Raw genomic sequence first — 55,354 nt, 5'->3', positions numbered from 1 at the left:
GTGCCGCTGGATCACGCGAACTGTCCCGACCAAGGGCTTGTCGCGCTTGCGAAATCCGCCTGGGACGAGGCGCTGGCGCTTGGCGAGGCGCATGGCTACCGCAACGCCCAATCCACCGTGATCGCGCCGACCGGCACCATCGGTCTGGTGATGGATTGCGACACGACGGGCATCGAGCCGGACTTCGCGCTGGTGAAGTTCAAGAAGCTGGCGGGCGGGGGCTATTTCAAGATCATCAACCGCTCTGTCCCGGCCGCGCTGGACACGATGGGCTATTCCTCGGCCCAGATCGAAGAGATGATCGCCTATGCTGTCGGCCATGCCAGCCTTGGCAACTGCCCCGGCATCAACCACACCTCGCTGATCGGCCACGGCTTCGGCGCGGCAGAGCTGCAGAAGATCGAGGCGGCGCTGCCCTCGGCCTTCGACATCCGCTTTGTCTTCAACCAGTGGACGCTGGGGGAGGATTTCTGTACGAAAACCCTCGGCATCCCGGCCGACAAGCTGAACGATCCCACCTTCGACCTGCTGCGCCACCTTGGCTTCACCAAGGCGCAGATCGACGCGGCGAACGATCATGTCTGCGGCACCATGACCCTGGAAGGCGCGCCGTTCCTGAAGCCGCAGCACCAGTCTGTCTTCGACTGCGCCAATCCCTGCGGCAAGAAGGGCAAGCGCTATCTGGGCGTGGACAGCCATATCTACATGATGGCGGCGGCGCAGTCCTTCATCTCGGGCGCGATTTCCAAGACCATCAACATGGCCAACACCGCGACCATCGAGGATTGCCAGAAGGCCTATGAGCTGTCGTGGTCGCTGGGGATCAAGGCCAACGCGCTCTACCGTGACGGATCGAAGCTGTCGCAGCCGCTGGCCTCGGCTTTGGTCGAGGATGACGAGGAGGCCGAAGAGATCATGGCCACCGGCACGCCCACCGAAAAGGCGCAGGTGATCGCCGAGAAGATCGTCGAGAAGATCATCGTCAAGGAGATCATCCGCAGCCACCGCGAAAAGTTGCCCGACCGGCGCAAGGGCTATACCCAGAAGGCGGTGGTCGGCGGCCACAAGGTCTATCTGCGCACCGGCGAGTACAAGGACGGCCAGCTTGGCGAGATCTTCATCGACATGCACAAGGAAGGCGCGGGCTTCCGCGCGATGATGAACAATTTCGCCATCGCGGTGTCGGTGGGCCTGCAATATGGGGTGCCGCTGGAAGAGTTTGTCGATGCCTTCACCTTCACCAAGTTCGAACCCGCGGGCATGGTGCAGGGCAACGAGGCGATCAAGTCGGCGACCTCGATCCTGGATTATGTGTTCCGCGAGCTGGCGGTGTCCTACCTCGACCGCACCGATCTGGCGCATGTGGCGCCGAAGGGGGCGAGCTTCGACGATCTGGGCGGCGGCAGCTATGAGGGCGCGGTCAACGTGGCGCCGGTGTCGGAAAGCGCTGCGTCGAAATCGCTGGAGGTGCTGCGGCAGATCTCCTCGACCGGCTATCTGCGCAAGCGGCTTCCGCAAGAGCTGGTGGTGCTGCAGGGCGGGATCAGCGGCGCGACAGCCTTTGCCGGCGGCGTCGATGCGATGGAGGCGCTGACGGCGCTGGTGCCGGAGATTGCGCGCGCTGCGGGGGGCGGGGCCACGGCCATCTCCTCGGGGACCGTCAGCATCGACGCGCGCACCCGCGCCCGGCTGCAGGGCTATGAGGGCGAGGCTTGCGGCGAGTGCGGCAACTACACGCTGGTGCGCAACGGCACCTGCATGAAGTGCAACACCTGCGGCGGCACCAGCGGCTGTAGCTGAACGACTGCGGGCGGGGGCCCCATGGCCCTCGCCGCAACAAAAGGACGGCGCGCATGACCCTCTACGGCATTCCCACCTGCGACACCTGCCGCAAGGCGCTGGCCGCCCTGCGCGCGGCGGGGCTGGAGCCGGTGTTCCGCGATGTGCGGGCCGAGCCGCTGAGCCAGGCCGAGATTGCGAAGATCGTCGATGAGTTCGGCACCCGCGCCATCAACCGCACCTCGCCGACCTTCCGCAGCTTCAACGCCTTCTTGCGCGAGTCGGAGCCCGAGGCGCAGATGGCGGCGCAGCCCACGGTGATGAAGCGCCCGGTGATCGAGCGTGACGGGCGCTGGTTCCTGGGCTGGGACGCGGATGTGCAGGCGGCGCTGCTGCCAAAGGGGTGACCGGAGGCGGGTTGCAGGCGGGGGCAGGGGTGCTATCGTGCCCGCAACGCCCCTTGCAGGAGTCCCGCCATGATCCGTGCCACCGTCCTGTCCGCCGTCGCGGCGCTTGCCCTTGTGGCCCCGGCCCTCGCCGAGACCGGGCAGCCCAAGCGGGTGTCCTTCCCGCCCCAGTTGATGCCCTATGTCTACCGGGTGCTGTCCTATACCGAGGATCACTATGCCGTGCAGGTCAAGACCGGCTTCGTCGGCCCGGCCGAGGCGGCGCGGGCGATCCAGCCGCTGTGTGCCGCACGGACCAAGGCGGTGGTCGGCTACAGGCCCGCCACGGTGGTGATCGGCGGATCAGGCGGCACGGCGATGACGGCGCTGTCCTATTCGGTGCGCTGCCGCTGAATGCAGAACGGCCCGCGCGGGCGGGCCGTGCAAGGTCTTGGCTGGGGGCTCTGTCAGAGCAGCTTGAGGTCGCTCGCCGAGGCCCGGCCGTCGCGGCCGGATTGCAGTTCATAGGCGATCTTCTGGTTGTCGTTCAGCCCCTGCAGCCCGGCGCGTTCCACCGCCGAGATGTGGACGAAGACATCCTGGCCGCCGCCATCGGGGGCGATGAAGCCGAAGCCTTTTGTCGCGTTGAACCATTTCACGGTGCCGGTGGCCATCCCGTCTCTCCTTCGATCGTAATTCCCGAGGCGGTATTGCCCGGGCCGTGCAGTCAGGTCTTTCAGGTCGTCCGGCTGCCCCGTTGCAGGGAGGCGGTAGAAAGGCTGCGGTCACGCCCGAAAATTCATGCGAGATTCGCGCGAAAAATCAAGATGGAATAAGGCCCGCCCAGGAGGGGGCGGGCCTGTAGGCCAGGGCTTTTGGGCGGATCAGCGCAGGTCGGGCGGCGTCGCCTCGATGACCATCTGTCCCAACACGGCGTCGAGCGACAGCGTTTCGCTGCGGGTGTCGCCCAGACGGCGCATCGACACGCTGCGCTCTTCGACCTCCTTCATGCCGATGGCGAGGATGACCGGCACCTTGCCAAGGCTGTGCTCGCGCACCTTGTAGTTGATCTTCTCGTTGCGGGTATCGGCCTCGGCGCGCAGGCCGCGGGCGGTGAGGGCGGCGGCGACTTCCTTCACATAGGCATCGGCGTCGGACACGATCGAGGCGACGACGATTTGCCGCGGCGCCAGCCACAGCGGCAGCTTGCCGGCATAGTTCTCGATGAGAATCCCGATGAACCGCTCGAAGCTACCCAGGATCGCCCGGTGCAGCATGTAGGGCCGGTGCCGCGCGCCATCCTCGCCGACATATTCGGCGCCCAGGCGGGTCGGCAGGTTCGGGTCCACCTGGAAGGTGCCACATTGCCATTTGCGGCCAATGGCATCGGTCAGCTTGAAGTCGAGCTTGGGCCCGTAGAAGGCGCCTTCGCCGGGGTCCAGTTCATACTCGGCGCCGGCCTTGCGGATGGCGTTTTCCAGCGCGCCTTCGACCTTGTCCCAAGCCTCGTCCGAGCCGATGCGCACATCGGGGCGGGTCGAGAACTTGATCTCGAACCCCTCGAAGCCGAGGTCTTTATAGACCGAGGACAGCAGCTTGATGAAATCGGCGCATTCCGCCTCGATCTGGTCTTCGGTGCAGAAGATATGCGCATCGTCCTGCGTGAAGCCGCGCACCCGCATCAACCCGTGCATCGAGCCCGAGGATTCGTAGCGGTGGCACGAGCCGAATTCGGCCAGCCGCAGCGGCAGGTCGCGGTAGGATTTCAGGCCCTGATTGTAGATCTGCACATGGCAGGGGCAGTTCATCGGCTTCAGCGCGTTGATGCGCTTTTCACGCGCGCCTTCCTCGTCCACCTCGACGATGAACATGTTCTCGCGGTAGGCTTCCCAATGGCCCGATTTCTCCCACAAGATCCGGTCCACCACCTGCGGCGTGCGGATCTCGCGGTAGCCGGCCGACCGCTGGCGGCGGCGCATGTAATCTTCCAGCGTGCGATAGATCGACCAGCCATTCGGGTGCCAGAACACCATGCCGGGGGCTTCTTCCTGCAGGTGGAACAGCTCCATCTCGCGGCCCAGCTTGCGGTGGTCGCGCTTGGCGGCCTCTTCCAGCAGGGTGAGGTAAGCCTTCAGATCCTCGCGGTTGCGGAAGGCCACGCCCGAGATGCGCTGCAGCATCGGGCGGCTGGCATCGCCGAACCAATAGGCACCGGCGACGGCCATCAGCTTGAAGGCGTCGGGGGGCAGCTGCCCGGTATGCTGAAGATGCGGGCCGCGGCAGAGGTCCTGCCAGTCGCCATGCCAATACATGCGGATCGGCGCATCCTCTGGAATGCGGTCGATCAGCTCCAGCTTGTAGGGCTCGCCGCGCTGTTCGTAATAGGCGATGGCGCGGGCGCGGTCCCAGATCTCGGTGCGGATCGGATCGCGCAGGTTGATGATCTCGCGCATCTTCTTCTCGATGGCGCCAAGGTCTTCGGGCGTGAAGGGCTCGGCGCGGTCGAAATCGTAGAACCAACCATGTTCGGTGACCGGGCCGATGGTGACCTTCACCTCGGGCCAGATCTCCTGCACGGCGCGGGCCATGACATGGGCGAGGTCATGGCGGATCAGCTCCAGCGCCGGGGCCTCGTCCTTCAGCGTGTGCAGGGCAATGGCGGCATCGGAGGTGATCGGCCAGGCCAGATCCCAATGCGCGCCATCGACGCTGGCGGAAATCGAGGCCTTGGCAAGGCTGGGCGCGATGGAGGCGGCAACCTCGGCGGGCGTCACGCCCGCGGGGTAGTCACGCACGTTGCCATCGGGAAAGGTCAGGGAAATCTGGGCCATCTAAGGCACTCCTCGTCGGTTTGGCGCCCACGGAACGCCCGATTGCGGGTTATGTTGCGGCCTTCTATTCCCGTTTCCGCCGGTGCTGTCAACGCGGGTCATGGCCCCTGTTGCGCCTGTGCCGCGGCAGGGTAGGATGACAAAAAAGAGCGGAGCAGGACCCATGCCGGAATTTTTGGTCACCCCCGAGGGGCGGCGCATCGCCTATGAGCGCAAGCCCGGCAGCGGCCCGGGCGTGGTGTTTCTGGGCGGGTTCCGGTCCGACATGACCGGCACCAAGGCGCAGGCGCTGGAGGCATGGGCGCTGGCGCAGGGCCGGGCCTTCCTGCGCTTCGACTATTCGGGGCACGGGCAGTCTTCGGGCGACTTTCTGGACGGGGCGATTGGCGATTGGGCCGCCGATGCGCTGGTTGCGATCACCGCGCTGACCGAGGGGCCGCAGGTTCTGGTCGGCTCGTCGATGGGCGGCTGGATCTCGCTGCTGTGCTGCAAGGCGCTTGGCGGCCGTGTGGCCGGCCTCGTCACCATCGCCGCCGCGCCGGATTTCACCGAGGATGCGATGTGGGCCGGGTTTGATCCGGCGCAGCGGGTGCAGCTGACCCGGGCGGGGCGGGTGGAGCTGCCGTCGGAGTATTCGGACGGGCCCTATGTCATCACCCGCAGGCTGATCGAGGAGGGGCGGGACCAGCTGGTGCTGCGCAGCCCGCTGCAGCTGCCGTTTCCGGTGCGGTTCTTGCAAGGCACGGCGGATGTGGATGTGCCGCCCGCGACGGCCTTGCGGCTGCTGGACCATACGCAGGGCCCCGATATCCGGCTGACGCTGGTGAAGGGTGCCGATCACCGCTTCTCCAGCCCTGACTGCCTGGCACTGATCGAGGCTGCGGTGGCGGATGTGCTGGCGCGGGGGGCCGCGTGATGGATGTGCGGCAGGTCGGCAAATGGCTGGGGCGGACGCTGCTGTTCGGCGGGGCGGCCGTCGCGGCGGTGGCCCTGTTCGCGCCCCGCGAGCCGGCGCCGCTGGCGCCGCGCTTCGATGCGGCCGAGGTGCCGGGGACCATGCAGATCGAGGCCTGGCTGGCGGCGCGCGAGGCGGGCTTTGCCGATATCGTGCCGGGGCTGCAGAAGCGGGTGGTCTGGGCCGGGCAGGCCGGGAAGACGACGCCGGTGTCGCTGGTCTATCTGCACGGGTTCTCGGCCAGTTCCGAGGAGATCCGTCCGCTGCCCGACCTGGTGGCCGAGCAGTTGGGGGCGAACCTGTTCTACACCCGGCTCTCTGGCCACGGGCGGGGCGGGGCCGCGATGGCGGAGCCCGCCGTGCAGGACTGGGTCGACGATCTGGCCGAGGCGGTGGCGGTCGGCGGCGTGCTGGGAGAGCGGGTCTATCTGATCGGCACCTCGACCGGCGGCACGCTGGCGGCGGTGGCGGCCAATGACCGCAAGCTGTCGCAGCGGATCGCGGGGGTGGTGCTGATCTCGCCGAACTTCGGGCTGAACCATCGCTTTGCCGGGCTGCTGACCTGGCCGCTGGCGCGCTATTGGCTGCCGCTGGTGCTGGGGTCGGAGGGCGGGTTCACCCCGCTGAACGAGGCGCATGGGGTGTTCTGGACCGCGCGCTACCCGGTGCAGGCGATCTTGCCGATGGCGGCGCTGACAAGGGCGGCCGCGGCGCTGGATTACTTCACCGTGGCGACGCCATCGTTGTTCATCTTCTCGCCGGACGATGCGGTGGTCTCGGTCCCGGCAATCCGTGCGATTTCGGGCCAGTGGGGCGGGCCGATGGTGGCGGTGGAGCGGCAGATGGGCGCGGGGGATGATCCCTATGGGCATGTCATCGCCGGGGATGTGCTGAGCCCGGGGCAGACGGAAGCCACCGCGCGGATCATCGCCGACTGGATCGGGGCGCATTGATGGGCTGTCGGTTTTGCGGCATCTTCGCCGGACCTTCGGTGCGTCTCGCGCCTGTTGCGATGATGGGCGGAATGCGATGATCGGTCCGACCCCGCCCGCCACCGGTCCCGAGCCGCTGCTGCTGATCCCCGGGTTGATGATGGATGCCCGCGCCTTCTGGCACCAGATTATCACCGTCTCGGCGCTGCGCCCCGTGCAGGTGGCCTGCCTTGGCACGCTGCCTTCCGTCGAGGAGATGGCGCGCGCGGTGCTGGAGCATGCGCCGCCGCGCTTTGCGGTCGCCGGGCACTGGCTGGGCGCGCTGGTGGCAATGGAGATCCTGAAGCGCGCGCCGGAACGGGTGACGCGGATCGCGCTGATGGATGTGAACCCCTTGCCGGAAAACCCGCAGGTCGCCGCCGCGCGCGAGCCGCGGCTGGTGGGGGCCCGCGCCGGGCGGTTGGCCGAGATGATGCTGCAAGAGGTGCCAGCCAGCACGCTGGCGCCGGGGCCGGGGCTGGACGAGGTGCAGGCGATCTTGCTCGACATGGCCGATGCGTTGGGGGTGGACGCCTATCTGGCGCAGTCGCGTGCGCTGGTGCGGCGGCCCGACCATCAGCGCACCCTGCGCACCGCGCGGCTGCCGGCGCTGGTGCTGTGCGGCGAGCATGACACGCTGTGCCCCGTCCGCCGCCACGAATTTCTGGCGGAGCTGATGCCGCATGCGCGGTTCGAGCTGATCCGCAATGCCGGCCATCTGCCGATGCTGGAGCAGCCCGAGGCGGTGACGGCGGCCTTGCTGGGCTGGCTGTCGGCGCCGCTGCTGCTGCGCTAGGCAATAGGGCCGCCCCGAAGGACGGCCCTTTTGCAATTCCCGCAGATCAGACGGCGCAGATCAGACGGCGCGGATCGCCGGCTTGGCCTTCATCGGCGCGCCATTCTCGGCATTGTCGTCGATGAAGCGCAGCACCAGCGGCCGGATATTGTCGCGCCAGGACTTGCCGGCGAAGATGCCGTAATGGCCGGCGCCCGGCTCCAGATGGCTGGCCTTCTTGCTGTCCGGCAGCCCGGTGCAGAGGGCAAGCGCGGCAAGGCACTGGCCGGGGGCAGAGATGTCGTCCTTCTCGCCCTCGACGGTCTTCACCGCCACCTGGGTGATCTTGCCGATATCCACCTGCTTGTCGCCGACGGTGAAGACGTTGCGCGCGACCACGCGGCGCTTGAACAGCCGCTCCACCGTGGTCAGGTAGAACTCGGCGGTCATGTCCATGACGGCAAGATATTCGTCATAGAAGCGGTTGTGCTGGTCATGGTCGCCCGCCTCGCCCTTGGCGGCGCGCAGGATCTGGTCGGTGAAGGCCTTGCCATGCCGCTCGCCATTCATCGAGATGAAGGATTGCAGCTGCAGCAGGCCCGGATAGACCAGCCGCCCGGCGCCGCGATACTTGAAGCCAACGCGCTGGATCATCGAGCGTTCCAGCTGGCCCATCGTCACCCGGCGGCCAAAGTCGGTCACATCGGTGGCGGCAGCATCAGGGTCGATCGGCCCGCCGATCAGGGTCAGGGTGCGGGGCTGCGCCTCGGGCTCCTGCTCGGCCAGATAGGCGGTCGCGGCGAGGGTCAGGGGGGCCGGCTGGCAGATCGCGATCACGTTGATGTCGGGCCCGAGGAACTTCATGAAGTCCACGAGGTAGAGCGTGTAATCCTCGATATCGAACTTGCCTTCGCTGACCGGGATGTCACGCGCATTGTGCCAGTCGGTCACATAGACTTCGCAATCGGGCAGAAGGCTGGCGACGGTCGAGCGCAGCAGTGTGGCATAGTGTCCCGACATCGGCGCTACCAGGAACACGCGGCGCGGTTTGGGCGGGCGCCCCGCGGCCTTGAAATGGATCAGGTTGCCAAAGGGTTTGGTGACCAGCGTCTCGACGGTGATGATGTGATCACGCCCGTCATCGCCCACCACGCTGCGGATGCCCCAGTCCGGCTTGGCGACCATCCGGGCGAAGCTGCGCTCGGTCACTTCGCCCCAGGCGGCGACCACATTGAAAAACGGGTGCGGCGCCAGGCCAAAGGCGGGGTAGGAAGCCATCGCGCGCGCAGTAGCACCAAGCCACTCGTTGGTGTTCCTCGCAGTCTCCATCAGATCGTAAGTCAGCATGCCCTTCATCGCGTCTCCTTGCCGGGGACCCCGGACTACTACTCGAACAGATTCGTCGCTTTCCCCCCCAGTGCCGCGACGTTATGGTACGAAGGCGGAGGATAGGGAGGAAAGACTAACATGACAACAGCGGAGGAGGCTGCCCTGCGGGTCCGCGAGGCGGAGACCCGACAGCGCGAGAAACTGGAAGAAAACCTGCACAAGGTCGAGGCGCTGACCCAGCGTCTGACCAAGGCGCTGACCCAGAAACGGCCGGCCAACCCGGCGCTGGAAGGCCCGGGGCAAGAGCTGTTCATGAAGGCCGGCGCCGCCTACATGGCCGAGGTGATGGAGCATCCCGAGCGGATCCTCGAGCATCAGGTGTCCTATTGGGGCAAGGCGCTGAAGCATTACGTCGATGCCCAAGCGACGCTTGCCAAGGGCAAGCTGGCCGCACCCGCGGATCCGGGGCCGAAGGACCGCCGCTTTGCCAATCCGCTGTGGGACACGCATCCCTGGTTCAACTTCCTCAAGCAGCAATACCTGATCTCGGCCGAGGCGGTGCAGACCGCGGTGGCGGGCCTCGACCATCTTGACGAGCGCGACCGCCGGCGGATCGAGTATTTCACCAAGCAGATCGTCGACATGATGGCGCCGACCAACTTCCTGGCGACCAACCCCGATGCGCTGGAGCGGGCGGTGGCGACCGACGGGCAGAGCCTTGTGGACGGGATGGAAAACCTCGTGCGCGATATCGAGGCGAGCCACGGTGACCTTCTGATCACGCTGGCCGATCCCAAGGCCTTCCGCGTCGGCGAGAATATCGGCACCAGCCCGGGGTCGGTCGTCTGGCGCAATGAGTTGTTCGAGCTGATCCAGTATGCGCCGAGCACCGAGAAGGTTCACAAGATCCCGCTGATCATCTTCCCGCCCTGGATCAACAAGTTCTACATCCTCGACATGAAGCCGTCGAACAGCATGGTGAAATGGATCGTCGATCAGGGGTTCACGCTGTTCGTGGTCAGCTGGAAGAACCCCGATGCCAGCTATGCCGACAAGGGCATGGATGACTATGTTCAGGACGGCTACCTTGCCGCCATCGAGCAGGTGAAGGCGATCACCGGGCAGAAGAAGGTCAATGCCGTCGGCTATTGCATCGCCGGCACCACGCTGACGCTGACGCTGGGGCTGATGGACAAGCGCGGCGACAAGTCGGTGAACGCGGCCACCTTCTTCACCACGCTGACCGACTTTTCCGATCAGGGCGAGTTCATCCCCTTCCTCGATGACGACTTCCTCGACGGGATCGAGGCGCAGGTAGCGCATGACGGGGTGCTGTCGAAATACTTCATGAACCGCACCTTCTCGTTCCTGCGCTCGAACGACCTGATCTATCAGCCGGCGATCCGCAGCTACATGATGGGCGAGGCGCCGCCCGCGTTCGACCTGCTGTTCTGGAACGGCGATGGCACCAACCTGCCGGCAAAGATGGCGGTGCAGTATCTGCGGCTGCTGTGCCAGCAGGACCGGCTGGCGACCGAGGGCTTCCCGGTGCTGGGAGAGGTGGTGCGGCTTTCGGACATGAAGGTGCCGCTCTGTGCCATCGCCTGCGAGACCGACCATATCGCGGCTTGGCAGGCCAGCTTTGCCGGCATCCGGCAGATGGCGTCGAAGGACAAGACCTTCATCCTCAGCGAGTCGGGCCATATCGCCGGGATCATCAACCCGCCGGGCCGCGACAAGTACGGGCACTATACCAGCAGCGCGCCGGTGGACGGCGTGCCGACCGACTGGAAGGCCGCGGCAGAGTTCACGCGGGGCAGCTGGTGGCCGCATTGGGGGGAATGGCTCGCGGGCAAGTCGGGCACGATGGTTGCGGCGCGCCAGCCGGGTAGTCCGGATCATCCGGTTCTGGCACCAGCGCCCGGCACCTATGTGTCCGAGGTGGTCGATGCCTGAGGGCAGGGCAGGGGCCGCAGGCGGAGGCGACTGCGGCACTCTGTCCCAATGTTGCGCGCGCGCCGTAAAACCGTCGCAAAAATTTCTTCTGCACTGCAGCATTTGGGGTTGCAATGCTGCAGTGCAGCATCTATGTTATGCGTGTCGCTGAATAAGTAACCGCCCGAGTGAGGAGCACTTCAAATGCAAAAACCCCAAGATTTCACCAAAGCCATCCAAGACATGATGTCGTCCTTCCCGGTGGACGGTTCGGCCATGCAGGACGCTTTCAAGACCCAGGCTGCCATGACCGAGAAAATGGCCAAGGTCGCCCTGGAAGCCGCCGAGAAGTCGACCGAGATTTCCTCGCGCTGGACCAAGGACACCATCGCCAAGATCGGTGCCCTGGCCAAAGCCAAGGACGAGCCGACCGAATACACCAAGGCGATGACCGATTTCGCCTCGTCGGCTGCCGAGATGGCCGCCGAGCACATGGCCGCCTTCGCTGAAGTGGCGAAGAAGGTTCAGATGGAAACCGTCGAACTGATGATGGCCGCTGGCAAGGACTTCTCCGAGGACGCAAGCGCCGCCGTGAAGAAGGCCACCGCCGAGGCGACGACCGCCGCGAAGAAGGCCACTTCGACCGCTGCGAAGTAATCAGGCAAGAAGACCCGGCGCCAGCGACCTCCTCCCTGCTGGCGCGGGGCCCTGGGGCAGACTTCGGTCTGCCCCCTTTTCGTCTTGGGCGGCAGACTTCGGTCTGCCGCTTTTTCGTTGTGCGCGCCCGCATTTCGCGGGGCCGCCCTGCAGATGAGCGGGGCCGGGGCGTTCTTTTCGTTTGTATTTTGCTGCGCTGCTTGCGTAATCTTTCCGCAGTGCAAAAATGACAACCGGGGAGGTGGACGTGGCCGAAGAAGCGAAAAAGCCGCTGCTGATCAAGCGCTATGCCAGCCGCAGGCTCTACAACACCGAGACCAGCGATTACGTCACCCTGGAGGATATCGCGTCGTTCATCCGGGACGGGCGCGAGGTTCAGATCATCGATCTGAAATCCGGTGACGACCTGACCCGCCAGTATCTGCTGCAGATCGTGGCCGAACATGAAAGCCGCGGCGAAAGCGTGCTGCCGGTGGATGTGCTGACCGACCTCGTGCGCAGCTACACCACGCAGGCGCAAAGCGTGGTGCCGCAGTTCCTGGCGATGTCGTTCGAGATGCTGCGCGAGAGCCAGTCGAAGATGATGGAAAACCTGTCGAACTTTCCCAGCCCGATGGCGACGATGCCGGGCTTCGACGCGCTGACCCGCCAGCAGCAGGCCTTCCTGAAGACGATGATGGGTGGCTGGAGCGGCGGGACCTCGGGCCCCGAGCCCGAGACCGATGCCCCGACCCGCACCGGCGAGAAGGAAGAGCTGGCGCAGATCAAGAAGCAGCTGGCCGATCTGCAATCCAAGCTGTCCAAGCTCTGACGCTTTCGTCCCGCCGTTCAGGGAGGAAAGGCGGGACATGGGAAAGGGGGCCGGTTGCGGCCCCCTTTCCTGTGTCTGCTGGATGGATCAGGCGACTTCGGCGAAGACCTTCTTCAGCGCCGCGCCCAGCTTGTCGAACATCTCGTCCATCTGCGGCTCGGTCATGATGAAGGGCGGGCAGAGCACGATGGCCTGCCCCAGCGGACGGCAGATCAGCCCGTGATCGGTGCAGGTATTGGCGATGCGCTCCGACACCGACAGCGAGCCGTCGAAGGGCGTCTTGGTGGCCTTGTCCTTCACCGCCTCCAGCGCGCCCATCAGGCCCTTGCCGCGCCATTCGCCGATATTGGGGTTCTCGGCCAGATAGGCCATCCCCGCCTCGAACTTCGGCGTCAGGGCGCGGACATTCTCGGCCAGCCCCTCGTTCATCACCACGTCGATGGCCTTCAGCGCGATGGCGCAGCCGACCGGGTGGCCCGAGGCGGTGAAGCCATGCGGGAACTCCTCGATCGCCTCCGCCGCCGCCTGCATCCGGTCCGCGAGATCCGGGCCAAGGATCACCGCGCCCATCGGGAAGAAGCCCGCGGTGATGTTCTTGGAGCTGATGATGGCGTCGGGCATGAAGTCATAGGTCTCGCAGCCCCAAGTGTTGCCGGTGCGGCCAAATCCGGTGATCACCTCGTCGGAGATCAGCGGGATGCCGTAGCGCTTCAGCACCGCCTGCACCGCCTGGAAGTAGCCCTTGGAGGGCGGGATCACCCCGCCCGCGCCCATCACCGGCTCGGCGAAGAAGCCGGCGATGGTGTCGGGTCCTTCCATGATGATCCGCGCCTCCAGCTCTGCCGCCATGCGGGCGGTGAACTGCTCCTCGGTCTCGCCATCGCGGCCAAAGCGCCAGTAGTGGGGGCAGCCGACATGGATGAAGCCGGGCAGGGGCAGCCCGAAGACCGAGTTGTAGGGCTTGCCGGTCATGCTGGCCGACACCGCGGTGACGCCGTGATAGCTGTTGACGCGGGTGATGATCTTGCGGCGCTGCGGCTTGCCCTCGGCTCCGGCCAGGAACCACAGCATCTTGACCATCGTGTCATTCGCCTCGGAGCCGGAGTTGGTGTAGAACACCCGGCCCTTCTCGAAGGGCGAGACCTCGACCAGCTTTTCCGACAGCATCACCGTCTGGTCCGACATCCGGCCAAAGAAGGCGTGATAGCCGGGGAAGCGGTCATATTGTGCCTTGGCGGCGGCGGTCAGGCCGGGATGGTCGAAACCGGCGACCATGTTCCACAGGCCCGAATTGGCATCGAGATAGCGGCGGCCATGCACGTCGATGACATAGGGGCCCTCGCCATGGGTCAGCACCACCGCGCCGCGTTCGTGGACGGAAGGCAGGTCGGTGAACCCGTAGAGCGAGGAATTGTCGGCGCGGGATTCCCAGCTGTTCGGCGTATCGTCGCGCATGATGTTATCCTTTGTATGCAGGTCGATTTGGCCGCCACGCTATCCGGCCCGCGGGCGGCGTTCAACACCCAGCCAGCAGGAGTTGCGCGGAATGGCCGGGCGGGTGGGCGAAGTGGCGGTTGGCCGTGCTTGCCGCCTGACATTTCGCCAAGCTTCGGATCGGGCGGGAACAGGCGAGGCACTGCCTCGCCCCGCCCGTGCGGGACTTGTCGCCAGGAGCCGCTGGCCGCACGAGACCGATTGAGGCCAGCGCCCGACCTGGCGGGCGAGAAGCGCCCGCCGAGGGGTGATGAGCGATCAGAAATCATCCAGTGAATGATTTCCGCGAAGAACGCCCGGCCCGTGGCCGGGCCGGGAGGGCGGGCGCTGGCCGGGCCTTTGAGGCCCGGCCGGTGCAAGTGGATATTGCGGCGCGTGGCGAAGGCGACGGCCTTCGCCATGGTACTGACGGGATATTGAGATCCCACTCGTCCCACCCACCCACGATTGCACGCGCCGGCATTTCCCCCTAGCGTCGCGGCACCCGCCCTCTCGGGCCACCGGCAAAGGACGCGCGCATGGTCGAAACGCAAGGTCGCGTCACGCTCTGGGCCATCGAGGTCTTCCTTGTCACGGCCGAGGAAGGCGCCATTTCCGCGGCCGCGCGGCGGCTCGGCGCCAGTCCCTCCAGCATCAGCCAGCAGCTGACGGGCCTCGAGGCGGCGCTGGGGGCGGAGCTGCTGGTCCGCTCCACCCGGCCCGTCGCGCTGACCCCGGCGGGCGAGATCTTCCGCCGCCATGCGCAGGCCATCCTCAATGAACTCGCTCAGGCCCGCACCAGCCTCGGCCTTGCCGACCTGTCGCGGCTGGCCTCGTTCCGGCTGGGGGTGATCGAGGATTTCGACGCCGAGGTGACGCCGCGGCTGCTGTCGGGCATGGCCGAGGAGTTGCGCGGCTGGCAATTCCTGCTGGAAACCGGCGCGAGCCATTGGCTGCTGGACCAGCTCGACGCCCGCGCGCTGGATGTGGTGGTAGCGGCCGACATGGGCGCCTCGGCCGAGTGGATGGAGCTGCATCCGCTGCTGGTGGAGCCCTTCGTTGCGGCGGTGCCCAAGCATATGGCGGGGGCGGGGCTGCCAGAGCTCTCGGCGCTGCCGCTGATCCAGTATACCGCGCGCCACCACATGGGCCGGCAGATCGCGGCGCATCTGGCGCGGCAGAACCTGCGCTTGTCGCACAGGTTCGAGCTGGACAGCTATCACGCGATCATGGCGATGGTGGCCGAGGGCGCGGGCTGGACGATCCTGACACCGCTGGGGTTCCTGCACGCCAAGCGCTTCCGCACCGAGGCCGAGATGCTGCCGCTGCCCTTCGAGCCGCTGACCCGCACCATCTCGCTGTCGGCCCGCCGGGGTGTGCTGCAGGACATGCCGGCCCGGGTGGCAGGCCGGCTGCGGCCCTTGCTGGCCGAGATGATCGTGGCGCCGGCGGTGGAGCGCTACCCCTGGCTCGCCGCCGACCTGCGGGTGCTGCCGGGCTGAGGCGGCGGGGTGATGGAGAAGCGGGGGGCCTTCTGCCCCACATGAAACGAAAGAGGCGGGGGGCCTTCTGCCCCCCGCGCCCCCCGAGGATATTTGGAAAAGGCAAAGGGGGGCGGGCCGCGTGTCTTTTCAGTCGGCGCGGACCGCGGCGGCGGCGTCGATCAGCGCATCTGCGATAAAGTCCAACTCGGCCCGCGTCAGCCGGGCGGGCAGGCGCACGTCGCAGGCGCGCATCAGCATGGCGCGGGTCTTCGGCAGTTCGGGCAGGTCATCGAGGAACTGCCAGTTCCAGAAGGCGCGGGCGTTGTTTTCGCTGAGGCCGAAGACCTGGACCGAGATGCCGCGGGCCTTGGCGGCGTCCTGGAAGGCCAGCGCCTTGGCGTCGGTATCGAAGCCCACGAGGTTGAATTGGATGGAGTCGGGGGCGCGGGTTTCCTGCGGCAGCGCCGGGGGCACCGAGAGCCAGGGCGAGGTGTTCAGCCGCTCTGCCACATGGTCATGGCCTGCGCGCCCGTCGCGCACCCGCCGGTCCAGCTCGCCCAGTTGCGGACGGATGACGGCGGCGGACAGGTTCTGCATCCTTGTGTTGTAGAGCGGCAGGCGATTCTGCCAGAGGTGGTAGCTGTTCTGCAGGCCGGGATGCTTCTTCCAGTTCGCCTCATAGGCGCCCGACATGATCACCGCGCGGGCGGCGATTTCCGGGTCATCCGTGACCATGATCCCGCCTTCGCCGGCATTGATCATCTTGTAGGACTGGAAGCTGAAGCAGCCGACCTTGCCGATGGTGCCGATCGGGCGGCCGTTCCACAGGGTGCCGAGCGAATGCGCCGCATCCTCGATCACCGGGATGCCGCGCGCATTGCAGAGCGCCATGATGCCGTCCATGTCGGAAGTATGGCCGCGCATATGGCTAATGAGGACGGCGGCGATGCTGCCGTCCAGCTTGGCCTCGAAATCGGCCATGTCGATGCGGTAGTTCTGCCCGACCTCGACCAGCACCGGCACGCAATCGGCATGGACCACGGCGGAAGGTACGGCGGCGAAGGTGAAGGCCGGGATCAGCACCCGGGCGCCGCGGGGCAGGTCCAGCGCCTTCAGCGTCAGGAACAGCGCGGCGGAGCAGGAGGCGACGGCGAGCGCATATCGGCTGCCGAGCATCGCGGCGAACTCCGCCTCCAGCAGCGCAACCGGGGCGCCTTCGGGGGCGGTGTAGCGGAAGAGGTCGCCCGATTGCAGCAGCCGGTCGATCTCGGCGCGCGCCGCCTCGGGGATCGGTTCCGCATCATAGACATTGGGGGCAAGGGCTGCGGAGGCGAGGACAGCGGCTGAAGGGCGGGCGGGGGTCTCAAGCACCGGCAGTGCCTGTCCGTCATGGGCCATGTTCGGCTTTCCTGAAAAGGGTATTCAGGAAAGCTGTAAGCGGAAGCGGCAAAACTTGCCACTGAAAACTTGTCGCAGCGGCGGTTAGACGCCCAGCCGGTCGCGCATGCCATACCAGGTCATCGCCAGCACCAGCATCGGCCAGCGCAGTGCCACGCCGCCCGGAAAGCGCGGGGTCGGCAGACCGGCGAGCAGGTCGAAACGCTCGGCCTGACCCGCCACGGCCTCGGCCATGACCTTGCCGGCGAGCGTCGCCAGCGCCACCCCGTGGCCGGAATAGCCGGAGGCGGAGAGGATGTTCGGCGCGACGCGCAGGAAACAGGGAAGGCGGCTCATGGTGATCGCCAGCGTGCCGCCCCAGGCATAGTCGATCTTCGCATCCGACAGCTGCGGATAGACCTCCAGCATCGGCCCGCGCACGGTTCGCGCGATGTCGGGGAAGCGGTAGCCATAGCTTTCGCCCCCCCCGAACAGCAGGCGGTTGTCCTCGCTGAGGCGCCAGTAGTTTACCACGAAGCGCGTATCGGCGACGGCGACATTCTCGCGCAGCACGTCTGCCACCCGGGGGCCAAGCGGCTGCGTCGCCACGATGAAGTTGTTGATCGGCATCACCCGGGCGGCCACCTGCGGCATCAGCCCGCCGAGATAGCCGTTGGCGGCGAGGATGACGTGGTCGGCCTCGACATGGCCACCTTGCGTGATCACGCGGGGACGGGGGCCCTGTTCGATGGCGGTGACGGTGCTGCCCTCATGGAGGACAGCCCCTGCTGCTGCGGCGGCTTGCGCAAGCCCTATGGCGAAGTTCAGCGGGTGCAGGTGCCCGGCGCCGCGGTCGATGTCGCCGCCGCAATAGGCGTCCGAGGGCAGGATGGCGTGGAGCGCCTCCCGGTCCAGCGGCTGAACCTTGTCATAGCCATACTCGCGCTGCAGCTTTTCGGCATAGGCGCGGGCATGGGCGACTTCCGAGGGCTTGCGGCAGGCATGGACAATGCCGGGGGCGAACTTGCAGGGCATCGCGTGGTCGGCGATCAACCCCTGCACCAGCGCCTTCGCCTCTTCGCCGAGGTCCCACAGCCGCCGCGCCGCCTCGCGCCCGGCGATCTGTTCCAGTTCGTCCTGTTCCAGCCGCTGGCCGCTGCCGACCTGCCCACCATTGCGGCCCGAGGCGCCAAAGCCGATGCGGTGCGCTTCGAGCAGCACCACCGACAGCCCGCGCTGCGCCAGATGCAGCGCTGCCGAGAGGCCGGTGTAGCCGCCGCCGACGATGCAGACATCGGCGCGGGTGGCGCCTTGCAGCGGGGCGAAGCGCTCCAGCGGTGCGGCGGTGGCGGCATAGAAGCTGGCGGGATATTCCCCCGCCCGGTCATTGGCGAACAGCAGGTTCATGGTCAGACGTTCAGCAACAGATGCTCACGCTCCCAAGGGCTGATGACCTGCAGGAACTCCTTGTATTCGTTGCGCTTCACCGACTCATAGATGTTGCAGAACTCCACCCCCAGCACCTCGCGCACCGGCACGCACTCGGCCAGGATATCCAGTGCGTCGCCTAGGTTGGTGGGCAGGTCATCCTCGGACATATAGGCGTCGCCCAGGCATTCCGAGCGGGGCAGCTTCTTCTCCATCAGCCCCAGATAGCCGCAGGCGAGCGAGGCCGCGAAGCCGAGATAGGGGTTGCAATCCATCCCCGCCAGCCGGTTTTCCAGCCGCCGCCCCGCCGGGTCCGAGATCGGCACGCGCAGCCCGGTGGTGCGGTTGTCACGGCCCCATTCGAGGTTGATGGGCGCGGCGAAATCGGGGACGTAGCGGCGATAGCTGTTCACGTAAGGCGCCAGCAAAGCGATCACCGCGGGCAGGTAAGTCTGCATCCCGGCGATGAAATGCAGGAAGGTTTCCGTCTCGTTGCCGTTCGGGGCCGAGAAGATGTTCTCGCCGGTCTTTGTGCTGACGACCGAGTGGTGGATATGCATGGCACTGCCCGGCTCGCCCTCGATCGGCTTGGCCATGAAGGTGGCAAAGCAGTCGTGGCGCAGGGCGGCCTCGCGGATCAGCCGCTTGAAGTAGAAGATCTCGTCGGCCAGTTCGATCGGGTCGCCGTGATGCAGGTTGATCTCGACCTGCCCGGCGCCGCCTTCCTGCAAGATGCCGTCGATCTCGAAGCCCTGCGCCTCGGCGAAGTCATAGATGTCGTCGATGACCTTGCCGTATTCGTCCACCGCGCTCATCGAATAGGCTTGCTTGGCGGCAGCGCGGCGGCCAGAGCGGCCCATCGGCGGGATGATCGGCTGGTTGGGGTCGATGTTGCGCGCCACCAGGAAGAATTCCATCTCGGGCGCGACGATAGGCGACCAGCCCTGCGCGTTATACAGCTCCACGATCCGCTTGAGCACGTTGCGCGGCGCGGCTTCCACCGGCTTGCCCTGCTGGTCCTTCACGTCATGGATCACCTGCAACGTCACATCCGCCGTCCAGGGCGCGGCGCTGGCGGTGCTGTAATCGGGCGTCAGGATCATGTCGGGTTCGGTGAAGGCGCCCGAGGGGTTGTCGGCCCAATCGCCGGTGATGGTCTGCAGGAAGATCGAGTTGGGCAGGAAGAAGCTGGCCTGCTTGGCGAATTTCGACGCGGGCATCGCCTTGCCGCGGGCGACGCCGGCAATGTCCGAGACGATGCACTCCACCTCATCCAGCCGGCGGCCGGCGATGTAGCTGCGGGCGGCTTCGGGGATCTTGTCCATCCAGTCGGTGGTCGAAGGCTGCATGGCCATTTGGATCACACTCTCGGTTGCTTGAAGAATTCCGCGATCTGCCGGGCGATCACGCTTGCCGAATTGGCCTCGTCCAGCCGCGCCTCGGCGGCCTCCATCAGCGGGTCCGGCACCAGGCCCTTGCCGCGGGTCTGCATCAGGCCGCGCACGAAGCCGCCCGTGAACTCGGGGTGGGCCTGCACGGTAAAGGCGCGGTCGCCGTAAACCAGCGCCGCGTTTTCGCAAAAGCCGTTGGTGCCGGCGACTTCGGCGCAGTCGGGGCGTTCCGTCACCTGATCGCGGTGCCAGGCGTTCAGCGTCAGCTTTTCGCCGCCGAAGTCATAGTCCTGCGGGCCGACGGCCCAGCCTCCTTCGTGCCGTTCCACCTTGCCGCCAAGCGCCTGCGCGATGATCTGATGGCCGAAGCAGATGCCGACCAGCGGCACCCGTTCGGCAAAGGCGTCCCGGATGAATGCCTCCAGCGGGGCGATGAACGGGTGATCCTCATAGGCGCCGTGGCGAGAGCCGGTGATGAGCCAGCCGTCACAGTCATGCACGCCCTGCGGAAACTCCATCGCCTCCACATGGAAGGTGCGGAAGCTCAGGTCATGGTCAGCCAGAAGTGCGTGGAACATGTCCGGATAGTCACCCAGCTCATCCCGCAGGACGTCGGGGGACTGGCCGGTCTGCAAGATACCGATCAGCATGGAATGCTCTTTGTTGGTCAGCCCCAGCCTAACCCCGCGCAGGGTTGCTGCGCAAGGGGGAGGCCGGGGCGGGGGGTTAATGCCAGGTCGGGCACAGTCAGAGGGCAGGGCCTGTCCGCCGGGTGGGCGAGCAACGGTGGTTCTAGGCGCTTTATGGTTCAACATACCCCCCCCGAATTTCTAGGGTCTGGCGTTGAAAGCGCCCGCCCGAGGGGGCGGACGGGCGCTGCCCGGCGGCGCAAAGGCGCCTTTATTCCGGGCAAGGAAGCAAGACACCATCTGTCGAGCCGTCACACCGTGTCGAGGTAGATTTCCGTCTGCTCCTCGGGCGACAGCTCGGCCATGTAGCGCAGCTCTTGCCGTTTGGTCATCACGAAGTTCTCGATCAGCTCGGCCGGGAAGATGCGCTTGGCCATCGGGCAGCTGGCAAAGGCATCCAACGCCGCGTCCCAGGTCAGCGGCAGCTGCTCCAGCCCCTGCGCATAGGCATTGCCGACGATGGGCGGCGGCGGTTCGATCCTGTCCTCGATGCCGATCAGCGCGGCGCCGAGGATGGCGGCGATCATCAGGTAGGGGTTCACGTCGCCCCCTGCCACCCGGTGCTCGATCCGCCGCGCGACCGGGCCGGATGCCGGGATGCGCAGCGCCGCGGTGCGGTTCTCATAGGCCCAGCCGATGCCGGTGGGGGCATGGGCGTCGGGCACCAGCCGGTCGAAGCTGTTTTCATGCGGGGCGAAGATCAGCGTCGAGCCGGTCAGCGCCGCAAGGCAGCCCCCGACCGCATGGCGCAGCCGGTCGGACCCGTCGGGCCCGCCATTGTCGAAGATGTTGTGTCCCGCGGCGTCGAGCACCGAGAAATGGGTGTGCATCCCGTTGCCGGACCATTGGTCATAGGGCTTGGCCATGAAGCTGGCCGCAAAGCCGTGGTTCCGCGCCAGCCCCTTGACCAGCATCTTGAACAGCCAGGTGTCATCCGCCGCCTTCAGCGCATCGCCCTGGTGCATCAGGTTGATCTCGAACTGCCCCGGCCCGGCCTCGGATATGGCGGTATCGGCGGGGATGTCCATCTCTTCGCAGGCGTCATAGAGCGCCGAGAAGAACTGGTCGAACGCATCGAGCGCGCGCAGGGACAGGATCTCGCCCCCGGTGCGGCGCTTGCCCGAGCGGGGGCTTGGCGGCACGCGCAGGGTGCGGCCGCTGTCGTCGATCAGGTAGAATTCCAGCTCCGTCGCCACCACCGGCGTCAGCCCGGCGGCCTTGTAGCGCGCCACCACGGCGGCCAGCGCCTGCCGCGGATCGCCGTCATAGGGGCGCCCGTCGGTGTGGAACATCCAGATCGGCAGCAGCGCGGTCGGCGCCTCGAGCCAGGGCATCGGCATGAAGCCGCGGTCGGTGGGCAGCAGCATGCCATCCACATCGCCGCTTTCAAAGACCAGCGGGCTGTCCTCGATATCCTCGCCCCAGATGTCGAGGTTCATCACCGAGAACGGAAAGCGGGTGCCCTCGGAAATCAGCTTGCCGGCAAAGCGCGCCGGAACCCGCTTGCCGCGGGCAATTCCGTTCAGATCCGCTGCTGCCACGCGGATCGTGCGCACCTGCGGGTGGTCTCGTAGCCAGTCCATGTCCTCACCTGACGAGTTGCGGCCTCAGCTTCAGCTTGGGCCGTTGGTTTGGGGCAAGATGCCGGTTCAGCCGCCGGTTCATCGCCCCGAAGAGCAGGATCAGAGCCAAGGTCAGCAGGATGAAATAGCCTGCCACGATCGGATAGGGGATGAAGGGGTTGAAGGTCTTGTCCACGAAATATTGCGCATAGTAGAGCGCGTCGCCCTTCTGCTGAAAGGCCGGGAAGCCGGAGAAGTATACCAATGTCGTTGCGTGGAACAGGAAAATCGCCTCGTTGGTATAGGCGGGCCAGGCCAGGCGCAGCATCGTCGGCCACAGCACCTTGCGGAACTTGACCCAGCCGGTCATGCCATAGGCATCGGCGGCCTCGGTATCGCCCTTGGGCACCGATTGCAGCGCGCCATAGAAGATCTCGGCCGAATAGGCGGCGGTGTTCAGGAACAGCACGAACAGCGCCCCCGCCCAGGCCTTGGTCATCCAGCTGGTGGCGACGGTCATCCCGAAGACCTCGATCCCGCTGCGGGGCAGCATCACGAAGATCTGGTAGGCGATGAAGAACTGGATGAACAGCGGCGAGCCGCGGAAGATGAAGATGAACCATTCCGCGGGCTTGCGCAGCCAGCGGCTGCGCGCCGCCTTGGCCATGGCAAGGCCGGTGGCCAGAAAGAAGCCCGTCACCAGCGCCACGATCCCGAAATAGACGTTCCAGATCATGCCCGATCCGATCAGGGTGACCTGCTGGCAGAGCGTGAACCCGCTGCGCGGCAGCAGCCGTTCGCCAAACCCCAGCGAGCGGAAGGCGTAATCGCCGATTGTTTCCCAACAGCTCATGCGACGCCCCCTGCGGCCTTGCGCTGCGCCTCGCCGGCCGCGGTGGCCTGACCGCGGCTGAGGTTGCGCGTCAGCCGGCCAAGCAGGATCTCGGACACGCGGGTCATGCACAGGTAGAAGACCAGAAGGGCCAGGAAGTAGTAAAGCCGCCAGTCCGGGTGCGGATAGGCATAGACCGAGGTCTTGGTGCTGCCGAGTTCGCGCGCCCAGTAGACGATGTCGCGCACGCCCAGCAAGAACAGCAGCGGCGTCGCCTTGATCAGGATCAGCCACAGGTTCGACAGGCCGGGCAGGGCGTAGATCCACATCTGCGGCACCAGTACCCGGCGGAACACCTGCCGCTGGGTCATGCCATAAGCCTCGGCGGTTTCCAGCTGTGCGCGCGGCACGGCCTGCATCCCGCCAAGCAGCACATTGGCGGCAAAGGCGCCGAAGACCAGCGCGAAGGTGATGACGGCAAGGCCGAAGCCGTAGATCTGGTGCCAGACTTGCGGCGCATTGCCGGGCGGCACCTTGGCCTGCGGGCAGACGCGGAATTCGAGGCCCTGGCGCACAGGATCGGTCCAGTCGGGGCAGCGGACCTGATGGGTCAGCCATTCGATGCCCTGATCGAGCGCGATCACGAAGAACAGGAAGAACACGATGTCGGGCACGCCCCGCACCATCGCCATGTAGCCGCGGCCCAGCAGGCTGATCGGCCAGATCGAGGACCGCGCTGCGACGGCGCCGCCAAAGCCGAAGGCAAGCGCCACCGGCGCGGTGACGGCCAGCAGCACCAGCACGGTGACGAAGGACCAATAGAAGGCGATGTGCGTGCCTGAGGTCAGGTAGCACAGCAGCCAGCCAAGGCCTTCGAGGACAGAGGGATCAGCGCAGGATGCGAGCATCTGGAATCAGCGGGCGGGATCACTCCCGCCCGCCATGTCGATCAGAAAACGAGCGCTTCGGCGCCGAACCACTTGGTGATCATCTCGTTCAGCGTGCCGTCATCCTTCATCGACTGGATCGCCACGTTGAACTTTTCCTTCAGCTCGGTATCGCTCTCGCGCAGGCCCATGCCGACGCCGCCGCCAAGCTGCACTTCCTCGCCGGCCCAGCTGAACTCGCCGCCAGACTCGGCCACCACCGGCACCAGATAGTCCTTGTCGGCAAAGACCGCGTCCGCCTCGCCGTTGCGCACGGCGGCGACGGTTTCATCGGGGGTGGCGAATTCCAGCAGGGTTGCGCCGGATTCGGCGACATGGCCCGCCTGGATGGTGCCGACCTGCGCCGCAACGACGCCGCCCACTACATCCGCATCGGCGCTGAGTGCCGCATAGGCCGAGGTGGCCGGCGGGATGTAGTTCTGGGTGAAGTCGATCACCTCGTCGCGCTCGTCGGTGATGCTCATCCCGGCGATGATCGTGTCATAGTTGCCCGATTGCAGGTTGGGGATGATGCTGTCCCAGTCGGTGACGACCCATTCGCAGGTCAGCTCGGCGCGCTTGCACAGCTCGTCGCCCATCTCGCGCTCGAACCCGTCGACTTCACCCGAGTCGTTGATGAAGTTGAAGGGAGGGTAGGCGCCCTCGGTGCCCATGCGCACGGTTTGCTGCGCCAGCGCGGCGCCCGAGGTCAGTGCCATCACGGTGGTGGCAAGAAGCAGTTTTTTCATTGGAGTTCTCCCGGTTGAGCTTGGTTGGTCATGCTGCGGCGCCTGCCCGTAGGAACTGCCGCAGTCGGTCGGTCTGTGGATTGCCGAACACCTGGTCGGGTGGCCCCTGTTCCTCGATCCGGCCGAGGTGCAGGAACACCACATGGTCGGAGAGGTCGGCGGCCAGCTTCATGTCATGGGTGACCAGCATCATCGTGCGATGCTCGCCGGCAAGGTCCTTGATGACGCGGACCACCTCTTGCTGCAACTCGGGGTCGAGCGCCGAGGTCGGCTCGTCGAACAGCAGCGCCCGCGGCTCCATGCACAGCGCGCGGGCGATGGCGGCGCGTTGCTGCTGGCCGCCCGAAAGCTGCGCCGGCCAGGCCTCGGCCTTGTCGCCGATGCCGACCTTGTCGAGATAGCGCCGCGCCGCCGCCTCGACATCGGCGCGCGGACGGCCAAGCACCGTCACCGGCGCCTCCATCACGTTTTGCAGCACCGTCATGTGCGACCAGAGGTTGAATTGCTGGAACACCATCGCAAGGTTGGTGCGGATCCGCGTCACCTGCGCGCGGTCGGCAGGGCGGCGGGCCAGCCCCTCTCCGCGCCAGGTGACCGCCTCGCCCTCGAACAGCACTTCGCCCTTCTGGCTGTCTTCCAGCAGGTTGCAGCAGCGCAGCAGCGTGGATTTGCCCGAGCCAGAGGAGCCGATCAGCGACACCACCTGGCCCCGTTTGGCGGAGATCGACACGCCCTTGAGCACGTCAAGATGGCCATAGCTCTTGAAAAGGTCGCGGATCTCTATGACCGGGGCAGGCCCGTCGGCGCGCAGGCCCGAAGCCTCGGGGGAACCTGAAACCGGGGCGTCTGATACGGGGGCGTCTGGGGTCAATTTTGCTATCGCTGCTATTTGTTCGGGCAAGTAGGGGGCGATTCCGGGCCGAATGCAACGGGTTCGTGCAGGGTGACCTTGGGATATGCCCGGATAACGGGCAGTTAGGGGGCGGCTGCGGGCGGGTTGGGCAGCGCAAGATAGGCCTCGGCAGGCATCGGCACGAAGCCGGAGATGCCGAGCGCGGCCCGTATGTCCGCGGGCAGCGCAGCGAGGCCCGCCGTGATGGCGCGGCCGTGGCGCAGGGGATCGGTGCCCGCCGCGGCGATCAGCGGCAGCGCGGGGGTGGGCGGAGTCTCGGCGGTGACGCGCAGCCGCGCCGCAAGCTCCGGCTCCCATTGCACAATTCCGCGCCAGGTGACGGCATCGAGCGCGGCGCGGTCGGCGCGGCCCTCCGCCACGGCCAGCGCCGAGGCGCGGTGCGCGCCGGTCTCCAGCGCCGGGCGCAGCATGATCCCCTGCGCCTGCGCCCAGAAATACGGCGCGGCCCAACCCGACTGGCTGTGCAGCTGGTTGATGGCAAAGCGGCCCGTGGTCAGGGCGTCCGCGTCCTGCGACGCATCATCGCGGCGGGCGAGGATCACGCTGCAATACTGGCCCGGCTGCAAGCCCGGCAGGCCGTAGTCGAAGGTGCCGATCAGCGTGACGCGCCCGTGCAGACGCGTGCGGTAGGGCAGGCTGCAGGTCTGGCCCAGAACGAGCCCGGGATGCTCCCACCCGTCCCAGAGGCCGATCCCGCGATCGAGGGCATCCGGCGCGGCGATGCCCTCGTCCGCCAGTGCCGCGCGAAGGGAAGACCACAGCGCGTCCTGCGCCGCCGCGGTCTCGGGCCGGTCATACATCGGCAGGCTGGCAAGGATCAAAGGCGCTTCGCCTCGATCCGCTGCCGCGCAAGCGCGGAATCGCGGTCGCTGACGCCGAGCAGGTTCGCCACCATCCGGATCAGCGCATCCTCCACGGCATCGCGGCTGCCATCGGCCAGCGCGACGTCCCACATCGCCTCCAGCAGTTCGGTGCGGTCCTCGTATGGAACTGCGTCCTTGAGCGAGCGGGTGAAGCGCACTGTGTCCGGGGCCTCGGATTCCAGTATCTCGGCCTCGGCGCGCAGGGCGGCGGCCTCGGGCATGGTCAGGCCCTTGCGCGCCGACAGCACGCGGTCGATGCGCACCCGCTCGTCATCGCCATAATGGTCATCGGCCCGCGCGAGCCGCACCAGCAGGGAGGCAAGCGACAGGTCCGCCTCGGCGGCGGGCAGGGCGGCGGGGGCGGGCGCCAGCAGGCGGTTGAGCAGATCTGCAAACATGATGCGGATATAGGGCGCGGGCGCGGGCAGGGAAAGCCCGGCCTAGCCCTCCCAGCCCTCGACGATGCACAGATCCACCTGGCTGACCGGCAGGCGCAGGGCCTTGGCGGCCTGGTATTCCGGGCTGTCATAGCAGGCGCGGGCGGTGGCGATGTCGGCGAATTCGATCACCACGCAGCGGGGCGCGAGGCTGCCCTCGACCACGTCCTGCGGGCCGCCCCGCACGAGGAACTTCGCACCGTATTTGGCGAAGGCCTCGGCATTGGCGGCGCGGTAGGCCTCATAGGCGGCGGGGTCGTTCACGGTCGCATGGGCGACCCAATAGGCCTTGGGCATGATGTCCTCCGCAGGTTACGCATCCTAGGTGCCCGCAGTGGCGGGGGCCGTCAAGCCCCCGCAACCGTTCAGTATTTCGACGGCACGTAAAGCTCCGGCGGCAGCACTGCCCGCTCGTAATCGGGGTTGAACACCCGGTCGGGCAGCGTGACCTCGTCATGCTCGACCGGCTGGTAGGGGATCAGGCTGAGGAGGTGGGCGATGCAGTTGAGGCGGGCGCGCTTCTTGTCGTTGCCCTCGACGATATACCAGGGCGCCTCGGGGATGTTGGTACGGTCCATCATCTCTTCCTTGGCCTTGGTGTACTGCTCCCACCGCACGCGGCTTTGCAGGTCCATCGGCGACAGTTTCCACTGCTTCATCGGATCGTGGATCCGCATCAGGAAGCGCATCTGCTGTTCTTCATCGGTGATCGAGAACCAGTATTTTACCACGCGAATCCCGGACCTTACCAGCATCCGTTCGAATTCCGGCACGTCGTTGAAGAACTCCTCGACCTGATCGTCCGAGGCAAATCCCATCACCCGTTCCACGCCGGCGCGGTTGTACCAGCTGCGGTCGAACAGCACGATTTCACCGCCTGCGGGCAGGTGGGGGACGTAGCGCTGGAAGTACCATTGCGATTTCTCGCGGTCCGAGGGCGCGGGCAGGGCGACGGTGCGCACCACGCGCGGGTTCAGCCGCTGGGTGATGCGCTTGATCACGCCGCCCTTGCCGGCGGAATCGCGGCCCTCGAACAGCACCACGACCTTCTCGCCGGTGTTCTGGACCCAGTCCTGCAGCTTGATCAGCTCGGACTGCAGATGCATCAGGGCATGAAAATATGTTGCGCGATCAATGGTGTCGGGGTGGCTGCGCTTGTAGATCTTCGAGATCTCGAGGCTAAGCGTGCTGTCTTCCAGCTCCAGCTCGTACTCCTCGTCCATCGCATCGGCGAGTTCGGCGGCAAGCCAGTCGCGGCCGGGAAGTTGGGTCGGTTCGGTCATCGCAGGGGCTCCTTCGCGCGGGTGCTGCGGGCGTAGCAGGCGGATGTGACGGAGATGTAACGGCGGCAAGGGCGATGCGGACCCCATGCAGAAACCATGCAGATGTTATACATACGATTTTATGGGGGGGCTTGGCCGCTGAGCGCATCGAGATCGCCGCGCAGCTCGCCCTTGCTGGCCCAGAGCAGCCCATCCACATCGTCATGCGTGTCGCGCCAGACCGGGACCGCGGCGACCAGCAGGTCGCGGCCGGCATCGGTCAGCACCGGCAGGCGGCCGCGCAGGTCTTCAGGGTCGGCCGTGACCGTGATCAGCCCGCGGCGCTGCAGCGGTTTCAGCGCCGCGGTGAGGGTGGTGCGGTCCATCGCCAGGAACTCTGCCAGATCCGAGATCCGCGGCGGGGCCGGGCGGTTCAGCGACATCAGGATCGAGAACTGGCCATTGGTCAGGCCGAAGGGGCGCAGGGCGTCATCGAAGCGGCGGGCGAGGGCGCGGGCGGCGCGCTGCACCTTCAGGCACAGGCAACGGTCCCGCACCTCCAGCGTGGTCTCGATCGGCAGGTCTGTGCGCATGATCCTCATTCAGGTTGATATCAACCTAATACGCTGGCACGATGCCGGCATCAAGACAGATTCGGAAGCCGTCCCCGGGCGGCCCGATCGCCAACTTGCAAGGAGGTGCATCATGGCATTCATCAGCGGATTTCTGACCCCGGTCTCCGAGAGCCGGAAAGAGGAGTATATCGAGTCGGCCCGCATCGCCTGGCCGATCTTCAAGGATTACGGGGCGCTGTCGACGCGCGAATGCTGGGGCGTCGATGTGCCGGACGGCAAGGTCACCTCCTTCCCGATGGCGGTGAAGCTGGAGCCGGGCGAGGTGGTGGTGTTCTCGTGGATCGAATGGCCCGACAAGGCGACGGCCGATGCCTGCTTTGCCACCATGGAGACCGACCCGCGCTGGCAGGACATGACGATGCCGTTCGATGGCAAGCGGATGATGTGGGGAGGGTTCGAGGAGGTGTTTGGGGGGTGAGGGAGCCTCTCGATCCGGCCTGTCCGGGCGGAAAAAGGCGAGGCACTGCCTCGCCCCGCCCGTACGCGACCGCTGACCCAGAGCCGCTGGCAGGACGAGACCGGGTGAGGACAGCGCCCGACCTGGCGGGCGAGAAGCGCCCGCCAGGGGCGGGGCGGGCGCTGGCCGGGCCCTTTGGGGGCCCGTCCGTGAGGAATGAGAGGGCGGCGCTTGGCGAAGGCGATGGCCTTCGCCATGGCCGAAAACCGAAGGTGGCGATGTCGATCCGGCTCGACCGGGATGTGGTGGGGCGACCATTCACGCCTCACCTTCCTTGCCCGGGACAAGGCGCTTCAGCGCCGCCGGGCAGCGCCCGCTTCCCGGCCCGGCCACGCGCCGGGCGTTCTAGACCTGCCGTTGCTCGCCCACCCGGCGGACGGGCGCTGCCCTCTGGTGGTGTGGGCAGGAGCGTTTCGTTTCAGGCACCCACCCGCGCCACAACCCCCTTCGCCAACCCCTTCTCCAGCATCGGCCCGGGCACCACGAACAGGCGGTCGTAGAGCTCCAGCGCCGCGGGTTCGCCGCCGGCGGTGAAGGTGTCGTGGACATGTTGCGCAAAGAGCTTGCGCTTTTCGCCCAGCCACTTGGTGCGGACCTTCCGGGTCGCCCGGTCGCCGTGCTTTTGCAGCCAGTCCGCGGGCAGCAGCGCGTCGAAATGCAAGAGGCGCAGCGCCTTGGACTTGGCTGTGCCCATGCTGCGGAACGCCTCGCCCGAGGGCATGTGGATCGGCATCGGGTGGCCGGGCGGCAGGCCGCTGAGCCGGATGAAGGATTTGCCGACGCGGTGGCCCCAGAAGCCCGCCGCGCTGAACTGGTGCAGATCGCCGTAGACCCCGGCCCAGAACTCCGATGCCGTGCCCCAGCCGCCCGAGGTCGACTTGAACCAGGGTGTGGCGAAGATCTCGGGGACCGAGGCGGGGCGGGCCGCGTAGATCGCCTCATAGGGCAGGGCGACGAGGCAGGCGCAGCTGGCGGGGGCCTCGGCGAGGATGTCGCTGACCGGGCGGGGGGCGTGCAGATGCTCGTCGACATCGCAGTGGATCAGCCACTCGGCTGTCGATTGCGCCGCCGCGCGGGTGGCGTTGTGGGTCTGGCGCATCTCGATGGCGCGGGGGCGCAGGCCGTTCCAGTAGCCGTCATCGCAGAGGGTCAGCGCCAGATCGTCGCCCGGGATGGCATAGGCGAAGTCCGGATCGTCATAGAAGATGTGGATCCTGGCCGCGCCAAGCTGGCGGTAGCAGTCGATGAACCGGCGCACATAGGGCTCTGGCGCCCGGATGGTGGCAACGACGTCCCAGGTCATTCGGCTTCCCGCGCAATGGATGGCCGGACTGTGCCCGGAAATACCGGCCCTGCCTAGGGGGTTAGCCCGGCCAAGGCGTTGCCCGGGCCGGGACGCCCCTCAGACCAGCCGCGACACTTCCACCGCCGCGCGCACAAAGTCCGCAAACAGCGGATGCGGGGCAAAGGGTTTCGACTTCAGCTCGGGGTGGAACTGCACGCCGATGAACCAGGGGTGGTCCTTGACCTCGACGATTTCCGGCAGGCGGTTGTCGGGGCTCATGCCCGAGAACCAGAGGCCGCATTCCTCCAGCTTGTCGCGGTATTCGATGTCCACCTCATAGCGGTGGCGGTGGCGTTCCTCGATGGTGGTGCCGCCATAGATGCGCGCGACGTTCGATCCTTCGGCGAGCACGGCGGTGTAGGCGCCAAGGCGCATGGTGCCGCCCTTGTCGTCGGTCAGCTTGCGCTCGACCCGGTGGTTGCCCTGCACCCATTCCTTCAGATGATAGACCACGGGGGTGAAGCGCTTGACGCCGGCCTCATGGTCGAACTCCTCCGATCCGGCATTGGCGACGCCGGCGAGGTTGCGGGCGGCCTCGATCACCGCCATCTGCATCCCGAGGCAGATGCCCAGATAGGGGATCTTGCGGGTGCGCGCGAATTGCGCGGCGCGGATCTTGCCTTCGGTGCCGCGCTCGCCAAAGCCGCCGGGAACCAGGATGGCGTGGAAGCCTTCCAGCCAGGGGCCCGGATCCTCGCGCTCGAAGATCTCGGCATCGATCCATTCGGCGCGCACGCGGACCCGGTTGGCCATGCCGCCATGGGTCAGCGCCTCGGCGATGGATTTGTAGGCGTCGCCAAGCTGGGTGTATTTGCCGACGATGGCAACGCGGACCTCGCCTTCGGCATTGACCAGCCGGTCCATCACGTCTTCCCAGCGGTCAAGGTTGGGGCGCGGGGCGGGGGAGATGCCGAAGGCATCGAGCACCGCCTGGTCGAAACCCTCGCGGTGATAGGCCAGCGGGGCTTCATAGATGGTGGCGAGGTCGGGGGCGGCGATGACCGCCTCTTTCCGCACGTTGCAGAACAGCGAGATCTTCTCGCGCTCCTTGGCCGGGATCGGGTGTTCCGAGCGCAGCAGCAGCACATCGGGGGCGATGCCGATGGCGCGCAGTTCCTTGACCGAGTGCTGGGTGGGCTTGGTCTTGAGTTCCCCGGACGCGGTGACATAGGGCAGCAGCGTCAGGTGGACAAAGATGCACTGGCCGCGGGGCTTGTCCTGCGAGAACTGGCGGATCGCCTCGAAGAAGGGCAGGCCCTCGATATCGCCGACGGTGCCGCCGATCTCGCACAGCATGAAATCGACCTCCTCCTCGCCGACCGAGAGGAAGTCCTTGATCTCATTGGTGACATGCGGGATCACCTGGATGGTCTTGCCGAGGTACTCGCCGCGGCGTTCCTTCTCCAGCACGTTGGAATAGATGCGGCCCGAAGAGACGCTATCGGTCTTGCGGGCCGAGACGCCGGTGAAGCGTTCGTAATGGCCAAGGTCGAGATCGGTTTCGGCACCGTCATCGGTGACGAAAACCTCGCCATGCTCGAAGGGCGACATCGTGCCGGGATCGACGTTGAGGTAGGGATCGAGCTTGCGCAGGCGAACCGAAAAGCCGCGGGCCTGCAACAGCGCGCCGAGGGCTGCCGAGGCCAAGCCCTTGCCCAGCGACGACACGACGCCGCCGGTGATGAAGATATATCGCGCCATGGTGGGATGCTCCCGTGAAGCTCAAATTCCAGTCGAAAGCCGGTTCCGCAGAACAGGCATCACGGGAATCCACATATAACAGATTCGCGGAAAACCGCAACCGCACCGCTAGATGCTGTAAGGCAGCGGCGGAACGTCCCAAGATTTGCGATGGTTTCGGGATCGCCGCCGCAAGGGCCGCGATCCGGGAGGGGAGGAGCCGCGCCGTCAGTCGGCTGCGGGCGGGGCGGCCGGCGCGTCGGAGGCCGGCGGGGGCAGCTCGATTTCCGGCAGGGCCGGGACTGCCGGAGCATCCGCAGGTTGCGAGCTGGAATTGAACTGGTCGACCACCGAACCCGAGGAGGCATCACGCGCCGCCAGCACGGTGAGGGTGATCGAGGTGGCAATGAAGGCCACCGCGAAGACCCAGGTCAGCTTCGACAGCGCGTTGGCCGCCTGCCGGCCGGACATCACGCCAGACCCGCCGCCGCCACCGCCGCCCATGCCGAGGCCACCGCCTTCGGACCGCTGCAAAAGCACCACGCCGATCAGCAGGAGCGCGAGGATAAGGTGGACGGTAAGAATGACGTTTTCCATGGACCCCGGGCCGTTCTTTCGATGACGCGCCTATCTAGGCGGTAGGCGCCGCCGGTGCAAGGCGTTTCGGGTGGGCGTTCGGGTGGGCGTCCGGGGCGGGGCAGTCGGTGCCCCGCCCCGCGCGGTCATTGCGCCGTGTAGCCGCCATCGACCAGATGATACGACCCGGTGATGAAGCTGGCCTGATCCGACAGCAGGAAGGCGGTCAGCGTCGCCACCTCTTCGCTGCGGCCCAGCCGGCCGATCGGGTGCAGGGCGACAAGGCCGGCCTTGGCTTCTGCGGGCAGATTGTCCAGCAGCGGCGTGTCGATGAAGGCCGGGCCGACGGCGTTGATGCGGATGCCGCGGGGCGCATATTCCATTGCCGCGACCTTGGTCAGCCCGACCACGCCATGCTTGGCCGCGACATAGCCGCCGGCATGGGCAAAGCCCACCGAGCCAAGGATGGAGGCCATGTTGACCACCGCCCCGCCGCCCGAGGCCTCGATGGCCGGCAGACCGTAGAGCAGGCCGTAGAAGACGCCGTTGAGGTTGACGTCGATCACCTGCTTCCAGCCCTCCAGCGGGGTTTCGCCCACCGGCGCCTGGGGCCCGCCGATGCCGGCATTGTTGACCAGCAGATGCAGGCCGCCGGTTTGCGCCACCGCGAACTCGACCATCGCCTTCACCGCCGCCGGGTCGGCGACATTGCCGCCGGTGGCATGGGCCTTCCCGCCCGCCGCGGTGATGCCATCCGCCACCGCCTGGGCATGGGCAAGGTTGATGTCTGCCGCCACCACCACCGCGCCGGCCCGGGCCAGCGTTTCGGCAATGGCTGCGCCGATGCCCGATCCGGCGCCGGTGACCAGCGCCGTCTTGCCGTCGAAACGAATATCCATCGGATGCTCCTGTCGGTTCAATGCTTCTGAACAGATGGGAAGGTCGGCGCCGGGGCGGAAGGGACAGGGTGCCGCAGGCGGCCTACCCGTCATCCCGCGGCGGGCGGCCCAGCAGGCGGCCGATCAGGAACGAGGTGCGCGGCACCCAGGCATAGGCAGTGCGCGGCCCGGGCGCCGGGCGGGCGCGGCGGCGGGCGAGGCCGAACAGCACCAGCGCCACATGGCTGGCCGCCAGCATCACGAACATCGACGCCGGCCCATAGCCGCCGATCAGCGCCGAGGCGGCCAGCGGCGAGGCGATGGCACCAAGCGCGTAGAGGAACATCAGCGCGGCAGACAGCTCGACCCGCTGTGCATTCTCGGCGAAGTCGTTGGCATGGGCGGCGGCCACGGAATAGATCGGCAAGGTGGCAAAGCCGAAGACGGCGGCGGCGATGTAGACCGCGCCCGGCCCGGCGACGGGCGCGGCGATGGTCAGCCCGCAGGCCGCCGTTGCCGCGACCGACAGGCCGATCAGCACCGCGCGCCGGTCATACCTGTCGGCGAGCCAGCCGACCGGCAGCTGCGCCAGCCAACCCCCGGCCACGTAGATGGCGAGGAAATACGCGATCTCGTCCAGCGCGAGGCCGACCTTGGAGCCATAGACCGGCCCGACGAAGCGGAAGGCGGCGCCGGTGATGCCGCTGACCACCACCGCCACCGCCGCCAGCGGCGACAGCCGCCAGGCCAGCATCGGGCGCAGGCGGGGGGCGGCGGGCGTTTCAGGCTGCGCGGTGCGGGTCAGCGCCATCGGCAGCAGCGCCGCGCAGCACAGGATCGCCAGCAGGTTGTAGGACGCATAGGCCGAGGGCGTCAGCCAGCCGATCATCAGCTGGCTGACCAGCGAGGCGCCGATATCGACGACGCGGTAGACCCCCATCGCCCGGCCCCGGGTCTCGTTGGTGACGGATGCCTGCAGCCAGGCCTCGACGATGGTGTAGCAGCCCGCGACCGACAGCCCGGTGAGCATCCGAAGGCCCGCCCAAGCCCAGGGATCGACCAGCATCATGTGCGCGGCGATGCCGATGGTGCCCATGGCGGTGAAGGCGGAAAAGGCGCGGGCATGGCCGACCGACCCCATCAGCCGCGGTGCCCACCAGCAGCCCGCGAAGAAGCCGAGGAAATGCGCGGAGCCAAGTGTGCCGACGGCGGCGGCCGAAAAGCCGAGGTCCAGCCCTGAGATGGCATCCAGCGGCGCCACTCCGCCCGAGCCAAGCTGGACGAAGACGACCGACAGGAACAGGGCGGCGAAGGTGATCAGCATACGCATGGTGGGGGCAACCTAGCGGGGCGCCGCGGCGGGGGGTATCCCGAAAACGGCATCGGCGGGGTCGTGGCTGGGCCACAGCGGCGGTGTCCCAGTCGACGGCGGGCGCCGAGCCATTGCGACCACCGGGGCCTACCCCGTCTTGCCCGGAAGGGGCGCTTCAGCGCCGCCGGGCAGCGCCCGCCTCCCGGCCCGGCCACGGGCCGGGCGTTCTTTGCGCAAATCCTCCACTGGAGGATTTCTTGTCGCTCATCACCCCCCTCGGGCGGGCGCTTCTGCACCCTCATCGCCTGGAAATCCGGTGGGAGGTGCTGGACCATAAAGCGCCTGGAACTTGCGTAACGGCGCCCACCCGCGGACGGGCGCCGCCCTCTGAAGGTGCCTTGCCGCCGCTCCCCCCGCCTTGCCTGTCCACGCCCGGCGGTTTACCGATCCCCCAGTGCCGGAGCGCGACCCTGGCCGCCCCGAATCCCTTGCCCCGATCCCCGGAGACTCCCATGAAGCGCATGAAACTTGGCGACAGTGACATTTCCGTTTCGGCCCTCTGCCTTGGCACGATGACCTTCGGCACCCAGACCGATGAAGCCGGCGGCCAGGCGCAGATGGACATGGCGCTGGATCACGGGGTGGATTTCTGGGACACGGCCGAGATGTATCCGGTGAACCCTGTCTCGGTGGAGACCATCGGCGATACCGAGGCGATCATCGGCAGCTGGTTCGCCGCGCGCGGGCGGCGCAGCGATGTGGTGCTGGCCACCAAGATCTCGGGCAAGGGCGGCAAGGCGCGGGAGGGGGAGGCGATCACGCCGGACTCGATCCGCCGCGCGCTGGAGGCTTCGCTGGCCCGGCTGCGCACCGATTATGTCGACCTCTACCAGTTCCACTGGCCGAACCGCGGCAGCTATCACTTCCGCCAGATCTGGGGCTTTGATGCCAGCAAGCAGGACCGCGGGGCAACGCGCCAGCACATGCAGGATTGCCTCGGCACGCTGGCCGAGCTGAAGGCCGAGGGCAAGATCCGCGCCTTTGGCCTGTCGAACGAGAGCGCGTGGGGCATGGCGGAATGGCTGCGGCTGGCGGAGGCTGGCGGCGGCCCCCGGGCGCTGGCGGTGCAGAACGAATACTCGCTGCTGTGCCGGCTCTATGATGGCGACATGGCCGAACTGGGGGTGAACGAGGCGGTGACGCTGCTGGCCTATTCGCCGCTGGCGACCGGCCTGCTGAGCGGAAAATACGCGCCCGACGTCACCCCCGAAGGCTCGCGCCGCGCGCGCAATGGCGATCTGGGCGGGCGGATCACGCCGCGGGTCTGGGAGGCGGTGGCGGCCTATGTCGATCTGGCGGCGGTGCAGGGGCTGGACCCGGTGCAGATGGCGGTGGCCTGGGTGATGGGCCGGCCGTTCCCGGTGGTGCCGATCATCGGCGCCACGACCGAGGCGCAGCTGGAACGCGTGCTCGGTGCGGCCGATCTGAAACTCGCGCCGGAACTGCTGACCGCCATCGACCGGATCCACAAGGCCCACCCGATGCCGTATTGAGCGCTTGCGCCGGGGGCGCGGATGAGCCCTTGCGCCGGGGCATGGGATGCGCTTGCCTCGGCGCAGAAGATAGCGGGCCCCGTGGGGTCAGAGAGGAGTGCCGGTGCCGATTGCCTCTGCCGCCAAAGGGCTTGCTGCCGGGCTGCTGCTTCTGGCCTTGGCCGGCTGCGGGCTGTCGCTGCCGGGGCGGGGGGGCGCCGGCTCTGCACCGCCGGCCAGCGCGATTGCCGGGGAGGTGATCGAGACCTCTGTATTGCCAGAGGCGGGCATTGCTCTTGCGCCCGCGGCGGAAGCGGCGGAAGCGGCGGCCGAGGTCGCACAGCCGGTGACGATTGAGCCCGCCGCGGACACTGCAGCGGCCGACCCCGCCGCACAGATCGCCATGCCCGAGCCTGCGCCTGTCATCCCGCCCGCGCTGAGTGCGGCGGCTGCCGCCTGCGCCAAGATCGGCGGGCGCTATGCCTCGCGCGGCACCGGCCGCAACATCTATGCCTGCTTCACCACCCCCCGCGATGCCGGGAAGTCCTGCAACAAGTCCGGCGATTGCAGCAGTGCCTGCCTTGCCCGCTCGCTCAGTTGCGCGCCGCTGCAGCCGCTGTTCGGCTGCCATGAGGTGCTGACCGACCGGGGGCAAAGGGTGACGCAATGCATCGAGTGATCCTGCGCGCCGCGCTGGCCCTGCTGCTGGCCGGTTGCGCCGCCCCGGGGCCGGGCCCCGGCAGCCGCGACCCCGGCGCGATGATCGCCTCGGCGGCACTGTTCGACCCGGCGCGCTTTGCCGGGCCCTGGCACGTGGTGGCGGATTTCCCGGCCCCGGGCGCATCCGGCTGCGGCATCACCCGCGAGGATTGGCGGCTGACCGCGCCGGGCCGGTTTGCGGTCTCGGGCGCCGCCTGCGGGCCACGCGGGCGCACGGGCTTTGCCGGAACCGCCGCCGTGGTCGGGCCGGGGCGCATCGACCTGTCGGCCGGAAACACCCGGCCCGATCTGGGCGGTGAGCCGCTCTGGGTGCTGTGGATCGACGCCGATTACCGGGTGGCGGCCCTCGGCACGCCCTCGGGCCGGTTCGGGATGATGCTGTCGCGCGAACCGGCCGCGCGGGGCGATCTCTACACCGCTGCCCGCGAGGTGCTGGATTTCAACGGCTATGCGCTGGAGCGCCTGCGCCCGCGCTGAGTGCCACCGATGCGGGCAATTCGCCGGCCAGGCTGGGGTCGGCCGGGCCGCGCCCGTTCACTGGACTTGCCAGATCGCCAAAAGGGGTGCTTCTACTCGCGCAGGACAGCGGGGCGCGGCAACGCCCCTTGGCAATGGGGACAAAAGGTGCGGGACGACAGGACGGGGATCGAATGGCCGACGCTGGCGCTGATGGCGGGCTGCTATGCCACATGGGCGGCGGGCACCACCCTCGCCTGGGATCTGTGGGGGCCGCTCGGCTTTGCGCTGACGGTGCTGGCGATCGTGCTGCATTCCTCGCTGCAGCATGAGGTGCTGCATGGCCACCCCTTCGCCAATGCCGCCGCCAGCGATGCGACGGTGTTCCCGGCCTTGGGCATCCTCTACCCCTACCGCCGCTTCCGCGACACCCACCTTGCGCATCATCAGGACGAGCGGCTGACCGACCCCTATGACGACCCCGAATCCAACTACCTCGACCCGGCAGTGTGGGAGCGGCTGCCGCGGCCCGCGCAAAAGCTGCTGCGGCTGAACAATTCGCTGCTGGGTCGGATGGCTCTTGGCCCGGCCATCGGCGCGTGGGTGTTCCTGCGGGGGGACTGGCGCGCGATCATGGCGGGCGACAGCAGGGTCCGCACCGACTGGCTGCTGCATCTGGGCGGCGTGGCGCTGGTGCTGCTCTGGCTGCTGGCCGTGGCCGCGATGCCGGTCTGGGCCTATCTGCTGGCCGTCTACGCCGCGCTGTCGGTGTTGAAGATCCGCACCTTTCTGGAGCATCGGGCGCATGAACGCGCCCGCGGCCGCACGGTGATTGTCGAGGACAGGGGGCCGCTGGCCTTCCTGTTCCTGAACAACAACCTGCATGTCGTCCACCACACCCATCCCAAGGTGACGTGGTATCGACTGCCCGCCGTCTATGCCGCGCGGCGCGACTTCTACCTGACCAAGAATGACGGCTACCGCTATGCCTCCTACGCCGAGGTGTTCGCCAAGCATTTCTGGCGGGCGAAAGACCCGGTGCCGCATCCGCAGATGATGCCGCGCAAGTAGACCATGACCCTCTGGATTCCGATCACGCTCGCGGCTGCCGCGGTGCAGACGCTGCGCTTCATGTTGCAAAAGCGCCTGCAGGGCGCCGGGCTGTCGGTGGGCGGCGCGACTTTCAGCCGCTTCCTGTTCGGCGCGCCGCTGGCGGCGCTGGCGGCAGCGGTGACGCTGCTGGCGACCGGCGCGGCGATTCCGCCGCTGACGGGCAAGTTCTGGGCCTTCGCGCTGGCGGGCGGCGCAGCGCAGGTGGCGGCGACCTACATGACCGTGGCGCTGTTCGGGTTGCGGAATTTCGCCGTGGGGGTGGTGTTCACCAAGACGGAAACCGTGCAGGTCGCCGCCTTCTCGGCGTTGCTGCTGGGCGAGGCGGTCAGCCTGCCGGGCTGGGGCGCGATCCTTGCCGGGCTGGGGGGCGTGCTGCTGCTGAGCTGGCAGAGCGGCGTGGCCAAGGGCGGGATGCTGTCGCGCGCCACGCTCTACGGCGTGGCGGCGGGGGGCCTGTTCGGCCTGTCGGCCATCGGCTACCGCGGCGCGACGCTGGAGCTGGCGCCGGCCGCCTTCTTCACCCGCGCGGTGGTGACGCTGGCCTGCGTGACCTTTGCCCAAAGCCTCGGCATGGCCGCCTGGCTGATCTGGCGCGAGCCCGGCGAGCTGCCCCGCGTCGTTGCCGCCTGGCGGCGCACGGTCTGGGTGGGGGTGACGGGGATGCTGGGTTCGCTCGGCTGGTTCACCGCCTTCTCGCTGCAGAACGCCGCCTATGTGCGGGCGGTGGGGCAGGTGGAGATCGTGTTCACGCTGCTGGTCTCGGTGCTGGTGTTCCGCGAGAAGCTGACCCTGCGCGAGGGCGCGGGCATCGCGCTGGTCATCGGCAGCGTGATCGCGCTGGTGCTGCTGCTGCGTTAAGCCGCCGCGCCGATCCGCCGGAAGGTGGAAACGGGGCCGGAATTGTCGAAGAACGGCACGGTTTCCGGCTGATGCAGCCCCTCGGCGCAAAGCGCGGCGACCTCGGCCAGCACCACCTCGGTGATGAAGGGCAGGTCGAGCTTGCGCGCCTCGGCCAGCGGCACCCAATGCAGGAACGACAGCTCATCAGTGGCGCGGCCGAAATCGTCGGGATCGCCGCAGACTGCATCTGCGCTGGCCAGAAAGAACCGCGCATCGAAGCGGCGCGGGCGGCCCGGCGGGGTGATGGCGCGGAACACGAAATGCAGGGGCGAGGCGTCGGGCACGAGCCCCGTCTCGGCAAAGCCCGCCCAGTCGGCCGGGTCTGCGCCGGTGCTGGCGGGCCAGGTGCCGGGACGGCCAAGGCGCAGGCCCGTCTCCTCCCACAGCTCGCGGATCGCGGCACCGGCGAGGGCCGCGGGCGGGCAGGTGCCCTCCGCCAGCCGTGCGGCGCAGCTCTCGTTCAGCGGTGCTGCAAAGGGCAGGTCGCCGTCGCCGGCATCGACCGCGCCGCCCGGGAACACGAATTTCGACGGCATGAACGCCGCCGCCGCCCCGCGCTGGCCCATCAGCACCGCCGGCCCGGCCGCGCCCTGCCGCAGCAGCAGCACGGTCGCGGCATCGCGGATCGGCAGGTCGCGTTTCGCCAGGTCGGGGTGGGGTGCTGCGGGGCGGGGCGTGCTCATCGTCTCAGCCGCTCGCCGGGGCGCCGAAGCCATGCATCCGCTTGGCCCATTGGAAGCCGACCATCGCGCCCTTCAGCCGCGGCAGCAGGAACAGCGACAGCGCCACCGTTCCGACCGAGAACACCGAGGCCATCACCAGCGGATCGGGCCGGAAGGCAACGAAGGCCCAGAGGATCACCGGCGCCATGATGTGCCCGACGATCAGGATGGTCAGGTAGGCCGGCCCGTCATCGGCGCGCTGGTGGTGCAAGGGCTCGCTGCAGACCGGGCAGGTGTCGCGCACCTTGAGGTAGCCCGACATCAGCGGGCCTGACCCGCAATTGGGGCAACGCTGCTTCCAGCCCCGCTTGAGCGCCGGGCCAAGCGGGCGATCGGCTTCATCCTCGGCGTGTGGGGTCAGGGCCGGGTCGATTTCTAGAGACTTCTGTGGGGCAGTCTGTCTGGCGGTCTGTTGTGCAGTCTGGGGCATGGGAGGGGCATTCCTGTTGGCGCTCGCGTTTATCCCAAGAAACATGGGGGCGCGGAAGCGGGAACAGAGGGCTTGTGCGAAGATGTCGCAAGAATGTGCCTTTTCTTGCCGGTTTTGGCCCGCGCAGAGGCCTTTCGGGCGGGTCCGGTCCCGCAGACGGCGCCCCTCACGCAGCCGTGACGACGGAACCGCACGCCTCCTCCGTTTCACAGGGTATCGAAGGGCAAGACGCGCCCCCCACCCGAGGAGAGCACGATATGAAATCCAGAACAGTGATGGCCGTCCTGGCCGTGGCGCTTGGCACCACCGCGATTGCGGTCCCGGCCTTTGCCGATCGCGGCATGATGCAGGGCCGCATGCATGGCATGATGGGCGGCATGATGGGGCAAGACGGCCCGCAAGGCATGATGCCGGACTTTGCCACGCTCGATGCCGATGGCGATGGCTCCGTGACCGAGGCCGAGATCCTGGCCTGGCGCCAGGGCAAGGTCGAAGGCCTCGACGCCAATGGCGACGGGCTGCTGAGCGCCGAGGAACTGGTCGCGCATGAGATGGCGCAGGCGCAGGTCCGGGCCGAGGCACGGGTGGCGCGGCAGATCGCGGCGCAGGATCTGGACGGCGACGGCGCGCTGTCGGCGGCCGAGCTGATGGCGCCGCCGATGCCGATGCAGATGTTCGCCCGGGCCGATACCAATGGCGACGGCGCGGTGAGCGCCGAGGAGTTCGAGGCCGCCAAGGCGCGCATGGCTGACCGGATGAAGCGGGGCGGTGAGCGCGGCAAGGACCGTGACGAGCGTCGCGGCGAGCGCGGTGGCGAGCGCGAGCATCGTGGCCCGCACGGCATGGGCGGCCAAGGTGGTCCCGGCGCAGCGCCGGGTGTAGTGCCTCCGGTCGCCCCCGACGCTGCACTGGCCCCGGCTCCGGCGAACTGATCCGCGCCTGACAGAGGGCGGGGCGCTTCGGCGCCCCGTTCCCCCGACCCGCAGCGCCGTGCGGACGGGGCAGCGATTGCACCGGACGCGACCTGAGTATACCCCGGACCCATGAACATGGCCCTCGATCTGCGCAGCGACGTTCCCGACGAGGCCCTGTTGGTGCTCTATGCCAACGGGGATCCCGAGGCCGCGCGGGCGCTGACCCTGCGGCTGGCGCCGATGGCGCTGCGGCTTGCGGCGCGGATGCTGGGCGAGCGGACCGAGGCCGAGGATGTGGCGCAAGAGGCGATGCTGCGGTTGTGGCGGGTGGCGCCTGACTGGCGGCAGGGCGAGGCGAAGGTCTCCACCTGGCTCTACCGGGTCACGTCGAACCTCTGCACCGACCGTCTGCGCCGCCGCGGGCGGTCTGTCGCGCTCGATGCGGTGGCCGAGCCCGAGGACGGGCGGCCGGGCGCGGTGGCCGGGCTGATCGAGGCGGACCGGGCCACTGCGCTGGAGGCGGCACTGGCCGCGCTGCCGGACCGGCAAAGGCAGGCGGTGGTGCTGCGGCACCTCGAGGGGCTGACCAACCCCGAGATCGCCGAGATCATGGAGATCGGCGTCGAAGCGGTCGAAAGCCTGACGGCGCGGGGCAAACGCGCCTTGACCGCGGCCCTGGGGGGGCGGCGCGAGGAATTGGGGTATGACAATGGCTGATCCGCACAAGATGACCGAGACCGACATGGAACTGGAGGCCTTCTTCAGCGCCGGCCGAGCCGCTGCGGCCGAGCCTTCGGCAGCGTTTCTGGCGCGGGTTCTTGCCGAGGCCGAAGCGGTGCAGGCCGGGCGGATTGCGCCAGCGCCGCCGCCGCGGCAGGGGATCTGGGCCGGGGTTCTGTCCGCCCTGGGCGGCTGGGGCGGCGCCGGCGGACTGGCTACCGCAACCATTGCCGGGGTCTGGCTGGGCTTCGCCGGGGTGCAGGGCTCTGGCACGCTGACCGCGTTTCTGGCCGCTTCGGACGAGGCGGCCATCACATTGGAACTGATCCCGGATTTCGACAGCTTCGCGCTGGCGGCGCTGGAAACGGAGGGCTGAGATGACCACACCGAGCCAACCCGCCGCTGCTCCGCGCAGCCCGCGCTGGATGCGCATCGTGCTGGTGCTGTCGCTGGCGCTGAACCTTGCCGGGGTGGGCATGGTCGCGGGCGCTGTGCTGGGGCACTCCAAGAAACCGCCGCGCCCGCCGATGGTCAGCGACCTTGGCTTTGGGCCCTATACCGACGCGCTGAGCGCCGAGGACCGCCGCGCCCTGCGCAGCGCCTTTGTCGAGCGGGCGCCGGATTTCCGCGACCTGCGCCGGGTGATGCGCGGCGATTTCGACCGGCTGCTGGCGATCCTGCGCACCGAACCCTATGACGCCGCCGCCGCCGCCGCGGTGATCGCTGCGCAACGCGACCGGGCGCGGCAGGGGTTCGAGCTGGGGCAGGATCTGCTGGTGGAGCGGCTGGGGGCGATGACTGCGGCCGAACGCGCCGCCTTTGCGGACCGGCTGGAACGGGTGCTGTCCCGCCCGCCCGGGCATGGGGGGCGGCGGCCGGACGCGGAGAAGCGCGAGGACTGACGCGCGGCGCCGCGCGTCTGGCCGCGCAGGGGGGCTTTGCGCCCCCCACGCCCTGCGGGCTCCCCCCGCAGGATATTTGCACAAGGAGAGGGGTGGGGGCGGTAGGCAGGCCTCTGCGCGGTTGTCACATCCACGCACCCGTCCAGCTGGGCAGGGCGGCGCGCGGCCTTGCAGGTTTGCGCCGGGCCGGGGGCGCATAGGGTTGCGCGAGCCGACCTTGAGGGCGACGGCCAGAGCCCTTCGCGCTGTCGACTGCTCTCGAGATAGCCGGTGCGCCGGGGGACTTTGCGCCCCCAAGCCCTTCGGGCTTCGCCGCAGGATACTTGGACAAGGCAAAGGCCGGCGGGCCGTTGGGGGGCGGCATGTGTTCAGAGGCAGGCGCGGTCGCGCGCGGCGCGCCGCTTCTCTGGCATCGGGCCGGTTCAGGGGCGGTGCAAGGGCACCGGCTGGCGCTGTGACTGGGCCGTCACCGCTGCAGTGTCGTTGCGAGGGGCCTGCCTGTCGGGCCTGCGGTGCGTCTCGGGCGCCGGCGGGACGCATCGGTTGCGTCGCGCTTTGGCATCTTCGAGGTTGGGGGCGGCGCGACGACGCCATGCGGACTGCTCTCGCTGGGCGGCCCCTTACCCCGTAGGGCGGAGCAGCTTGGCAGTGGTCACTGCCGCGGCTGTGGTGTGCTGGACGGGCGCGGGACCCGCCTCCAAGCCCTGTACCCTCGTCCCCCGCCGGACGCGCGGCGCGCTGGGCGGGCGGGGCTGTTCTGTTGGCGCAGCCCCTTATGCCGCGGGGCGGCTGATCGTCACCAGGTTGCGGCCCTCGGCCTTGGACCCCAGCAGCGCGTGGTCGGCGCGGCACATCAGCTCGTCGACCGGGGCGGGGGCGCTGCGCGGGCCGCCGCCGATGGCCAGGCCGATCGAGACGGTGACCGGCACTGCGCCCTGGCCGAAGGGCAGCGTGATCGGGCGTTCCTCGATCACCCGGCGCAGGCGTTCGGCGGCCTCGCGCGCATCCTCGAGCCGTGTGTCGGGCAGGGCCACCAGAAACTCCTCGCCCCCGAGCCGCGCCACCAGATCGACGGGGCGCAGGTTGCCGCGCAGCCGCTCGGCAACCTCGACCAGCACCGCATCCCCGGCGGCATGGCCCCAGCCGTCATTCACCAGCTTGAAACGGTCGAGATCGAGCAGCATCAGCGCGAAATGCCGCCCGGTCTGGCGGGCCCGCTCGGCGATGCGGGCCAGATGCGGCAGCGCGTAGCGGCGGTTGTAAAGGCTGGTCAGCGGGTCGATCACCGCCATGCGCAGCCCGTCGGCCACTTGTGCGCGCAGCCGGTCGGCCTGGCGCTTGCGGCGGATCTGGCTGCGCAGGCGCAGCGCGATCTCGGCCGGGCAGGCGGTTGCGGCGATCACGTCCGAAGCGCCAAGATCCAGCGCCATCGCCGCGGTCTCGGGCGCCAGCGGTGGCAGCGCGATGCAGATCGCGGCATGGCGCGTGGCGCTGCGCGAGCGCAGTTCCGACATCAGCCGCAGCCCCTCGCCGGGTTGGGCAAGATCGGCCGCAAGCAGGAACAGGTCGGGGCTGGGCTGGCCGGCGCCGGGCTGGGTTTCGGCCAGCACATCCTCGCGCCCCAGCACCAGCAGGCGGTCCTGCAGATGCGGGATGAGGTCGTGCTTCCAGGCCAGCGCCGTCTCCCGCCGCGCCGCGACCAGCGCGATGGTGGCGGGGGCGTCGAAGCCATCGGCCACCTCGGCAAAGCCAAGCTCGCGGCTGGTGGTGTCGCGCAGGCGCAGCTCTTCCTCGGTCTCGCGGGCCCGCAGCAGGCTGCGCATCCGGGCCAGCAGCACCACCTCGTCCAGCGGCTTGGACAGGAACTCCTCGGCCCCGGCCTGCAGGGCGCGCAGCTTGCTGGCGGCATCGCGGAAGGTGGAGACCATCACCACAGGGATCGCGCGGGTGGCCGGATCGGCCTTCAGCGCGGTGCAGACGGCGATGCCGTCCATGTCGGGCAGTTGCACGTCGAGCAAGATCAGGTCGGGCCGCTCGGACCGGGCCAGCCGCAGCCCCTCGGTCCCCGTGGCCGCCTGCAGCGTGTCATAGCAGGCCGAGGCGAGTTTCACCTTCAGCACGATACGATTCGTCGCTACGTCATCCACGATCAGGATCTTGCCTGCCATCGCAGTCTCCGCTTTCCTGCGCCCCGATATGTCCATACTTCGTTTCCAAAGGTTAAGATTTCCTTTCCGGCCATCACACGGGGCCGTGAGGACAGGAGGGACGGCATGGCCGAAGGCATGATGACACGCGGCGCGGCCGAGGTTCTGGCGGTGCAGGCGCTTGGCTGGCTGGCGGCGGATGACGAGCTGTTCGGCAGCTTTCTGGGCAGCACCGGGGCGGGCGTCGATGAGGTCCGCGCGCGGGCGGCGGACCCGGACTTCCTGGGATCGGTGCTGGACTTCCTGCTGATGGACGACGCCTGGATCACCGGGTTCTGCGATGCCGCCGGGCTGCGCTATGACGCGCCGATGCGGGCGCGGGCGGCGCTGCCGGGCGGGGATGCGATGCACTGGACGTGAGGGGGCGACTGCGAGCGGGCGGTTTTTCCGTGTGGCTGTCATCGCTTATGTGCAGACAGTCATAGGGCTGCGCCCGTCCGCCGGGTGGGCGAGCGACGGCGGTTCTAGGCACCTTATGGTGCGGCATCTCCCACAGTGGTTCTAGGCGGCGAGCGTGGGGAGCGCCCGCCCGAGGGGGCGGACGGGCGCTGCCCGGCGGCGCTGAAGCGCCTTGTTCCGGGCAAAGGAAGTCTCTTGAAGCGGCCTCCGTCCCCGTCGCCTTTGCGTTGCAATCGCGCCCCGGATCGGCCAGTCTTGGACTCCGGGAGCAGGAGAGCGCATGGCCGATATCCGAGCGATCATCTTCGACAAGGATGGCACCTTGTTCGATTTCGAGGCGACGTGGAGCGCCTGGGCGCGTAGCCTGCTGCTGGATCTGGCGGCGGGCGATACCGCCCGGGCCGAGAGGCTGGGCGAGGCGATCGGTTTCGATTTCGCCGGCAGCCGGTTCGCGGAGAGCAGCCTCGTCATCGCGGGAACCCCGGGAGAGATTGCCGAGGCGCTGCTGCCGCATGTGCCGGGCGCCAGCCCGCTGACGCTGGTCGCGCGGATGAACGCGCTGGCGGCGGTTGCCCCGCAGGCCGAGGCGGTGCCGCTGGCGCCGCTGCTGGGTGCGCTGCGCGGGCAGGGGCTGCGGCTGGGGGTTGCCACCAATGATGCCGAAGGCCCGGCGCGGGCGCATCTGGATACCGCGGGCGTGCTCGGGATGTTCGATTTCATCGCCGGCTTCGACAGTGGCCATGGCGCGAAACCGAGCCCGGGGCAGCTGCTGGCCTTTGCCGAACAGATGGGCCTGCGCCCCGCCGAAGTGGCGATGGTCGGCGACAGCCGTCATGATCTGCATGCGGCGCGGGCGGCGGGCATGGCCGCGGTCGCCGTGCTCTCGGGCATCGCGGGCTCTGCGGAACTGCAGCCCTATGCCGATGTGGTGCTGCCCGATATCGGCCATCTGCCGGGCTGGCTCAGCACCCGCGGCGGCTTGGGCCGGGTGGCGGAAACCGCCGCCTGACACTCCGGCACTGGCCGCACCCCGAAAACGACACCTCCATGTCGCGCAAAGCCGCGAACTGACCCGCCCGCGCGCCCAATTCTGGCGCAGCAGCAAAAGGGGCGGGCCATGGCAGTCGCAGCGGAAGACGAGGGCAGGCGGAAACGGGCAGGCGGGCGCGCCGGCCATGCCCGCCGTGCGGGCACCCATGCCATCGAGCAGATGTCCTGGCGCATCCCGCAGAACCATGACCGCCCGACCGAGCCGATGGGGCCGGACGGCGTGCTGGCGATCCACAACGGCGCCATGCGCATCCTGCGCGACATCGGCATCCGCTTCCTGAACGACGAGGCCTTGGCGATCTTCCGGCAGGCGGGCTGCAAGGTCGAGGGCAACACCGTCTTCATGGACGAGGCCTTCGTGATGGAGATGCTGGGCCGCTGCCCCGAGCAGTTCACCCTCACCCCGCGCAACCCCGCCCGCGCCCTGCCCATCGGCGGCAAGGCGCTGCTGTTCGGCAATGTCTCCTCGCCGCCCAACTACTGGGATCTGGAAACCGGCAAGGTGCCGGGCTTCATGGAGGGCTTTCGCAGCTTCATGAAGCTGACCCAGTATTTCAACTGCATCCATTTCGCGGGCGGCTACCCGGTGGAGCCGGTGGACGTGCATGCCTCGGTCCGGCATCTGGACTGCCTCTATGAAAAGCTGGTGCTGACCGACAAGGTCGTCCACGCCTATTCGCTGGGGGCCGAACGGATCGAGGATGCGATGCAGATGGTGCGCATCGCCGGGGGGATGACCGAGGAGGAGTTCCGCGCCCGCCCGCATATGTACACCAACATCAACTCGGTCTCGCCGCTGAAGCACGATCATCCGATGATCGACGGCGCCCTGCGCTGCGCCCGCGCCGGGCAGGCGGTGATCGTGACGCCCTTCACGCTGGCAGGCGCGATGGCGCCGGTGACGCTGTCGGGCGCGGTGACGCTGTCGATTGCCGAGGCGCTGTCGGCCATCGCGCTGATCCAGTATGCAGCACCGGGCGCGCCCTGCGTGATCGGCACCTTCACCTCCAATGTCGACATGAAGTCCGGCGCGCCGGCCTTCGGCACCCCCGAATACATGCGCGCCACCCAGATGACCGGGCAGATGGCGCGCTTCTACAAGCTGCCGCTGCGCTCCTCGGGCGTCTGCGCCGCCAACGTGCCCGACGGGCAGGCGATGTGGGAGACGTCGAACAGCCTCTGGGCCGCGGTGCAATCGGGCACCCACATGGTCTATCACGCGGCCGGCTGGCTGGAGGGCGGGCTGATCGCCAGCCCCGAGAAATTCGTGATGGATTGCGAAGTGCTGCAGATGATCCAGCGCTACATGGAGCCCGCGACCTGGGCAACCACGCCCGAGGATATCGCCATCGAGGCCATCGCCGAGGTCGGCCCCGAGGGCCATTACTTCGGCTGCCAGCACACGCAGGAACGCTACACGACCGCCTTCTACGCCCCCATCGCCAGCGACTGGCGCAACTTCGAGGCCTGGCAGCAGGATGGCGCGCTGCAGACACCCGAGCGCGCGCACCGGATCTTCAAGGCGATCCTCGCCGAGTTCGAACCGCCGCCGATGGATGCAGGCGTGCATGAGGAGCTGAAGGAGTTCGTGGCCCGGCGGAAGGCCGAGGGCGGCGCGCCGACGGATTTCTGAGGGGGGCGTGGGACAGGAGGCAACCCGGGGGGCTGCCCAAAGACGCGAGCAGGCTTGGGGGATGGGTTGAATGTGGTTCCAGGACGCAAAGCTGCTGCATGGCTTGCACAGTCAGAGGGCCGGGCCCGTCCGCCGGGTGGGCGAGCCACCGCAGTTCTAGGCACTTTATGGCGCGGCCTACTTCCACCGGCGTTCTAGGCGCAACGGTTGAGTAGCGCCCGCCCGAGGGGGCGGACTGGCGCTGCCCGGCGGCACTGAAGCGCCTTGTTCCGGGCAAGGAAAAGGGGCCTGGAACATCGCAGACACTGCCTCGGCCGCTCGCGGCCAAGCACCTGTCGGCCTTCCATGCCGGGCCGAACCAGACGCCCACTGGCCCCCGCCCGGCGAAGGGGATAGCCTGCCCCCCGCAAGGCAGGAGCGACCAGCATGAGTGACAGCACCATCAACGGCACCAGCTTCACGCCCGAGCGGCTGCGGCTGGCAGGGTTCGGCGCGCTGGCGGGCCTCTGCGGCTGGCTGCTGACCGATGTGCTGGCCGAGGACCTGGGCGGCACCCGTCTGCATCTGGTCCTGACCGTGCTGGCCGGGGTCTTCTTTGCCGATGCGCTGGCGATGGCCGGGCAGATGCGCGCCCGGGCCGCCGTGGCCGGGGCGGCGCTGGTGGCGCTGCCTGTCGCCGGCCTCGCGCTCTGGGCCAGCCTGCGCTTTGCCAGCGTCGAGGACATGCTACGCAGCCCGCATCAGATGCTGGCCGTGCTGCTGCTCGCCGCCCTCCCGGTCCCCTTCCTGATCGCCCGCGGCATCGGTGCCGGCTCGCGCGACTACCCGGCGCTGTTCCTTGCCGCCTGGAACATCGTCGTGCGCTACGCCGCCGCCTGGCTGTTCGCGGGCGTGGTCTGGGCGGTGGTGTTCCTGTCGGACACGCTGCTCTCGCTGGTCGGGATCACCGCCATCGACTGGCTGATCTCGGAGGTGGAACTGGTGCCGTGGCTCCTCACCGGGGCCGCGCTTGGCCTTGGCCTCGCGGTCGTGTCCGAACTGGCCGAGCTGGTCTCGCCTTACCTCGTGCTGCGCCTCCTGCGCCTGCTGCTGCCGCCCTTGCTGGTGGTGATGGTGATCTTCGCCCTGGCGCTGCCGTTCCGCGGCCTCAGCGGGCTTTTCGGCACCTTCTCTGCCGCCGCCACGCTGATGGCCATCGCCCTGGGCGGGGTCTCGCTGATCTCCATCGTTGTCGATCAGACCGAGGCCGAGGCGGCGCATACCCCGCTGATGCGCGGCGCTGCCCGCGCCATGGCCCTGCTGCTGCCGGTGCTGGCGGGCCTCGCCGTCTGGGCGGTGCTGCTGCGCATCGGCCAGCACGGGCTGACGCCTGATCGGGTGGCGGGCGGCCTCGCGGCGCTGGTGGTGATGGGCTACGCGCTGCTCTACGCGGCCTCGGTCCTCTCTGGCGCGGCCTGGATGGACCGCATCCGCCAGGCCAACATCGCCATGGCTCTGGTGGTGATGGCGGCCGCGGCGCTCTGGCAGACCCCGGTCCTGAATGCCGAGGCACTGTCGGCCCGCAGCCAGCTCGCGCGCTTTCAGGACGGCCGCATCCCGGTGGTGCAACTGCCGCTGCACGAGATGCGGTGGGACTGGGGACGCCCTGGCGCCGCGGCGCTGGCCGAGCTTGGGGCCGTCACCGGCCACCCCGATCAGGCGGCGCTGGACGCGCGGCTGGCAGAGGTGAACGCGGCCACGGGCCGCTACGCCGCCAGTTCCGAACCCGCAGGCGCCCCGGCGCTGGACGCACTTCGCAGCAGCCTGACCATCCTGCCCGAGGGCCGCGAGCTGCCGGACTGGATGCTGGACGGCCTGCAGCAATGGGAGACCGACGGCTGGATGGAGGCCTGCGCGCGCACCGATGGCGCCGGCCTCCCCGGCTGCGTGCTGGTGATCGGCGAGTTCCTGCCCGCCGCGCCCGGTGAGGAGGCGCTGCTGTTCCTCAACGGCGGTGGCGACAGCGTGATCCGGCAAGGCTTCGTCTCCTCCCGCGGCACCGAGTATCGCGCCTCGGCGATCTTCGTGGCCCCGGCGGTAGATCCGGGGGCCGAGGCGCTGTTCGCCGCCCTGCACGCGGGCGATATCCGCATCGGCCCGGCCTCGGTGTCCGCTTTGCATATCGGCGCGGCCGAGGTCCTGCTGCTGCCCTGGCCCTGAGCGGACCGGTCAAACTGTTCCGATACGGCCGGCGCGGATTTGCGCTTTGTAAACCGCCCTGCGCCTAACCTGCTGCCAGTGGGAAAAGGGGTTTCGGAATGCACGGTCTAGTCAACCGTTCGCTCCAGTGTTTCTTGCGCGATACCTATGGGCCGGACCTGTGGGACGCGGTGGCACGGCGGGCGGGCATCGGGCCAGACGGGTTCGAGGCGATGCAGATATACGACGACGCGCTGACCGAGGCGGTGCTGGCGGCGGCGGCGCAGCAGCTGGTCAAACCGCCCGAGGCGCTGCTGGAGGATCTGGGCACCTATCTGGTGTCGCTCGAACCCCTGCGGCGGCTTCTGCGCTTTGGCGGGGTCGGCTATGCCGACTTCCTGCAGTCGCTCGACGATCTGCAGGGCCGCGCGCAACTGGCGCTGCCGGACCTTGGCCTGCCGGCGCTGCGGCTGGTGGCGGAACCCGGCGGGCGGTTCGTGCTGCATCTGGGCGGCGGCCTTGCCGGCGCGGCGATGGCCCGGCTGGCGCCGCCGGTGCTGGCCGGGGTGCTGCGCGCCATGGCCGATGATTACGGCGCGCTGGCGCTGATCGAGCTGCCGGATGTGCGGCAGGACGCATCGGGCGCCATCCATATCGACCTGCTGCAGGCGCGCTTCGCCAAGGGGCGGCGCTTCCAGCTTGGCCTGCCGGCGGCCGGGGTGGCGCCATGACCGCGCCCCGGCCGACCCCCGCCCTTGGCCCCGCCCTTGCTCCGGCGCCTGCCATGGCTCCGGCGGCGCTGCCCGATCCCTCGCGGCTCTTGCCCGAGCTGCTGGGTGTGCTGATGCCGATGTTCCTGTGGCTCGACGCAAGCGGCCGGGTCCAGGCCGCGGGGCCGACGCTGCGCAAGGTCTGTGGCCGGGCCCTGCGCCCCGGCGTGTCGCTGTTCGACCTGATCGAGATCACCCGCCCGCAGCGGATGACCGGCATGGCCGACCTGCGCGCCCATGGCCTGCGCCGTCTGCATCTGGCCCTGCGCGCGCGGCCCCGCACGGGCCTGCGCGGCATCGCGGTGCCGCTCGGGCCAGAGGTGGGGCCGGATGTGGGGCCAGAGCAGGAGGGAGGGGTTCTGCTGAACCTGTCCTTTGGCCTGACCGTGGCCGAGGCGGTGCGCGACCATGCCCTGACCGACAGCGATTTCGCGCCGACCGACCTGACGGTGGAAATGCTCTACCTGATCGAGGCGAAAAGCGCGGTGATGGGAGAGTTGCGGGGCCTGAACCTGCGGCTGGAACGCGCGCATCGCAGCGCCGTGGCCGAGGCGCTGACTGACCCGTTGACCGGCCTCGCCAACCGCCGCGCGCTGGAACTGGCGCTGGAGTCCGCGGTGCAAAGCGGCGGGCGCGACGAGGCGGCGCCCTTCGCGCTGGTGCATCTCGACCTCGATTTCTTCAAGCAGGTCAATGACACCCATGGCCATGCCGCCGGTGACGCGGTGCTGACCGAGGTGGCGCGGATCCTGCAGGCGGAGACGCGCAAGCACGATCTGGTCGCCCGCGTCGGCGGCGACGAATTCGTGCTGGTGCTGCGCGGCATGACCGACCCCGCCGCCATCGAAGCCCTCGGCCGGCGGATCATCGCCCGTCTGGAAGCGCCGATGCCGGTCGGCAGCGGCATCGCCACCATCTCCGGCAGCCTCGGCGTGGTGCTGTCGGTGGACTACCCGGTTCCCGCGCCCGAACGGATGCTGGCCGACGCCGACCGCGCGCTTTACGCCTCCAAGCACAGGGGGCGGGCGGGGGTGACGGTCCTGCGGGTGGAGAGTGGAATTTAGCAAGCGACTACATGGCTTTGCGGGACGATCTTCATAAAGCACATTAACTTCACCTCCTAACCTCACCAACTGCCAGCTCTGGCGTTGCCACCGAACAGACGGCAAGCTGCGCCGACAGCAAGAGGAGGAGCGCGACATGGACCCATTCGGTTTTGCCACCACCAGGGCACTGGTCTTCCGCCCGGGGGCCGCGGCGGAGCTTGGCTCTGTCGCCGGCGCGCTGCTGGGGCCGCGGGTGCTGCTGGTCACCGATCCGGGGCTGCGCAAGCTGGGGCTCTGCGATCCGGCGATTGCCTCGCTGTCGGTGGCGGCCGAGGTCGCGGTGTTCGACGCGGTGGAGGCCGACCCCTCGCAGGCCACGCTGATGGCGGCGGTGGCGGCGGGGCAGGCCCTGGGCGCGACCGGGGTTGTCGGCTTCGGCGGCGGCTCCTCGCTGGATGTGGCCAAGCTCGCCGCGCTGCTGCTGGGGTCGGGCGAGGATCTGGAAGGCGCCTGGGGCGTCGGCAATGCCCGCGGCCCGCGCCTGCCGCTGGTGCTGGTGCCGACGACCGCCGGCACCGGGTCCGAGGTGACGCCGGTGTCGATCATCACCGTCGGGGCCGAGGAGAAGCGGGGCGTGTCCTCGCCGGTGATCCTGCCGGACATCGCGGTGCTGGATGCCGACCTGACGCTGGGGCTGCCGCCAGCGATCACCGCTGCCACGGGGGTGGATGCGATGGTCCATGCCATCGAGGCCTATGCCTCGGCCAGCCCCAACAACAACCCGCTGAGCAAGATGCTGGCGCGCGAGGCGCTGCGGCTGCTGGGGGCCCATATCGAGACGGCGGTGGCGGAGGGCGGCAACCGCGCGGCGCGGGGGGCGATGCTGCTGGGGTCGATGCTGGCCGGGCAGGCCTTCGCCAACAGCCCGGTGGCGGCGGTCCATGCGCTGGCCTATCCGATCGGCGGGATCTTCCATGTGCCGCATGGCCTGTCGAACGCGCTGGTGCTGCCGCATGTGCTGCGCTTCAACGCGCCGGTGGCGGGCGGGATCTATGCCGAGATTGCCGCCGATGCCTTCCCGGCGCTGGCCGAAGTCGGCGCGCAGGGCCGCTGCGCCGCCTTCATCGAGGCGCTGGAGCAGCTGGCGCTGCGGCTGAACATGCCGACCCGGCTGCGCGATGTCGGCATCCCCGAGGACGCGCTGCCGCGGATGGCGGCTGACGCGATGAAGCAGCAGCGGCTGCTGGTGAACAACCCGCGCCCGGTGGCCGAGGCGGATGCGCTGGCGATCTACCGCGCGGCGTGGTGAGGGGCGGGCCGCCCGACCGGCTCAGGTGGCACGCTCGTCCCGGGGCGAGCCCATGACGATATAGGATGTGATCGCGCTGACATGCGAGCGCGTGCCCAGAACCTCGGTATGGAAGCGCTTGTAGTCGGCGAGGCTGGCGCATTCGACGCGCAGCAGGTATTCGAACGCGCCGGCGATATTGTGGCATTCAACCACCTCCGGCGCCAGCATCATGGCGCGCTCGAAGCCTTCCTGGGCGGCCTTGGTGTGCAGGGAAAGGCCCACCATCACATAGGCCACGAAGCCGCGCCCCATCCTTTCGGCATCGGTGACGACCCGGTAGCCACGGATGACGCCGGCCCGCTCCAGCTCTTGCACGCGGCGCAGGCAGGCGGAGGGCGACAGGTTAACTCTTTCGGCCAGATCGACATTGCTGATCCGCCCCTCGCGGGCAAGGATGCGCAATATAGTCTGGTCGATGGCGTCGATCTTTGACATTTGTTGCGGCATTCCCGGGATCAGATCAATCTTCGACGCAGAATTGCGCAGTGGAAGCCCTAACATTGCGGCGGAACACATGCACAGGCAAGACCCATGAGCCTCACCGTCCTGACCGCCCTTCTGGGCTTCGCCTTCATCACCACGGTGACACCGGGGCCGAACAACCTGATGCTCATGGCGTCTGGTGCGAATTTCGGCTTCCGCAGGACGCTGCCGCATATGCTTGGCATCGTCGGCGGCGTGTCGGCCATGGCGCTGCTGGTGGGGGTGGGGCTGATGGCGGCGTTCGAAGCCGTTCCGGCGTTGAACCTGCTGCTCAAGGGGCTTTCGGTGGCCTATCTGCTGTGGCTGGCCTTCAAGATCGCCACATCCGCCCCGCCCGAAGAGCGCGCCGCGAATGCACGCCCGATGACCCTGCTGCAGGCGGCGGCGTTCCAGTGGGTCAATCCCAAGGCTTGGGCCATGTGCCTGTCTGCCATCACCCTCTACGCGCCCGACCGCGGCTTGCTGTCGGTTGCGATCGTGGCGGGGGCCTTCGCGGTCGTCGCTTTCCCGGCGATCTCGGTCTGGGCGTGGCTTGGCACGGTGATCCGGCAGTGGCTGTCGAACCGGGCGCGGCTTCGGGTGTTCAACTTCACGATGGCCGGCCTGCTGGTCGCATCGCTCTATCCGCTGCTCCTCCCGATCTGAGGCCGGGCGCGGACGCTTTCGCCGCGTCCTGGTCCCGGGCCGGGGCGGGGTTTCGCCAGCGCGGCAAGCTGGTATGCTGGGGCATCGACCGACCGCCGCGCTGACCTGCGGCCCGCCTCCGAAGGACCGCCCCCGCATGAAGCCCGACGTTCTTGTGACCCACCCGACCCGTCCCCGTCAGATGGCGCTGCTGGAGGACGCCTACACGCTCCACCGGCTCGATCTTGCCGAGGACAAGGCCGCGATGCTGGCCGAGGTGGGGCCGCGCTGCGAAGGGATGGTCACCTTCGGCCATGTGACTGTGGGCGAGGCGCTGCTGGCGCAGCTCCCCGCGCTGAAGATCATCGCTTGCGGGTCGGTCGGCTACGACACGATCGACGTCCCCGCGCTGACGCGTGCCGGGGTTCGGCTGACGAACACGCCTGATGTGCTGACCGATGACGTGGCCGATACGGCGCTGATGTTGCTGCTGGCGGCGCGGCGGC

55 protein-coding genes and 1 pseudogene (1 of these 56 cut by a window edge) are annotated in these 55,354 nt (G+C 68.2%); 29 read left to right on the top strand and 27 right to left on the bottom strand.

The genetic code is table 11. The annotated features are described in order from the left end of the window. The 3 genes from GVY41_RS11900 to GVY41_RS11890 form a co-directional block, all read left to right on the top strand. Window positions 1-1,800, top strand: partial view of a vitamin B12-dependent ribonucleotide reductase gene (locus GVY41_RS11900; protein ID WP_161346988.1) — the 3' portion only. 1,890 nt of this gene lie to the left of the window's left edge; only the last 1,800 of its 3,690 coding nucleotides appear in the window; its start codon lies beyond the left edge, outside the window; it ends in the stop codon at window positions 1,798-1,800. 53 nt (window positions 1,801-1,853) lie between these two features. Continuing rightward, on the top strand, window positions 1,854-2,186 hold the full coding sequence (locus tag GVY41_RS11895) for an arsenate reductase family protein (RefSeq protein WP_161346990.1): 333 nt from the start codon (window positions 1,854-1,856) through the stop codon (window positions 2,184-2,186). A gap of 69 nt (window positions 2,187-2,255) precedes the next feature. Further along, a complete protein-coding gene (locus GVY41_RS11890; protein WP_161346992.1) occupies window positions 2,256-2,579 on the top strand; it encodes a hypothetical protein in 324 nt (107 codons plus the stop codon). 53 nt (window positions 2,580-2,632) lie between these two features. Here GVY41_RS11890 and GVY41_RS11885 read toward each other — a convergent pair whose 3' ends face one another. Together GVY41_RS11885 and thrS are read right to left on the bottom strand one after the other, a co-directional pair. Next, a complete protein-coding gene (locus GVY41_RS11885; RefSeq protein ID WP_161346994.1) occupies window positions 2,633-2,839 on the bottom strand; it encodes a cold-shock protein in 207 nt (68 codons plus the stop codon). 210 nt (window positions 2,840-3,049) lie between these two features. Further along, complete coding sequence (thrS, locus tag GVY41_RS11880; protein ID WP_161346996.1) at window positions 3,050-4,996, bottom strand: threonine--tRNA ligase; 1,947 nt, start codon at window positions 4,994-4,996, stop codon at window positions 3,050-3,052. 163 nt (window positions 4,997-5,159) lie between these two features. Here thrS and GVY41_RS11875 point away from each other — a divergent pair, with 163 nt between their 5' ends. The 3 genes from GVY41_RS11875 (at window position 5,160) to GVY41_RS11865 (ending at window position 7,718) form a co-directional block, all read left to right on the top strand. Then, window positions 5,160-5,912: an alpha/beta fold hydrolase gene (locus GVY41_RS11875; protein ID WP_161346998.1), complete on the top strand. Its 753-nt coding sequence runs from the start codon at window positions 5,160-5,162 to the stop codon at window positions 5,910-5,912. Beyond that, window positions 5,912-6,904, top strand: coding sequence for an alpha/beta hydrolase (locus GVY41_RS11870; RefSeq protein WP_161347000.1), 993 nt, complete (start codon window positions 5,912-5,914; stop codon window positions 6,902-6,904). The genes GVY41_RS11875 and GVY41_RS11870 overlap by 1 nt, the downstream gene beginning before the upstream one ends. A 76-nt stretch (window positions 6,905-6,980) precedes the next feature. After that, window positions 6,981-7,718 carry an alpha/beta fold hydrolase gene (locus GVY41_RS11865; protein ID WP_161347002.1) on the top strand — a complete coding sequence of 246 codons (738 nt, stop codon included), beginning with the start codon at window positions 6,981-6,983 and terminating at the stop codon, window positions 7,716-7,718. Between the two features lie 60 nt (window positions 7,719-7,778). Here the strand turns inward: GVY41_RS11865 and phaZ are convergent, their stop codons facing one another. Further along, a complete protein-coding gene (phaZ, locus tag GVY41_RS11860) occupies window positions 7,779-9,053 on the bottom strand; it encodes a polyhydroxyalkanoate depolymerase (RefSeq protein WP_161347004.1) in 1,275 nt (424 codons plus the stop codon). A 111-nt stretch (window positions 9,054-9,164) separates the two neighbouring features. On the opposite strand from phaZ, the gene phaC reads away from it, so the two are divergent. The 3 genes from phaC (at window position 9,165) to phaR (ending at window position 12,429) form a co-directional block, all read left to right on the top strand. After that, window positions 9,165-10,982: a class I poly(R)-hydroxyalkanoic acid synthase gene (gene phaC, locus GVY41_RS11855; RefSeq protein ID WP_161347006.1), complete on the top strand. Its 1,818-nt coding sequence runs from the start codon at window positions 9,165-9,167 to the stop codon at window positions 10,980-10,982. Between the two features lie 183 nt (window positions 10,983-11,165). Continuing rightward, on the top strand, window positions 11,166-11,618 hold the full coding sequence (locus GVY41_RS11850; protein ID WP_161347008.1) for a phasin family protein: 453 nt from the start codon (window positions 11,166-11,168) through the stop codon (window positions 11,616-11,618). 226 nt (window positions 11,619-11,844) lie between these two features. Continuing rightward, complete coding sequence (gene phaR / locus GVY41_RS11845; protein ID WP_161347010.1) at window positions 11,845-12,429, top strand: polyhydroxyalkanoate synthesis repressor PhaR; 585 nt, start codon at window positions 11,845-11,847, stop codon at window positions 12,427-12,429. 87 nt (window positions 12,430-12,516) lie between these two features. On the opposite strand, the gene GVY41_RS11840 is transcribed toward phaR, so the two are convergent. Then, window positions 12,517-13,884 carry an aminotransferase gene (locus GVY41_RS11840; protein WP_161347012.1) on the bottom strand — a complete coding sequence of 456 codons (1,368 nt, stop codon included), beginning with the start codon at window positions 13,882-13,884 and terminating at the stop codon, window positions 12,517-12,519. A 557-nt stretch (window positions 13,885-14,441) separates the two neighbouring features. Between GVY41_RS11840 and GVY41_RS11835 the strand changes: the two genes are divergently transcribed. Then, entirely contained in the window at window positions 14,442-15,404 is a 963-nt protein-coding gene (locus GVY41_RS11835; RefSeq protein ID WP_161347014.1) for a LysR family transcriptional regulator, read from the top strand. A 129-nt stretch (window positions 15,405-15,533) separates the two neighbouring features. Here GVY41_RS11835 and GVY41_RS11830 read toward each other — a convergent pair whose 3' ends face one another. The 14 genes from GVY41_RS11830 to GVY41_RS11765 all read right to left on the bottom strand — a co-directional run bounded on the left by GVY41_RS11830 (window position 15,534) and on the right by GVY41_RS11765 (window position 28,408). Continuing rightward, entirely contained in the window at window positions 15,534-16,784 is a 1,251-nt protein-coding gene (locus tag GVY41_RS11830) for a DegT/DnrJ/EryC1/StrS family aminotransferase (RefSeq protein ID WP_161347016.1), read from the bottom strand. 84 nt (window positions 16,785-16,868) lie between these two features. Continuing rightward, window positions 16,869-18,170, bottom strand: coding sequence for an NAD(P)/FAD-dependent oxidoreductase (locus GVY41_RS11825; RefSeq protein ID WP_161347018.1), 1,302 nt, complete (start codon window positions 18,168-18,170; stop codon window positions 16,869-16,871). 2 nt (window positions 18,171-18,172) lie between these two features. Beyond that, window positions 18,173-19,540, bottom strand: a complete 1,368-nt coding sequence (locus GVY41_RS11820) for a glutamine synthetase family protein (RefSeq protein WP_161347117.1) — start codon at window positions 19,538-19,540, stop codon at window positions 18,173-18,175. An 11-nt stretch (window positions 19,541-19,551) separates the two neighbouring features. Continuing rightward, a complete protein-coding gene (locus tag GVY41_RS11815; RefSeq protein WP_161347020.1) occupies window positions 19,552-20,232 on the bottom strand; it encodes a type 1 glutamine amidotransferase in 681 nt (226 codons plus the stop codon). Window positions 20,233-20,522: 290 nt separating this feature from the next. Beyond that, complete coding sequence (locus GVY41_RS11810; protein WP_161347022.1) at window positions 20,523-21,854, bottom strand: glutamine synthetase family protein; 1,332 nt, start codon at window positions 21,852-21,854, stop codon at window positions 20,523-20,525. Between the two features lie 4 nt (window positions 21,855-21,858). Next, on the bottom strand, window positions 21,859-22,686 hold the full coding sequence (locus GVY41_RS11805; protein ID WP_161347024.1) for an ABC transporter permease: 828 nt from the start codon (window positions 22,684-22,686) through the stop codon (window positions 21,859-21,861). After that, a complete protein-coding gene (locus tag GVY41_RS11800) occupies window positions 22,683-23,573 on the bottom strand; it encodes an ABC transporter permease (protein WP_161347026.1) in 891 nt (296 codons plus the stop codon). The genes GVY41_RS11805 and GVY41_RS11800 overlap by 4 nt, the downstream gene beginning before the upstream one ends. A 41-nt stretch (window positions 23,574-23,614) precedes the next feature. Beyond that, window positions 23,615-24,340 (bottom strand): transporter substrate-binding domain-containing protein, encoded by a 726-nt coding sequence (locus GVY41_RS11795; RefSeq protein WP_161347028.1) that lies wholly within the window; start codon window positions 24,338-24,340, stop codon window positions 23,615-23,617. 28 nt (window positions 24,341-24,368) lie between these two features. Then, a complete protein-coding gene (locus tag GVY41_RS11790; RefSeq protein ID WP_161347119.1) occupies window positions 24,369-25,151 on the bottom strand; it encodes an ABC transporter ATP-binding protein in 783 nt (260 codons plus the stop codon). Window positions 25,152-25,315: 164 nt separating this feature from the next. Further along, window positions 25,316-26,074, bottom strand: coding sequence for a phosphate/phosphite/phosphonate ABC transporter substrate-binding protein (locus tag GVY41_RS11785; RefSeq protein ID WP_229726043.1), 759 nt, complete (start codon window positions 26,072-26,074; stop codon window positions 25,316-25,318). Next, the gene (locus GVY41_RS11780; RefSeq protein ID WP_170301186.1) at window positions 26,071-26,514 is read right to left on the bottom strand and encodes a tellurite resistance TerB family protein; all 444 of its coding nucleotides are present in this window, start codon (window positions 26,512-26,514) and stop codon (window positions 26,071-26,073) included. The genes GVY41_RS11785 and GVY41_RS11780 overlap by 4 nt, the downstream gene beginning before the upstream one ends. A 42-nt stretch (window positions 26,515-26,556) precedes the next feature. Beyond that, window positions 26,557-26,850 carry a DUF1330 domain-containing protein gene (locus tag GVY41_RS11775; RefSeq protein ID WP_161347030.1) on the bottom strand — a complete coding sequence of 98 codons (294 nt, stop codon included), beginning with the start codon at window positions 26,848-26,850 and terminating at the stop codon, window positions 26,557-26,559. A gap of 68 nt (window positions 26,851-26,918) precedes the next feature. Further along, complete coding sequence (ppk2, locus tag GVY41_RS11770) at window positions 26,919-27,836, bottom strand: polyphosphate kinase 2 (RefSeq protein ID WP_161347032.1); 918 nt, start codon at window positions 27,834-27,836, stop codon at window positions 26,919-26,921. Between the two features lie 119 nt (window positions 27,837-27,955). Next, complete coding sequence (locus GVY41_RS11765) at window positions 27,956-28,408, bottom strand: MarR family winged helix-turn-helix transcriptional regulator (protein WP_161347034.1); 453 nt, start codon at window positions 28,406-28,408, stop codon at window positions 27,956-27,958. Between the two features lie 112 nt (window positions 28,409-28,520). Here GVY41_RS11765 and GVY41_RS11760 point away from each other — a divergent pair, with 112 nt between their 5' ends. Beyond that, window positions 28,521-28,868 carry a DUF1428 domain-containing protein gene (locus GVY41_RS11760; protein WP_161347035.1) on the top strand — a complete coding sequence of 116 codons (348 nt, stop codon included), beginning with the start codon at window positions 28,521-28,523 and terminating at the stop codon, window positions 28,866-28,868. A gap of 457 nt (window positions 28,869-29,325) precedes the next feature. Here GVY41_RS11760 and GVY41_RS11755 read toward each other — a convergent pair whose 3' ends face one another. The 5 genes from GVY41_RS11755 to GVY41_RS11735 all read right to left on the bottom strand — a co-directional run bounded on the left by GVY41_RS11755 (window position 29,326) and on the right by GVY41_RS11735 (window position 34,716). Further along, window positions 29,326-30,210, bottom strand: coding sequence for a glycosyltransferase family protein (locus GVY41_RS11755; protein ID WP_161347037.1), 885 nt, complete (start codon window positions 30,208-30,210; stop codon window positions 29,326-29,328). A gap of 99 nt (window positions 30,211-30,309) precedes the next feature. Further along, window positions 30,310-31,953, bottom strand: a complete 1,644-nt coding sequence (gene pyrG, locus GVY41_RS11750) for a CTP synthase (protein WP_161347039.1) — start codon at window positions 31,951-31,953, stop codon at window positions 30,310-30,312. Window positions 31,954-32,160: 207 nt separating this feature from the next. Then, on the bottom strand, window positions 32,161-32,529 hold the full coding sequence (gene secG, locus GVY41_RS11745; protein ID WP_161347041.1) for a preprotein translocase subunit SecG: 369 nt from the start codon (window positions 32,527-32,529) through the stop codon (window positions 32,161-32,163). 125 nt (window positions 32,530-32,654) lie between these two features. Beyond that, the gene (locus GVY41_RS11740; RefSeq protein ID WP_161347043.1) at window positions 32,655-33,407 is read right to left on the bottom strand and encodes an SDR family NAD(P)-dependent oxidoreductase; all 753 of its coding nucleotides are present in this window, start codon (window positions 33,405-33,407) and stop codon (window positions 32,655-32,657) included. 82 nt (window positions 33,408-33,489) lie between these two features. After that, window positions 33,490-34,716, bottom strand: a complete 1,227-nt coding sequence (locus GVY41_RS11735; protein ID WP_161347045.1) for an MFS transporter — start codon at window positions 34,714-34,716, stop codon at window positions 33,490-33,492. Window positions 34,717-35,210: 494 nt separating this feature from the next. On the opposite strand from GVY41_RS11735, the gene GVY41_RS11730 reads away from it, so the two are divergent. From GVY41_RS11730 to GVY41_RS11710, 5 genes are all read left to right on the top strand, one after another. Further along, window positions 35,211-36,251, top strand: a complete 1,041-nt coding sequence (locus GVY41_RS11730) for an aldo/keto reductase (RefSeq protein ID WP_161347047.1) — start codon at window positions 35,211-35,213, stop codon at window positions 36,249-36,251. A gap of 103 nt (window positions 36,252-36,354) precedes the next feature. Then, window positions 36,355-36,909, top strand: a complete 555-nt coding sequence (locus GVY41_RS11725; RefSeq protein ID WP_161347049.1) for a hypothetical protein — start codon at window positions 36,355-36,357, stop codon at window positions 36,907-36,909. Next, on the top strand, window positions 36,897-37,427 hold the full coding sequence (locus tag GVY41_RS11720; protein WP_161347051.1) for a lipocalin family protein: 531 nt from the start codon (window positions 36,897-36,899) through the stop codon (window positions 37,425-37,427). Before GVY41_RS11725 ends, GVY41_RS11720 begins: the two co-directional genes overlap by 13 nt. A gap of 192 nt (window positions 37,428-37,619) precedes the next feature. Beyond that, a complete protein-coding gene (locus GVY41_RS11715; RefSeq protein ID WP_161347125.1) occupies window positions 37,620-38,477 on the top strand; it encodes a fatty acid desaturase in 858 nt (285 codons plus the stop codon). A 3-nt stretch (window positions 38,478-38,480) separates the two neighbouring features. Next, window positions 38,481-39,377: a DMT family transporter gene (locus GVY41_RS11710; RefSeq protein WP_161347053.1), complete on the top strand. Its 897-nt coding sequence runs from the start codon at window positions 38,481-38,483 to the stop codon at window positions 39,375-39,377. Here GVY41_RS11710 and GVY41_RS11705 read toward each other — a convergent pair. Next, on the bottom strand, window positions 39,374-40,102 hold the full coding sequence (locus tag GVY41_RS11705; protein ID WP_161347055.1) for an NUDIX hydrolase: 729 nt from the start codon (window positions 40,100-40,102) through the stop codon (window positions 39,374-39,376). The genes GVY41_RS11710 and GVY41_RS11705 overlap by 4 nt on opposite strands. A gap of 4 nt (window positions 40,103-40,106) precedes the next feature. Next, window positions 40,107-40,571 carry a DUF983 domain-containing protein gene (locus GVY41_RS11700; protein ID WP_161347057.1) on the bottom strand — a complete coding sequence of 155 codons (465 nt, stop codon included), beginning with the start codon at window positions 40,569-40,571 and terminating at the stop codon, window positions 40,107-40,109. A 257-nt stretch (window positions 40,572-40,828) separates the two neighbouring features. Between GVY41_RS11700 and GVY41_RS11695 the strand changes: the two genes are divergently transcribed. From GVY41_RS11695 to GVY41_RS11680, 4 genes are all read left to right on the top strand, one after another. Further along, on the top strand, window positions 40,829-41,503 hold the full coding sequence (locus GVY41_RS11695; RefSeq protein WP_229726041.1) for an EF-hand domain-containing protein: 675 nt from the start codon (window positions 40,829-40,831) through the stop codon (window positions 41,501-41,503). A gap of 111 nt (window positions 41,504-41,614) precedes the next feature. After that, window positions 41,615-42,202 (top strand): RNA polymerase sigma factor, encoded by a 588-nt coding sequence (locus GVY41_RS11690; protein WP_161347059.1) that lies wholly within the window; start codon window positions 41,615-41,617, stop codon window positions 42,200-42,202. Next, window positions 42,189-42,581: a hypothetical protein gene (locus tag GVY41_RS11685; RefSeq protein ID WP_161347061.1), complete on the top strand. Its 393-nt coding sequence runs from the start codon at window positions 42,189-42,191 to the stop codon at window positions 42,579-42,581. Before GVY41_RS11690 ends, GVY41_RS11685 begins: the two co-directional genes overlap by 14 nt. Before the next feature lies 1 nt (window position 42,582). After that, window positions 42,583-43,107 (top strand): periplasmic heavy metal sensor, encoded by a 525-nt coding sequence (locus GVY41_RS11680; protein WP_161347062.1) that lies wholly within the window; start codon window positions 42,583-42,585, stop codon window positions 43,105-43,107. 773 nt (window positions 43,108-43,880) lie between these two features. Here GVY41_RS11680 and GVY41_RS11675 read toward each other — a convergent pair. Next, window positions 43,881-45,275: a diguanylate cyclase gene (locus GVY41_RS11675; protein WP_161347065.1), complete on the bottom strand. Its 1,395-nt coding sequence runs from the start codon at window positions 45,273-45,275 to the stop codon at window positions 43,881-43,883. Between the two features lie 105 nt (window positions 45,276-45,380). On the opposite strand from GVY41_RS11675, the gene GVY41_RS11670 reads away from it, so the two are divergent. The 7 genes from GVY41_RS11670 to GVY41_RS11640 all read left to right on the top strand — a co-directional run bounded on the left by GVY41_RS11670 (window position 45,381) and on the right by GVY41_RS11640 (window position 53,699). After that, window positions 45,381-45,674 carry a DUF3572 domain-containing protein gene (locus tag GVY41_RS11670; protein ID WP_161347067.1) on the top strand — a complete coding sequence of 98 codons (294 nt, stop codon included), beginning with the start codon at window positions 45,381-45,383 and terminating at the stop codon, window positions 45,672-45,674. 319 nt (window positions 45,675-45,993) lie between these two features. Beyond that, window positions 45,994-46,722, top strand: coding sequence for an HAD family hydrolase (locus tag GVY41_RS11665; protein ID WP_161347069.1), 729 nt, complete (start codon window positions 45,994-45,996; stop codon window positions 46,720-46,722). 108 nt (window positions 46,723-46,830) lie between these two features. Then, complete coding sequence (locus GVY41_RS11660; RefSeq protein WP_161347071.1) at window positions 46,831-48,396, top strand: trimethylamine methyltransferase family protein; 1,566 nt, start codon at window positions 46,831-46,833, stop codon at window positions 48,394-48,396. 426 nt (window positions 48,397-48,822) lie between these two features. Continuing rightward, window positions 48,823-50,595, top strand: coding sequence for a DUF4153 domain-containing protein (locus GVY41_RS11655; RefSeq protein WP_161347073.1), 1,773 nt, complete (start codon window positions 48,823-48,825; stop codon window positions 50,593-50,595). A 98-nt stretch (window positions 50,596-50,693) separates the two neighbouring features. Then, entirely contained in the window at window positions 50,694-51,305 is a 612-nt protein-coding gene (locus GVY41_RS11650) for a heme NO-binding domain-containing protein (RefSeq protein ID WP_161347075.1), read from the top strand. Continuing rightward, entirely contained in the window at window positions 51,302-52,408 is a 1,107-nt protein-coding gene (locus GVY41_RS11645) for a GGDEF domain-containing protein (RefSeq protein WP_229726040.1), read from the top strand. Before GVY41_RS11650 ends, GVY41_RS11645 begins: the two co-directional genes overlap by 4 nt. A 136-nt stretch (window positions 52,409-52,544) precedes the next feature. Beyond that, window positions 52,545-53,699 (top strand): iron-containing alcohol dehydrogenase, encoded by a 1,155-nt coding sequence (locus GVY41_RS11640; RefSeq protein WP_161347077.1) that lies wholly within the window; start codon window positions 52,545-52,547, stop codon window positions 53,697-53,699. Between the two features lie 21 nt (window positions 53,700-53,720). Here GVY41_RS11640 and GVY41_RS11635 read toward each other — a convergent pair whose 3' ends face one another. Further along, window positions 53,721-54,176, bottom strand: coding sequence for an Lrp/AsnC family transcriptional regulator (locus GVY41_RS11635; protein WP_161347079.1), 456 nt, complete (start codon window positions 54,174-54,176; stop codon window positions 53,721-53,723). Between the two features lie 96 nt (window positions 54,177-54,272). Between GVY41_RS11635 and GVY41_RS11630 the strand changes: the two genes are divergently transcribed. Further along, a complete protein-coding gene (locus GVY41_RS11630; RefSeq protein ID WP_161347081.1) occupies window positions 54,273-54,869 on the top strand; it encodes a LysE family translocator in 597 nt (198 codons plus the stop codon). A gap of 136 nt (window positions 54,870-55,005) precedes the next feature. Next, a pseudogene (locus tag GVY41_RS11625) lies at window positions 55,006-55,354 on the top strand (Rossmann-fold NAD(P)-binding domain-containing protein); the annotation flags it as partial.

It is taken from the genome of Frigidibacter albus (genome assembly GCF_009908165.1).
GTDB lineage: Bacteria > Pseudomonadota > Alphaproteobacteria > Rhodobacterales > Rhodobacteraceae > Frigidibacter > Frigidibacter albus.
Note: the sequence above shows the minus strand (reverse complement) of the source record. Positions and strands in the feature narration are given on the sequence as shown.

Coding starts and splice junctions, on each gene's coding strand:
- GVY41_RS11895 (WP_161346990.1), top strand. CDS start 1,854: ATGACCCTCTACGGCATTCCCACCTGCGACACCTGCCGCAAGGCGCTG.
- GVY41_RS11890 (WP_161346992.1), top strand. CDS start 2,256: ATGATCCGTGCCACCGTCCTGTCCGCCGTCGCGGCGCTTGCCCTTGTG.
- GVY41_RS11885 (WP_161346994.1), bottom strand. CDS start 2,839: ATGGCCACCGGCACCGTGAAATGGTTCAACGCGACAAAAGGCTTCGGC.
- thrS (WP_161346996.1), bottom strand. CDS start 4,996: ATGGCCCAGATTTCCCTGACCTTTCCCGATGGCAACGTGCGTGACTAC.
- GVY41_RS11875 (WP_161346998.1), top strand. CDS start 5,160: ATGCCGGAATTTTTGGTCACCCCCGAGGGGCGGCGCATCGCCTATGAG.
- GVY41_RS11870 (WP_161347000.1), top strand. CDS start 5,912: ATGGATGTGCGGCAGGTCGGCAAATGGCTGGGGCGGACGCTGCTGTTC.
- GVY41_RS11865 (WP_161347002.1), top strand. CDS start 6,981: ATGATCGGTCCGACCCCGCCCGCCACCGGTCCCGAGCCGCTGCTGCTG.
- phaZ (WP_161347004.1), bottom strand. CDS start 9,053: ATGAAGGGCATGCTGACTTACGATCTGATGGAGACTGCGAGGAACACC.
- phaC (WP_161347006.1), top strand. CDS start 9,165: ATGACAACAGCGGAGGAGGCTGCCCTGCGGGTCCGCGAGGCGGAGACC.
- GVY41_RS11850 (WP_161347008.1), top strand. CDS start 11,166: ATGCAAAAACCCCAAGATTTCACCAAAGCCATCCAAGACATGATGTCG.
- phaR (WP_161347010.1), top strand. CDS start 11,845: ATGACAACCGGGGAGGTGGACGTGGCCGAAGAAGCGAAAAAGCCGCTG.
- GVY41_RS11840 (WP_161347012.1), bottom strand. CDS start 13,884: ATGCGCGACGATACGCCGAACAGCTGGGAATCCCGCGCCGACAATTCC.
- GVY41_RS11835 (WP_161347014.1), top strand. CDS start 14,442: ATGGTCGAAACGCAAGGTCGCGTCACGCTCTGGGCCATCGAGGTCTTC.
- GVY41_RS11830 (WP_161347016.1), bottom strand. CDS start 16,784: ATGGCCCATGACGGACAGGCACTGCCGGTGCTTGAGACCCCCGCCCGC.
- GVY41_RS11825 (WP_161347018.1), bottom strand. CDS start 18,170: ATGAACCTGCTGTTCGCCAATGACCGGGCGGGGGAATATCCCGCCAGC.
- GVY41_RS11820 (WP_161347117.1), bottom strand. CDS start 19,540: ATGCAGCCTTCGACCACCGACTGGATGGACAAGATCCCCGAAGCCGCC.
- GVY41_RS11815 (WP_161347020.1), bottom strand. CDS start 20,232: ATGCTGATCGGTATCTTGCAGACCGGCCAGTCCCCCGACGTCCTGCGG.
- GVY41_RS11810 (WP_161347022.1), bottom strand. CDS start 21,854: ATGGACTGGCTACGAGACCACCCGCAGGTGCGCACGATCCGCGTGGCA.
- GVY41_RS11805 (WP_161347024.1), bottom strand. CDS start 22,686: ATGAGCTGTTGGGAAACAATCGGCGATTACGCCTTCCGCTCGCTGGGG.
- GVY41_RS11800 (WP_161347026.1), bottom strand. CDS start 23,573: ATGCTCGCATCCTGCGCTGATCCCTCTGTCCTCGAAGGCCTTGGCTGG.
- GVY41_RS11795 (WP_161347028.1), bottom strand. CDS start 24,340: ATGAAAAAACTGCTTCTTGCCACCACCGTGATGGCACTGACCTCGGGC.
- GVY41_RS11780 (WP_170301186.1), bottom strand. CDS start 26,514: ATGTTTGCAGATCTGCTCAACCGCCTGCTGGCGCCCGCCCCCGCCGCC.
- GVY41_RS11775 (WP_161347030.1), bottom strand. CDS start 26,850: ATGCCCAAGGCCTATTGGGTCGCCCATGCGACCGTGAACGACCCCGCC.
- ppk2 (WP_161347032.1), bottom strand. CDS start 27,836: ATGACCGAACCGACCCAACTTCCCGGCCGCGACTGGCTTGCCGCCGAA.
- GVY41_RS11765 (WP_161347034.1), bottom strand. CDS start 28,408: ATGCGCACAGACCTGCCGATCGAGACCACGCTGGAGGTGCGGGACCGT.
- GVY41_RS11760 (WP_161347035.1), top strand. CDS start 28,521: ATGGCATTCATCAGCGGATTTCTGACCCCGGTCTCCGAGAGCCGGAAA.
- GVY41_RS11755 (WP_161347037.1), bottom strand. CDS start 30,210: ATGACCTGGGACGTCGTTGCCACCATCCGGGCGCCAGAGCCCTATGTG.
- pyrG (WP_161347039.1), bottom strand. CDS start 31,953: ATGGCGCGATATATCTTCATCACCGGCGGCGTCGTGTCGTCGCTGGGC.
- secG (WP_161347041.1), bottom strand. CDS start 32,529: ATGGAAAACGTCATTCTTACCGTCCACCTTATCCTCGCGCTCCTGCTG.
- GVY41_RS11740 (WP_161347043.1), bottom strand. CDS start 33,407: ATGGATATTCGTTTCGACGGCAAGACGGCGCTGGTCACCGGCGCCGGA.
- GVY41_RS11735 (WP_161347045.1), bottom strand. CDS start 34,716: ATGCGTATGCTGATCACCTTCGCCGCCCTGTTCCTGTCGGTCGTCTTC.
- GVY41_RS11730 (WP_161347047.1), top strand. CDS start 35,211: ATGAAGCGCATGAAACTTGGCGACAGTGACATTTCCGTTTCGGCCCTC.
- GVY41_RS11720 (WP_161347051.1), top strand. CDS start 36,897: ATGCATCGAGTGATCCTGCGCGCCGCGCTGGCCCTGCTGCTGGCCGGT.
- GVY41_RS11715 (WP_161347125.1), top strand. CDS start 37,620: ATGGCGGGCTGCTATGCCACATGGGCGGCGGGCACCACCCTCGCCTGG.
- GVY41_RS11710 (WP_161347053.1), top strand. CDS start 38,481: ATGACCCTCTGGATTCCGATCACGCTCGCGGCTGCCGCGGTGCAGACG.
- GVY41_RS11705 (WP_161347055.1), bottom strand. CDS start 40,102: ATGAGCACGCCCCGCCCCGCAGCACCCCACCCCGACCTGGCGAAACGC.
- GVY41_RS11700 (WP_161347057.1), bottom strand. CDS start 40,571: ATGCCCCAGACTGCACAACAGACCGCCAGACAGACTGCCCCACAGAAG.
- GVY41_RS11695 (WP_229726041.1), top strand. CDS start 40,829: ATGAAATCCAGAACAGTGATGGCCGTCCTGGCCGTGGCGCTTGGCACC.
- GVY41_RS11690 (WP_161347059.1), top strand. CDS start 41,615: ATGAACATGGCCCTCGATCTGCGCAGCGACGTTCCCGACGAGGCCCTG.
- GVY41_RS11685 (WP_161347061.1), top strand. CDS start 42,189: ATGACAATGGCTGATCCGCACAAGATGACCGAGACCGACATGGAACTG.
- GVY41_RS11680 (WP_161347062.1), top strand. CDS start 42,583: ATGACCACACCGAGCCAACCCGCCGCTGCTCCGCGCAGCCCGCGCTGG.
- GVY41_RS11675 (WP_161347065.1), bottom strand. CDS start 45,275: ATGGCAGGCAAGATCCTGATCGTGGATGACGTAGCGACGAATCGTATC.
- GVY41_RS11670 (WP_161347067.1), top strand. CDS start 45,381: ATGGCCGAAGGCATGATGACACGCGGCGCGGCCGAGGTTCTGGCGGTG.
- GVY41_RS11665 (WP_161347069.1), top strand. CDS start 45,994: ATGGCCGATATCCGAGCGATCATCTTCGACAAGGATGGCACCTTGTTC.
- GVY41_RS11660 (WP_161347071.1), top strand. CDS start 46,831: ATGGCAGTCGCAGCGGAAGACGAGGGCAGGCGGAAACGGGCAGGCGGG.
- GVY41_RS11655 (WP_161347073.1), top strand. CDS start 48,823: ATGAGTGACAGCACCATCAACGGCACCAGCTTCACGCCCGAGCGGCTG.
- GVY41_RS11650 (WP_161347075.1), top strand. CDS start 50,694: ATGCACGGTCTAGTCAACCGTTCGCTCCAGTGTTTCTTGCGCGATACC.
- GVY41_RS11645 (WP_229726040.1), top strand. CDS start 51,302: ATGACCGCGCCCCGGCCGACCCCCGCCCTTGGCCCCGCCCTTGCTCCG.
- GVY41_RS11640 (WP_161347077.1), top strand. CDS start 52,545: ATGGACCCATTCGGTTTTGCCACCACCAGGGCACTGGTCTTCCGCCCG.
- GVY41_RS11635 (WP_161347079.1), bottom strand. CDS start 54,176: ATGTCAAAGATCGACGCCATCGACCAGACTATATTGCGCATCCTTGCC.
- GVY41_RS11630 (WP_161347081.1), top strand. CDS start 54,273: ATGAGCCTCACCGTCCTGACCGCCCTTCTGGGCTTCGCCTTCATCACC.